Source organism: Hymenobacter sp. APR13 (assembly GCF_000737515.1).
GTDB lineage: Bacteria > Bacteroidota > Bacteroidia > Cytophagales > Hymenobacteraceae > Hymenobacter.
In genome coordinates, this window is record NZ_CP006587.1 from 1 (window position 1) to 57,671 (window position 57,671).

The following is a 57,671-nucleotide window of genomic DNA, read 5'->3' on the forward strand; positions in this document are numbered from 1 at the left end:
CGCTTTCTGTTATGCGTTACCGCTACTTTTTACTGCCGGCGTTGCTGGTGCAGCTTGCCTGCACGGCCCAGGCCCAGCGCGCCAATGAAGGCGGCAAGCTCAACAACTACGATTATGTCAACCGGGAGCTGGGCCGCAAGCGCGACGGCCAGGCCACTACTGGCAGCCCCTACCTGCTGCCGGACTGGGCGCTGGGCACGGTAGCCATGCGCACCGGCAACGTGCAGCGCCAGCAGTGGCTGAAGTACGATCTGTCGGCAGCGCGCCTGCTGTGGCGCCGGCCCCAGGGCGACTCGGTGGAGCTGTTCACGACGATGGTGCGCGAGTTTACGCTCCGCGACTCTGCCACCCACCAGACGCACGTGTTCCGGCTCTACCCCGAGGCCCGCACCGAGCTGCCGGTGCTGCGCGCCACCTTTCTCGACGTGCGCTACGATGCGGGCCGCACGGCGCTGCTGCGCCACCTCACGCGGCAAAGCCAGACCCAGACCTCCAGCGGCGCCCTGACGACCATCAAGAAGTCGGCGTGGAGCAACAAAACCGCTTACTACCTGAAGCTGCCCGACCAAACGCTGTTGCCCGTGCGCCTGAGCACCCGGAGCGTACTGGATGCTCTGGCGCCACAATACCGGGAGCAGGCCGGCGCTTACGTTTCGCAGCAGCAGCTCAATCTGAGCAAGGAGGCCGATGTGGTGCGGCTGCTGACTTACTACGACAGCCTGCAGCCTTAGCCGGCGGGCCCTGTATCTTTCCCGGGCGGGCTACGTTTGCAAAAACTCAACCCTGATCCTCTCCTCCATGTCCACCAACCTCGACTACCTCGACCCCAACCTGCTGCCGCTGGAAGACAAGCTGAACGCTTACCTGGCGGCTGAAAAGGCCCTGCGGGCGGCCAACACCGACAGCGCCAGCCTGCCGCAGCAGCAACAGCAGCAGGCCCTAGCGGCCGACGAATTTGAGCAGCGCTCCGTTGCCGGCAGCTTTCCGCAGCACGCCGAAGAAGTACGCGACCAACTCCAGAATCTGCAGCAAGACCTAGAGCGACTGCGCCACGAAATCCTGGCGCTGCTTCCCGTGCGCAACGAATGGGTGAAGGTCAACCTGGGCTATGGCCCCAGCCGCGTTGGCGCTTTCGACCTTCCCGGCCAGCCGGCAGGCACTTATGAGCTGCGGGTAGTGCATTAGGCCGATTGCCTTCTTTGCCTGGGCAGCGCCCGGTAGCCACATGGGCTGCCGGGCGCTTTTGCTTTATAAACACTTCATCATGTGGTCATTGGACAACAAAAAAAGGACGACTAATAGTCGTCCTCTTTCCCACAACCAAAAAGGGTAAAACTTTAAAAACCCCTCTAAATACACTTTAGAGGCACTTATTATTTTTAGTTTTGAGTTATATGGAACACAAATTTGGGTTTTATGGAACACGCGGTTACCTTTAAAGTAGAATAGTAATCTTCTCACTTCATCCGGCTTATCCGATATGGCACGTCCTAAAGCAGAGTTTCCAACCATCACCACCATTCTTCGCGCTGATGGTAAGTATGCCACCCTGAAAAACAAGCCTATCCAGATTCGTTGGAGCTTTGGTACGGCGGGTAGCTTTAAGATTCCGACGCTGCATGATGCACATGATAAAGAGCTAGACAAATCCGGCTACCTGAAGCCTTCCAATCGTGTGGATAGGGAAACCATCAACCGCTATCTTCAGGATATCAGAGACAGGCTAACAACCGCTTATAACCTGGTTGTAGCCGATGGTGTAATGGTTACTGATAAGCTGGTGAAAGAACGGTTTGAACAGCTCACCACCCTTGCGCAACAGCAGCAGGAAGAAGCAACCCGACTAGCTATCAAACGGGAGAAGTTTGAGCAGAAGCTAGCCGGTATGATAACCACGTTGCATGAAGAAGGCGCGGTTGAAGCGGTTGATGTGGTGATTCCCCGGCATGAATCCGCTATTGAGAAGTTGAAAGCGCAGATAGCTCACCATGAAGCAGAGCTATACAAAACCAAGCGCGAATACGACCTACTACCAGAGCCTGTAGAAGCTGAGGATGCGAAGCTTACCACATGGTTGATGAACTATGCACAACGGCAAGGGAAGAATACGCTAGCAGCCACTACCCTACGCACCTACACCAGCTTTGTAAGCACAGTTGCTAGGTTCCGACCTAACGTGTTGATCAATGAGGTTGATGATAGCTACCTGATTGCGTTTCAGGACTGGTTAACGGATACACCTTCTATGATCCCCAAGTACTCTTATGTAAAAAAGCAGAAGGTAGAACAAGTTGGTTGGACAGAAGGCAAAACCCGAACCAACGAAACAGTAGAGAATTATATCACTAAGATCAAATCCTGTTTAAAGTATTATCTAATACATGATGATAAGTTACCGGCTGGCATTAAAGTAAACACCAAATACCAGCGCTATGAATTTCTATTAGCAAAGAACAATGATGAAGTTATCACATTAGAAGAGGAAGAAATCTTAGCGCTGAAAGATCTACAGGTAACAAAGAATGACAGAAAGGCTCAGTTGCTACTACTGTTTCTGTGTGCTACTGGTTTACGTTGGTCTGATGCTATTACCATCACATCAGCTAACATTAGCAACGGCTACATCAGAAAGAGTGTTAAAAAGACTGAGAAGAAAAGCACCGTAGTTCACATCAAACTGAATCCGATATCAGAATACGTTCTAGAACAATGTGAGTACGATATCAGCAAGATTGCAATGGAAGATTATTATGCAGTAGAACTAATGCGCGAACTGTGTAAACTAATTCCTAGTATGCATGATAAGATAGAGTTGAAACGGATATCAGGAAGGAAAACAGACATAGTACAGGTTCCCCGTTGGTTTCGGGTAGGCACTCACACAGGCAGAAGAACACATTTGAACATACTGTTAGATTACAACGTCCCTGTTCACGCGGTAATGAGTATAGCTGGACACACCAACTTGGCTACGTTGGAAGGATACTTACAGGAACGTAGGACACTGAAAGAACACACGTTGAACATCTTCAACATCCCTAAGCAGAACTAAGCTACTACAGCCTTTCCAGATATAGAAAGAACCTCGCAGAACTATTCTGCGAGGTTCTTTCTTTTACTTAGCAGGACATAGAGCCTTGAAAATCCAGATTATCATCAAATCAAACAATAAACTTGAAATACATTCTTGTTAATTTATCAATATTTTTCTTTTTTTCTTTTTCATCAATGTATGTTTTAATGTATTTCATTATGTACTCACCAAGATTATGAGCTTCATTAATTTTCTTTATTATGCCTTCATCATATATCACCAGCAGCCACTCAGGATCAAATTTATTATAATCAAAAGACTCAGGATCTATCAACATTAGTTGAAAATCAGAATATTCAACAGGCTCATTTAGCAACCTTTTTACATCTGCATTTACCCCATCCATAAAATTGATAATATTTGGGAAAAACACCGCTCTACCACGATCTATAAGCCCATTCTTAACAATATTCTGAGGACTGCCTTTTACAGAATTTTTAATTGCTATATCTAAGAAATCTTGATAATCAATTATCTTATATCCACTTGCGTTGTAATAGAGAAATTCATCAAAATTTTCCTTCAAGCTCTCAATAATTTTATTTTTTTAAACTTACCTTGATAGAATCACCACCCATATTCCATAAATACACTAAATACATTTTATCAGAACGATTTACCTTCTGATGATTCATTATATTTAAAACAACAACTTCATCAGTAATTTTCTCAGGCATGTTGTTCTTAACATATACCCTATGTATAGATCTAAAAAAATTTTCACTTCTCATTTCACTCATTTCTGAACCAACCCTCAATAAATTATACAAAATCTCCCAATTCAAGTGCTCCCCTTGTTTATCAACAAATCCAGCTAACCCTGTAGTGAGCCTAAGCCTTTTGTTAGCACTGATATTTTCCAGAAATGTTATAATATTATTTGCAATATCAATTGCATCATCCTTCTCAATATCTATATAAGACAGTACAAATAAGCAATTATTAAAAACCGAACTATAAATACTTGTAAAATACAGATTATTTAGCTGCGAGTCTGTTACCCGATTTGCAAATACATAACTAAATGTTTTTGAAACAGTATGATTAGAAAGCAAGAAATTTTTTACAGTAGCTACTGTCCACTTAGCTGTTTTATTATTAACAGGCAATGAATTAATATTAAGCTGATTCATCTTTTTCACTAAATTATCACTATTACAATAATGAATTATGGTTAGAATTATAAACGATGAAAACTCATTCATCTTCTGAACATATGATGTAGTCATTGACAAACTGAGCAACAAGGCTTCTACTGACCTCTGGCTTAATCTCTTATATTCATTATATGCATCATATATGATACAGTTAGTATTCAGATAGACAAAGTACTTCATCATACGGGCTTCTAGTTCTACATGATGGAGTGCTCCACTAACTACGCCACCCCCCCCATGATATAACCAAAAAACATTATTTATTTGCTCAATTATCTCATCAATGTTATTTTCAAATATTCTGTTAAAATATTTATCCCGAATTTTTATAATAAAATCTCTTTGTTCATCATCAATCTTAGTCAGCTTATTAACAAGATCATCAAGTTGGAATGATTTGATTTTGTTAATCAACTCGTATTTGTGTTTATAGTCCTCATCAATATTATATTTTACCAAATTACGCATAGTTTTAATATTACTCTTTGCCAAAAAGTAAGAAATATACTTCTCAGATTGCCAAGCTTTATTAGCTACTTCATCTAACATTAATATACATTGGTGAAAATTACCCAACTTATAATGCATGTAACATAGCTCCATATCGTCATCAATTTTAGAAGCTGGCGAAACAGACATTAGAGATATGGAAGCAATACATTTGTCAAACTTAAGTGCAACGTAATCCGAAAGAGGATTTTCTATAGCTTCTTCTTTCTTCAACTCAATAGACAACTTCGGATATCCGTTAGGATATTGCAAATTGTGTCCATCACCTATCACACTTGTAATCATACTTGCATTAAGCTTTTTAATAATCCATTTTATCTTATACAACATATCAGCCTGCTTCTTTTTCGCAATAGTTGTCTCAGCCTTAAACTCAATAACCCCATCCCTAATATCTATCTCATCATAGAACAATCTGCTAATTGCTGGGTTTTTTATACTATAAGTATAATCCAATACATAACCGTGTACATTTTCTTCATCTTTAACCCTGAATGGATAAAGTGAAATTAATTCTTTATAAGGCACACATGTAATATCAGCAAATCTGTTCAGCGAGATAAACATTTGATCAACAATTGACTCTTTATGCAATCTTTCTTTAAAGAAATTATATTTATACAAAAATATTAAAAAGTCATACAACGCTTTGCCTCTTTCAGAAAGCCTAGCAACTTCATCATCATATGAAATTAGATCAGATTTAATACTTGATACATATTCAGAAAAATAATTTACTGACTTATCATTAACATCTTTTTCATTTACTTCAAATCCGTCACTGTAAGATATAACATTTATACCTTTCCTCTTAAGATATTCCCTTTCCGATTCGTGCATACTATCAGAAGCAGAAAATAGGTAAGCCATTTGAAAATTCTTGCCTAATATATTTCTTACGGTTTGAACAATAGCCTTAAGATTAGGATCAAGAAGAAGCTGTACCCTATAAACAAAACAACCTTTGATGCGAATACTGATTTGATGAAGCTTTCCATAAGCGGATGACTAATACTATATTCCAAATAATCATCTTCTTTAAGAACCATATTTACATTGTCAATATCTCCATGCATCTTAATAAGCAAATTAGTGCCTGATGAATATGGAAAGTCTTTATCCTCTTTAATGATAGAGTATGGTAGTGCCTCTGCACTTACAACTTGTTCTAGCAAATTGTCATAGTTGGTAGTAATTACATGCTCTGGCTTTAAGTCAAATATCCCTTTATGTATTCCATTAGCAACAGAATTGTTAACACCTAGCACACTCCTTATTTTATCAATATATTCCTTTTCTTGTCTCTCATTGTAATACATCTGAGCAACTTTCAGATAGTCACCTTCACTATCTGGAACAGATATATCTTTTTTGAACTCATCAATCAACTTACCCCAAGCTGGTATGCCAGCATCTACAGAAATTCCAGCACCAGCGAAGACAACTAACTTTCTATTACTGATTGCATCCTTAAGCACTTTAATGTCAGCTAAAACACGGTTTTGCATTTGTATGAATCTAGTAGTGAATGATACGGTCCGAAGATACCTACTCCTACTCTACTACCCTACTAAAAGTCTAGCACACCCTGTGTAAACGTTGGTTTAGGTCGGTAGATCTGAGTGCATCTACAGTTGCACCTTTCCGCACCAGACAAATCAGGATCACCGGGGAACTGGCATGTTTCACCACCGACAATGAAGGGTGCATTGATATCAACCCGTTGCCCACCGGCTTGTATATGGCTGAATCTGGTACGCTTGTCAGTAGTAGTTAACCAGACCTTATCCAGCTTCAACCCACTGGTAGCAGCTCCACAGTAGCTACCGTAGTTCTGTGCGCCTATCAGCTCAGTACGGCTGATCACCTTCGCTCTACTCCTACTGAAGCTGGTAACCCTGTTGCGCAAGTTCTTAGCTGTTTCAGCAATACCAGCACCTGTATCCAGTGAAGTGGATAACACTTGCCTTACCTGCTTCCTGGTAGTGTTGGTGATAGCTACGATAGCCTTACTAGACTTAACCGCTATGAAGTTCTTAGCCAACCGCAACCACTCGTTTACTGGTAGAATCGGAAACGCTTTCTGAGTGCTGAGCTGATACAGATATTCAATCTTCGCTTCCTGTTGGATAACGGTTAGATATAGACTCTCCAAAGCTATTTTAAGGCTATTGGTTGATAGCACAGCAGCAGATAGAGTAACGCTACCAGTTAGTTCAAAGGATTCAATACACGGCTGCAAATCACGCAATAAAGCCTTCACTAGTTTCTTCTCATAACCAGCGGTTAATCTATCCAGTCGGGCTAATCGTTCGGCTATGTGTTGCTGTTCATTATTCACTACTGCTTATATAATTTGATTACTGGACATCAACTTTGACTACTTTTATTAGAAAAACTATGCAAAGTTGATGTCCAAGCCTACTTAATCGGCTACTTCAGCATCACCAGCATCATAGGTATCTACTGGTTCAACCGGATTATCATCAATGGTTGCTGAGTAGGATAAACCAGCCGATCTAACGAAACCATCACCACCGGCAACCGCACTCAATCCAACCATCTTACGCTTTTCATTTTCCGTCATGAAAGTAGCGCTGTTAGCCGACGTGATAAGTTCTGATAGATTAGGTTTCAATACTTCAATACCACTGGTATCCAAATCAATGTATACTTCATCTTTGAAGAAGGGACCAACCAGATAATTCAACCCATCACGCAGTTCATGTAAGGTGCTGATAACCGATTTGTATAACGCTTTGTGCGCTTCCGTAACGTTGTTGTAGGTGTTCTGCTTCGTGCCACTCAGCAGAATAGATGGGTAGCCCAACAGATCCGCAATCCTACCAGCATCGGCATTGATGCTATCCAGTAGCTGTAGCTCTACAGATGATAGCCCTAGCTGTACCTTACCTAGCTTCGTGTTAACGAAGGTGAAATCCTTGTTGCGGGTAAATTCCTGCTTCAGATTTTCCTTCTGATCACTGGTGTAGCCTTCTGTGTCTGGTTCATCCTTGTATACAGCCGTTTTGGGACCACCCTGCGCCAACTGTTCAATCTGTTGACGTAACGCGTAGTTATGACTTGTTAGAGGCAGTGTAGCGGCTACCAGGGGCGACAACCCATAGGTGCTATCATTCAGGTTGAATTTCTTCAGGTGCAGTACATCTGATGGCGCAAAAGATTCCCGGCTACCAGTGGCACTGATGAAACTGTAGCCTTCTACCCTACCCATCCAGCCAGACGCAACAGATACGCTGGTTGATTGCGGCATTACATGGAACTCCATAGGCTTGCCGGTATTCAACCCTTGCTGCACACGCAACACATACACAAACAGGTTACCTGTATGCAGATACGTTCCTAGCGCTTGCGTTACAAACTCACTCCAACTTTGGCGCGGGTTAGGTCGGTAAAGGATTTTAGACAACGGATGGTTAACTGCTTTCTTCGCGTTCTCATCTTTGGCATCCAAGTAGTAAACGTTCCAAGGAATAGATTTAGCCGTTTGCTGAATACTATTAACAATGGTGTAGAATACGCTATTGTATTCATCATTCTTAACTGAGTTATAATAACGAATCGGAACATTGTTGCTTACCTGATAAAGCGGTGCGGCTGGTTGTGGATACGATACAACCGCTTTAGTTTCAGGTTCACCAGTTGCTTTTGATTCACCAGCAAAGACGCTTAATAGTTTGTCATAAAAATTCATTAATATATTATTGGTTTTTTCTTCGCTGGCACTGTTAATCTAGCTAAACACTGTGTTAGCGTATCTACTCTATCATCATGTTTACCATTTGGAAACGCTGTTAATTCCTGAAGAAAGGCTACAATCCAGTGTCCATCAATTAACTTGACATTGTATTTATTAATTTCCGGCAACACATTATGTAAACGTTGTACTTTATCCGATGTAGGATTGGGAGCCTCTTCAACTAATATATTTCCACTTCTACTAAGCGTATTAACTATTGGCTTACCATTCGCTTTCGGTTCTACATATAATGTTGAAGTAGTGGTAGCCCCGTTACGCTTCAGGAACTCAGGTAGGAACGCTACTAAATCATCTTGTTCCATCCAACACGAATACGACTCTCTGATATAGGTGGTACCCTTCACCACACAGCTAGCCAGTAGCGCGGTTGGGTCGTTGGCTCTGTTGGCGGTTAGCGCGGTATCAGCATCAAAATTCCACACCACATTACTACCTGCGGTAACTGCCAGGAATTGTTGCCAGTTGATGATTTCAAAATCATCCTTCTTTATCAATCCGGTACTATCATCCGCCGGATTCTGCATCACCTGAGCAGCATAGGCGAAGTGTGATAACTCCCCTTTGTATTCCGCAATCTTGGCTTCCCCGAATCGTACTGGATTCAAGTACCCATCATGGGCATCATAGTAGCTCAGAGCCACTACCGGCTTCACTAAGCTTCGGTTGTGGGCATCAACCCGCGCTGGTAGGTTGATGTGATTAAGCTGCTTCTTTGCTAGCAGCATACCAGCCGGGTCTTCTAGGTGAAGACGCTGCATTACCGTAACGGTAACGGTGTATTCCTCTGTTTTGCGGCTGCTGAGCGTGTTACTGATGAAATCATTCACCGTATCACGTTTCTTCTCACTGTTGGCTTGTTTGGCGCTTAGTGGATCATCATTGAAGATGAAATCACTATGCATACCAGTAGCCGCCGAATCAGTGGAGCTGGTGTAGTAGATACCCTTTGCTTCAGTACCAAACTGTGTTTTACCGTCTATCTCTTTGTTGAAAATGACAACGCCTGGATACCAGCTTTGAAACTTAGGCGACTTCAGACATTCGCGAACCTTACCACTGTTCTTCGCACTGATCCTACCAGCGTAGCTGGTACCTAGAATCTTCACCGATGGGTTACGTAGGGTAATCCATGCCTGTAGTAGCTGTAGTACTGTGGATTTAGACAGACCGAACGGGAGATTGATCAGTACATCTAACTGCTTTTCTTTCCGCTCCCAACACAACACCACTTTCTGTAGCTCAGCACACAGAAATTCTATGTGCCAACTCATCACCAGTTGACCGGCTTCAATAGTCTCCCAAAAGTGAATAAAGAAGCTGGTGAAGTTGCGTTTACATTTAATAGCTATAGCTGCATCTAATTCAGTAACGGGTATTATTCTAATCACTATCCTTTTTCATTTTCTTCAATAGCATAATGTATTGATCTAACTCTTCATCACTCAGCTTATTCTTATCTAAAGCTGTATCAGTAATAACTTCAACTTCTGGTTTATCACCATACTTGCTGGGGATCAACTTAGATAGCAACCACTTTCGGTTATCAGCTTTCAGCCTATCTCTATTAATAGCAACCATTGTATCAGCAGAAGCAGCACCATCAGATATACTAATGATCTGATCTGCCCATCCATACGCTTGCATCTTTCGTGCTTGTGTGTACCTGTTAAGAAATTCCTTTTTAGAATCATCAAATAACCATGCATAAACGGTAACTGTAGAAGGCATGTGTTTATCATTACATATCTTGTGTAGAGCATCACCAGCCGCTAAACGCCAACATATTTCAGATGCTAATTGATCATTGTATTTACAAGGTCTACCAATCATTAACTCATTATTGTTTTCATACCTCTATATATTCGTTTTAAGGTACTAAAAAGGCTACACATACACAGTGCAGCCTTTTCTCTTTATGTAGCGCTATGCCACCTCAGAATCACTAGAATCATCTGCTGTAAGCTTATCAACCTTACCAATCCGCTCTATTGATCTTAGTTCGGTTAACAGGTCTGCTTCAGACAGCTTACCTGCTACAGCATTCTTCAATAGGTGCTGTACTGCTTCATCAAAGTAGTTTACCTGAATACCAGCATCGTTAATTGTCTCGTATAAATCACTCATTAACTACATTGTCATTTTATTTTCAATAAGCAAGCCTCATTGTGATACACTGACATCAGATGTTTCAGCACGTTCACATAGTATATATCCCAAGGTGACCATATCAATAGATGCACATCGTTATATTGCACCTACTTTACTCTCACTGTATCTACACAATGTTAAAGTCAACAGCAACTTACATCACATTTCTGTTCTTCATCTCAGTCCTATACTACCTGCTTTATTGGGGAGCATTTGACATTGACATATTTCAATTTATCACAATTCAAGACATTGTGAAAGGCATAGCATTTCCACTTAGATACGCAGTATTGGCATTAATCATAAACTTTGTACTTCACCTAGTATTAGAAGCATTTGCAGAGCGACTAATTCCCGAATCTTCAAGACAAGCAGCTTCATGGAAAAGCAAAATTAAATTCATCAAAAAAACAAAGAAACCGACTTCCAGAAACTACACGCAGACCTTGAGGCTATTCAGTTGGAAGTAGATAAACTTGACTCAAAGTCAGAAGAGATTAGGAATAATTTAAAATACACAATCAAATATGTAACTATTATCTATATTGTCATTCTGTTTGCGCTTTCGTTATTCTATTATATAAATGTCACCTCACTACAAAATGCAAGTTTTTCAGCGTCTGTAGCTAGTACAATTATTGGATCATTATTGGTTTTCAATAAGTTGATACCTGACAAACTAATAACCCTTGACGATAGTAGCAGCAAGTTCGCTAGCTTCATCAACGGGATTTTTGTATTTGCTATAATATTCTTACCCATTAATGCAACACTAGCCGGCATTAGCGAGTCTCAAGCAATAAAAAGACATGTTAAATTCAACTACGTATCCAGTATTAATTATTCTGAAAATAAGTTCTTTAATACCAATAAGGTTCTGATATTCTTAGGCAAAGCAGGCAGTAAATACATTTTCATCAACAGTCGGCATACACAACACATCATTGTTGATGAAAACCAGATCCCTACACTTAATTATGAAACATATGACATAAGTGATGCAATTTCAAAAAAAACGTTTGAAAATCACAACAAGTAAACCATCTAACTTCGGCAACCAATTCACACTCATTGCATGGAAACATCCGCGATTATAGCTTACACATCTTTACTTGTCTCCATTGTCACAGTCACAATAACGAGTTTAGTCACGATAGCGTCTAAATATATTGATTCCCAGCAAAAAATCAACGAACACAAGCTATTAATCAGAGGGACGTATATAAATAGAAAAATACAAGCAGCAGAGGATGTAATAATTGAAAACAGCATGTTTATAGAGATGTATAGCTCTACTCTTCAACTTTACGAAGACTTTAAAAACACAAAGAAAAAGAATAAATTTTTGGAAAGCAAAGCAACAAATACCAGTGATGCATTAGCAAAGCTTTTAATTGAAAAACAAAATCACAGTGTTCTTTATTTTGATTTTAAAGATGCAGTTAAAGACAACGATATAAACAACAACCTGAATAACGCCAACAGGCTCATTAACGAACTGAACATTCTCATTGCCACTTACAATACTAGCGAGGAAAAAGATTTTTCAGAAATAGACACAAAAATTACTGAGTTTAAGACTCACATCATTTCACTAATGAATTATTATCGTTCCATAAATTCATTTTTACGAACTAAATTAACAGAATACGACATATTATAGAATCATCAAAACTCTCAACTATGCCTTATTCACTGCAAACCTTCCAGTCCATCCCCTTTGAGCAGCAGGTTACCGTTGTCTGGAACGAGGGTAAATACATCGCCACCCGCTATGAGGAAGAGGACACCGTAGGACTCTATCATATGGATGGTGGGTTCTTTGTGGAGCTATACTATGACTCGTACCAGAACAAGATGGTAGAGCGAACCAACAGCTTCTCAGACCCCGAAGGATTGGAGGACTACACCCCCTATGTGAAGCTAAATGACCTTATGTAATACCTGGTACTGAAGCATTACTATATTTTCAAAATTTAACCGCACTTTAATATTGTAACTGAATCATGAACTTCTTAGGCAAGGATCTACTAGCAGATTGGAAAGAACGAGTTGGAGTAAAGAAATTTAAACTAGCAAAACCATTAGATTCACCTTACAAGCATTCTATTGATATTGAAAAAAGTCTTCGCAATTTTTTCAATATTTCTGATTACACTATAGGGACAAAGAGGTTTGATGATGAAAATTATCTCGTCTACTTGTTGTCCAGCACCGAAGATCATGACATTTATCAACTAAAAGAGTTGGCTGAATTAATTGAATATGCTAAAGTTAACGCACCTCACATACCGTTAAAATCTAAAAAGGGGCTCATATCACATGTTCGTTTAAGTCAGTTTCTATTTGAAGTGTATATGGATAAATTTTTAAAGCAAAATTCCATAGATGCAAATAATACTATGAGTTATGTTGACAGCAAAGGCAACATTAGACCGATGGATAATTATTTTGAATTTTTAGGCAGCAAATATCTTGTTGAATGCTGTAGGGTTGATGAACCAATCAATAAAAGCATTCTTCAGCTAAGCGAATACTTAGTAACTTCTCTAGCTAAAAACAAGATTCATGATTATAAAATGTATCGTGGGCACATTGGATTTAAAACCGAAAAGTCACTATCAAAGTCCATTGATAGGGCAAAGGGTGTTGTCATAGATCTGTACAAGAAATATATGCACAGTTTTAACACTAAAGGATTAACAATATTTATTCCTAAGAAATACGAATGCGATGATTTTGATATTGACATCATGCCATATTATCTCGGAACAAGTCATGAACAAGAAGTCAAAAAATCATCATATAGAACACTAATCTCATTCCACGCTGAAGCTAATTCATTTGACTTAAGCAGAGGTCAAATTATAATATCGGGAATGAAAACACAAAATGTTAGTGAGATCAATCAAAAATTATTCAACAAAGTACAAGGCAAAATCAATCAACATAGTGATGCACCCTCTGACTATAACAGAATAATATTTATTGAAATTGATATAACCAAAGGGCATAGCCCTAATACCCCCATGTTTTCTCCAATTGACAAAGAAAATATTAATTACGACTTATTTGATCCATTAATAAACAATAAAACAGGAATTATTTTTATTTTTAAAGAAGCTAATGAAACCGGCATTCACAGAGTAATGAATACAGTATGCCCGCCCAATTACAAACCACTTATAGATTATCTATCAAAACGAAATAACAAGTAGGGTAACAGTTACATTATCAACAAAATATTCTATAACAAGATGTTTCAATAAACATCCTGACACCTCATGCCTTTCCTTATTAAGAATAGAGGGACGAAGTTGGAGCGCTTAGAGATACTGGATTAGCCCACCCAACTTATATAGGAGCCTATGTATAAGCAGTATGAATCACTTCCATGCTGCTACCGACATCCTACGCGTACACCTACTCAGTCAACGCCGCACCAGTCGCACTGGTATCCGTATCTACCGTGCCTGGATAGACCGCTTCACCGCTCACTTCATCCGGTATCAATGCTGTAACTACAGTGGCGTATACAGCCTCTCTACTGGTACTACTCCCTTCTATGTAGGCAAGACAAGCCAACGGGTTAAAAGCCGCGTGAAGGGACATGTACGGCTGTTTCTGAAGAGCTTGGTTAGTTACATCAGTACCGGCATCATTTACATGAACGCGTACCATTTCGTGAAGTGGTGCAACCTGTTAGCTGACAACCGAAAAATCACAGTGCGCATCCTGAGCAATGATGTGGATGATGAAGCAGCGTGTATCAGAGCTACCAGCGTGAAGCATCGGTTAACCAACATGGAAGAGCTAAGCAGCAGCTACCACCATGATTCAGAACTAGTGTTGTCGGAACGGGTACGGGAATTGGTTACGCGTTCTCGGATAACCATGAACCTAGCCGGTTAGCGCGGTTCACTACGCGGTATATCTTGTTCACCTCTTCCATCAACTCATTATAGCTATAGTCAGCACCCTTATCTACATGCGGAACATAGGCTTCATACGCCGCCTTATCAATCTCACAGTGGAAACTATACTCATGGTGTTTAACACTAATGGCAATATTAAAATAATATTGTGTGATAACGGTTACTTGTGTTGCGGGTTGGAATATATCAGACGCATACGCATAATCTAAGGTAGCATTATTCACGACCCACCATGAATAGTTTCTTTCGTTAGTTTGAGGAATATTCTGTAACACCTCTTCTATGGTTTCATACTCATTGCTACTGTATTTGTTGTCATAGTAGTATTCAACTTCAAGTTGATTTCTAAGCTCGTTCACGGCTTCAAAGTAGTCCATATAGTACTGTTCAACTTCAAGTTCGGTTATATGGTCACATAGCGCTTCCCTGTAGCCCATGTTGAATACATCATCATCACATATAGTAGGCGCGGGTTGGTTGGGTGGTGGTTGGGTACATCATCGTAGTAGTTGTTTGTTTTTCTAGTTACTGTATACATTATATAGTAAAAGCTGGTAATGGTTTACCGTTTGGAGAAAATATTTTCAATATTTCTTCGGAGCTGCTACAGGCTTGGACATCAACTTTGCATAGTTTTCTAATAAAAGTAGTCAAAGTTGATGTCCAAGCCTCTTAGCCCACGAGGTCAGCGGGTAGCAGTCTGAAAAAAGATTGAAAATATTTTTCCCAAACGGTAAACCATTTTCAACTTTTACTATATAATATGTACAGTAAGCAGTAAAACAAAACATAACTATGAACAACATAACCTTTACGCACGATGGTATTGAGTATACCACCCGTTCCCGAATCATCAGAGAAACGAATATTTCAGCTTCAACGCTTCAATGGTTGCTAGACGCGCACCCCGATATTCCAAAGATTATTGAGGAACACAAACACTACTATCATAAGCAACAGATTAAAGCAATGGTAGAACACTTTCATCAAAATAGAAAACAAAAGAAATAAGCTATGAATATCCTACAGAGAAACAACTTAAAATCACTGAATACCTTACTGGTAACATGTGAGAATAAACAAACAACGGTTGATGCAAACTTCACCGTGTACAATGACAATACCTATTGCCTGAATGTATGGTATATGGATGGATACAGCAGCGAAGTTGAAAGCTACGAAAGCCTACCAGATAATCTGGTACTTCACATAACAGAAGCTTACAAAGCTCAGCATTGGAAGAATGATATGGAAGGCACTTCAGGTTGCTATTACGACCTTAAGCGCAATCAGATATTCATCTTAAAGGCGAAGATTGATGAACTACTGAACCACTACTATACTCAGCTAAGAGTAAAATAAAAAATAAATTACCAGCATGTACGATAAGAAGATAAGTATTTACAAAGATGAATTTTACTTTGACTATAACAGTCCCAAAGCATCTTATAAGCAATCCCATCAGCTAACCTTAGCTGAAATCGGGGGAATCATCAAAAAAGGTGGTGATGAACAACATCACATATTCACCTACAAGGACCGGATAGCCTACATCCGTAGAAAAACGAAAGCGGAAGCTGAGCGCACGAAAGGCAGCCTACCTAGCTTCACACCATCGGCGCACTTTCTAGGCGAGAAGAAAGGCATCAATGAACCCATGAAACATAGTGGTTTCATGGTAATTGATATTGACAAGCTGAATAACAATCAAATCAGAACCATACAAAACGATGTGACTGATGCCAACATTGCTACCATGATGTTTATCAGTCCTTCTGGTAATGGGTTGAAGATTATCCTGAAAGTAACCGGACTACACCAGCAGAACCACACCAGAGTATTTGAAGCCTTGCGCTACAAATTCCATACTGAGTTTAATATACCGTTAGAAAACCTGGATAAGAGTGGAAAGGACGTAAGTAGATTATGCTATTTCAGCTATGATCCACATATCTACACGAATACATCACCAGTAGAGCTACGGCAATCAGATCTACTCGTCAGCTATAAGCAGAACAAGCTAGCACAGAAAGAAGGGTTTGAGCTACAGGATATTGATGAATCACGCATTGATAACACGTCGGCTACCACCATCTTCTACAGTGTGGTTGAACAGTTGAAATCGGGTGCTGATCCACTGGATTATGTAGAGGGGCAAGCCTACAACTGGTTGGTAGCTATCACGCGACTGAAGAAGAAGCAGCTCACGTTGTCACAGGTGCTACCGCTGGTGTTGGAGTATGTTCAGACAAAGGAAAAGCCGCACACAGTAGACGATATCACACAGAAGCTAACGAAGCTCTATAAGGAACTCTATGTAGGGTATGATAGCCGCTACACAAAGCAACCCGCCGGAACCAACACCCCTACCAACATCATCAACCAGTACCTCACTGAGAAGCTGGATTACATAGAGCAGAAGCTACGGTCGGAAAAGACCCTCTATGTAAACGCACCGACGGGAGCCGGTAAAACTACCATGTGCTACGCCCTGGTAAAGCGCTTAGGGCTGCAAGCTGATTTCCTGATGCCTACCAGAGCCTTAGTACAGCAGCAGAAGGATTCAACCGCCGCTACAGCCGCTGGTGTTACCCTGGCTACCATCATCAATGATACTCCCCTATCGGATGTACACACCACCGTTGATATGCTGGTTGCCTGTTACCCTGCTATCCAAAAGTTGGAACCTAGAAAGGCGCAAATCCTGATCATTGATGAAGCGCACAGTCTGGTTAGTGACTATGGTTGGAAGTATGATGTATCCCAACTCATAGACCGTCTTAAAGCCCGCTATGAGTATGTTATCTACCTAAGTGGTAGCATGTTTCCATTGAAGGGATTGTACACCGATGCTAACTATTTAGAATTTACTATCACCAATCGTTTTCACTACCAATACGATCTAATCCAGTTGGGTGAAAGTGTGAGTGATACCGAATACTATGTTAACAACCTGAAAGATGATTGTTTGAACGTGTTCTACCTGAACAACAAACGCACACTAAAGAACATAGCTGAGTTGTTGCGTAGTTCTGGAAAGAAAGTATTCCTACTTACTAAAGATGAAGTTGATAAGAACAGTCAGAATGAGTTTACTGAAACCTACACGAAGCTGATCAATGAGTCTGAATTAGCCGATGTTGATGTATTCTTAACTACCTGTTATGTACAAGCAGGTGTGAATATCAACAATAAGAATAAGGCTATACACATCACATTTGGCAGAGGCTCCACACTGATTGACCTTATTCAGTTCACGGCAAGGTTTCGCAAAATGAAACCATCCATCAGCATCATTCATTCGTGCCAAATCGGCAACACCAGCTTTTTCAACGAATGTTTTGCAAGGGAGCGCATACAGCTACTAATTAATATCTATAAGAATATTGACAAGCAACAGATGTTTTATAATCATACCCATGACTCCGAAAATCAGGAAAGACTAAAGTTTCATATGACGGGTGTTGTCAGATCAGATAGTGGGCGTTATGCTGTTGATGAATACTACTTAGCATTTGAACATTACATCCATGCTAACAGAAGTTCCTTTCAGAATAAACCATTGCTGGAAAGGATACTAGCGCTTCACCATTTCACATTCAACCAACAGATCACCTACAACACCCGGTTTGATGAAGCTACGAATGATGAATATGTGAGTATAGCAAAACAGAATAAGCAGGAAATTGAAGAATATAAGAAACAGATAATCAGCGAAATGCTAAGTGGTGAGTATAAATACAGATGGAATCTACAGGATACCACCCGTACCACGTTGGAAAAGAAGTTTGAAGAACTTAGTGCCTATGTGAATGAGAAGGTGATTCAGGATGAGAACCTTTTCAAAACATCGGCTTTCCTGAACTTCAAAACCAGAGTAGCTTACATCATGCAGGACAAGTACACTACCAGTAAGCTAAAGATGAAGCCGGAAACAGTGACACAGTTTAATCTATTCAAACAACTCAAAGCGCATTTCACGGTTGGAACCACCTATCAGGCTAGCTACATCAATGCCCACGTTCTAAGCGCTGGGTTAGGTTATTCAAATCACAACTTCCTGAAAGCGCTGGAAGTTATGTTCCACATTAAAAAAGAACGTGAGAATATCACCACTACCACAACCGATGGTAAGGAAGTTACGAAGAAAGTAACCACCGGCTACACCATTGTAAAGGAAGTTGAGCTAACCGATTACACTAAGATTAAAGGCTTGGATTTGGTGAGCTTGCTCAACATCATACAGCTATAATGGTTGTTGGACATCAACTTTGACTACTTTTATAAGGAAAACTATGCAAAGTTGATGTCCAAGCCTGTAGCAGCCTGGAAAAAAAGATTGAAAATATTTTCTGAAATCGGTAAAACCATTTTCAACTTTTACTATATAATGTATACAGTAAACAAAAAATCACCACAATGAAAACAGAACTAGAAACACTAGATGATCTTAACTTCCTTGAAAGCAAATCAACTTATATCAAAGTACACATGAACAAGGTACATTCATTGATGTTGGAAGATGTGCGAATGATACCACACAAAATCAGTCGTGAACTTTTCAACCTATTGTGTACGATAACGGAGAGCGACAACATCTTATATCAGATTGAAACTGGTGATATCAGACCCTTGAAGATTTATCAAAACACTGGTATACCCTTGCTACATGTTTCGTATGCAGAGTTTTTATCAGCTATGCGTAAATACAAAATAGACAACCTACTACTATGAATGATTCGGTATCTCACATCAGCAGTATGGATGAAGTAATGAGCGCTATGAATGCGTTAACGTACTTCAACTTCGGGTTAGCGCAAGATTCCACCGGGCACATGCTCACTGGTTATGAAGAGCATACACATAGCGTTGATGAACTAACCTATTACCTCACTCCCGACCTACACCAGCTTATCAACCCTTTGTTCACAGAGGATGTATACGACTTTTGGGATACGGATACCCGCGCTACCCTTTACGATGCACTACAGAAGCTCCAAACCATTGAAAACCGCAAACAAAAATAAACAACCTATTAGTATGAATACAAAAGAGAAACTTCGCGAACTGAGAAAAAAGATTCAGGACAAACTAAACTTAATCCGAAAACTGGATATATAATGATGTGGTAGGCTTCGTACTCCTATCGTACATGTAGGTTATTTTTTGAAAGAGTCCAGTCAGAGTTTCGCCGCTCTCGCTGGACTTTTTTTTATTCTCACACTTTCAAAACTTATTCTCACACTTTTAAAAATCTATTCTCACACTTTTCAAATTTATTTTTAAAAGTTGATAACTTTTTATTCAGCAAGATAGTATCTTTGCACTCCAACTTACCAGAATAAACAAACTAACAACATATCAGCAGTATGAAACCGAATCACATTAAAGCCCACACCACCGCCGTACGCGCCGCTATTTTGAAGCTAATCCAAGAAAAAGGGTTTAGCCCCGATTCGTTTATGATTATGGACAATGGATACAAATCGTATGATATCATTGCTTTAAAGGGCGACCCCTTGACCGATCAAAAGCGCTTCAAAATCACCCTGCACAGCACTACCAGCCGCAAATACAAAGAAATGGTTCGTTCTAGTTGGAGAGCTAGGCAAATAGACTCCGGTGAGGTCGTTGGGTTGCCCCTAGCATTCATCAACCAGTTGCCCGCCTACTTCAATCAGTTCGGCATTATTCCCCGCGAAACGCTTAAAGAACCCTACCAAGAACCAACAGTGGCGGCTACGATGTACGATGCGTTCCCACACCCCCGCGCTAGCAAGATTGACAACTTACTAAACGAGTAGAGCAATGACAGACGAAGAATGGTTACCCGACAATGAGCGCATCAAGCGCATACTTGCCAGCTTTGATGATGATGGGGTAGTAGACTGGCTTACCCTGGTTGATTTCGGGGATGCCCGGTACTTGGTCGGTACCCGCGAAGACCGCGAAGTAAATACCCTGCAACTAACGATTCCCGCGCTAGAATTGCTTAGACCACACTTCAGCGGCGATGCCTACAGAAATGGTAGAAGCATCACCTACTTCACCAGCCTCTTCCGGCGATGGAAGATTGAGAAACTACTAGGCTAGTAGCAGCCTTGGGTTGAACGCAAAAGGATTAGTATGAACGTGAAAGAGCAACTTACCGAGCAACAGCAGCAACTAGTACACACATTGGTAAAGCGTATAGGGCTATACTCAGTACGCTATCAACTTGTATGGTTGGATGGCGTAACTGGCTGGTTAACCGGATATGAAGCAGACAGAAGCCCTGAAGCTAGCTGCATGTTAACGCGTGAAGAGTTTGAGTTACTAGCCAAAGCATTCGCCTTAGCTAATCCCATTGATCTTATTGAATACAACTTCACAGTTACACAGGTTAACAATGTGGTACGGGGCTGGAAAATAGATAAGCTCTTAGTGTAAACTTTTGCCCATTCTACGCTATAAGTAGCATGGTAAAGAAAAAGAAAGATGCGCACTACTTAAAGAATACCGATTTACTAGCTGAAATTGTAGCATGTAAGAAAACGGGTGTTTTATCTAATAAGGCTGCTAACATGTTTATACTGTTAGCCAACAAAACCATCAAAAAAATGCGTTACAGCAATCCTGATGATAGGGATGATTGCTACCAGACCGGGATAATGCAGATGCTGTTGAACTGGCATCACTTTGATGAAACCAAAAGCACCAACAGCTTCAGCTACTTCACCGAGATTTTCAAACGGGGGATTGCTAAAGGTTATGGGGAGCTATTCTACCACAAAGGGGATAAGGAACGTACCACGCGTACCATTAGCCTTAGCTCCGGTAATGACGGGGAAAGTTTATTCAACCTGTAAGCTACTTGTAAAACAAAGCGCTTTCACGTTGCCGACGCTTCAACAGAATAGGCTTACCACCGGCATTTCGCCACATACAGAAGCATTCTGTGATCCGCTCTACATCATCCTTATTCCCCGCGTTGATTTCGCGTAGCAGGCTGGATTTAGCGAACCCGTTGATCCCGATGTTGAAAGCCAACGATACTAACGCGTTGGTTTGATTCTGTGTCAGCTCTACAGTAACCAGTGTAGCAACAGCCTCTTCAAAGCGCTTCAGGTCGTGTGTTAGTAGCGCTTCAGCCTGTTGCATGGTAATCTTCACTCCTGGCTTCACATGCCTACCTGTGCTGCCGGCTCCTATAGTCCACACACCAGCCGCACACTTGTACGCTTTCAGTACTACGCCTTCCTCACGTATCAGGAAGTCCCTACCAACCTTATCTACTTTCATATCCCTATATATTTTGTTATCACAACGTAACCAGCGGCTAGGAACGCTACTACACCTAGCAGGATGAACCACCAATTACCAGCCGTTTTCTTACTGGTAGTTATCGTGTCACTTGCTGCATTCCCGGTACCTTGCTGTTGGCGGTTTTCCTTGCCTTTATAAGCACTTTGGTTACCCTCCCCTACGCTACCCTGGTTTCTCTCTACAGTCGCCGTAACGGCGCTATTCATGCTTCCTGTAGCAGCACCAGGTACACCAGTTCTACTGGTAGCGGATTGGTTGGTAATCGTGATCGGGCTGTTCTTCAGCTTCACCTTCTTGCCACTCAGCAACCGCTTCACCACTGCCTGTGATACACCCTGAATTTGGCTTGTATCCGCCCCTGTAGCACCCGCAACAGCCGTTGTAGTGTCTAGTGTTGCCGTTGGCGCTATTGTTCCTTGTGGAGCCTCTGGAGCCTTTCTATTGATAGTACAGTTGCTGAGTAGTAGTAGCAGGATGATAATGAAACTAGTTCGGATCTGATTCATTAATTGGTTCTATAATTTCTTCGGCTGCTGCTTCCGTATTCATGTTAACTGTAGCTTCATCAACATTAACGGTTGAAGGCATTTTATTTAAGTAGATAGCTAACATATAATCTGACAAGGCACTGATGCAGTAGATAAGTGTTAACGTGGTTAATTCTTCCTTACTGAGTGGTTGCCAACTAGCTAACCTACATACAAGTGGTGATGTAACCAGCGTAATACCGCTTAGCAATGCAATACAGGTAAAGATGTTGAAGGTGCCTTTTGCGTCCTGTAGAAACTCTCTTAATCTACTCCTACCCTGTTTCATTATTTAGCTTGCATTTTCATTAATATATCAAATATCTTATCAACCTTAGCACTCATTACTTCGGCATTCTTATCTATTTTAGTTTCCAGATCATCTAGCTTACAAGATATATTATCCATTGTCTTTTCATTAACGCTGAAACGTAAATCATAATTATCTCTAAGCCTCTCAATATCCGACACAATACCCCTAAACCTAAGTTCATGTGCATTATTTACGGTATCGTTTATATGCTTAACATCAGATATCAGGTCAAAAAATTTGGGAATGTTCTTATCCTGGCTTTTTTCTATTTCCAAAAGCCTAGCCTCAGTACGCTTCTTTTCATCATCTAACTTACTTTCCAACTCCTTACTATTACTTTTCTTCATCGTGTATAAGAACACACCAGCAGAAATAAAGATAGGAAGCCACATTCTTGCAGCTTCTATCATTTCAATATGCGTAAATAATAAGATGGTTAAGGTTAGCATGATGGAAATGTAAATGATTTATAAATTAATTGGGTATGATTTGAATCCAGTCTACAGTACCGACAAATCCACCTTGACCACCTATATGTATCGTATCATTCCCACCACCAAATGTGATAGAGAATGTATGAAGTCCAGCGGTGTTCGGATATACATCAAAACCCGTATTAGTTACTAATCGCAATGGTGCGGTACCAGTAATTTCCCCTATCATAACTTTCACTACACCTGTACCGGAAGCAGTGAAATTACGTAGGTAATAGCCCATCCCACCGTTCGCACGAATTTGATTAGGCTCTATTATCCAACCACCAATGTTACCCCACCCCCCTTGTATATTGAAGTTTGCTTCATCAGATGGGATCAGTCCATCAGGTGCGCCAGCAGCTTTTGTATAGACTGCTGTATTCCATAACACGCTACTAGCGGGATTTGCCCCTATTGACCTAGTTCTTACCCCTACACCATTTACAGGCACATCTATATTACCTACTTGTATAGGCTTCGCTGCCTGTATCCATGTAGCGCCACCATCCAATGTCTGTTGAATATCACTAAGTATATACCCACTCGGTAGTGTATAATCAAATGTATCTAGAACATCATTTTGTATTGGATTTGTAGGAGCTGGTGTTACTGCCGGACCAGATGGGGTTGTACTACCAGATTCAATTGTTACCGTAGTTCCCGCTTCAATAGTTGCTCCGGTTGGTATAGAGCTACTCCCCTTTAGATAAACAGTACCACCACCTTTGAACAGTACGAAACCACTATTGCAGTTAAAATCACAGTCTACAAAAGTAACAACTTTACCTACTGGAATTTCAATATACACATTAGACAAGAAGCAGTTATTGTAATAAGTGCCACCTAGACCATTCACACTCAAACCACCACTTTGTACAATTAGATTTGACACTCTACTATATTCCCTAGTGAACATCTTATAATCATTCAAACTTGTAATGAAGTTATTTCCCACTACGTGCGTACCTGCTGCGAGAACGGCGTTCTGAGTCAAAGAAAATGGATAAAATAATAATATGTTTCCAAATATGCCTGTAAACTGAAATGCATTAGCCAAGTCACTACCTTGATACACGCTTCCACTTAATGATGTAGCATACACCTTGGGCAAAGGATTATTTCTAATATTTGTTATTTGATTCTGCAAATTTATATCAACCGCATTAACCTCAGATATTTTATCATCAACATATGATTGTGTTACATCACCTGCTGAATTGACCTTTGCAGTTAGCTCAGCATCCAACATTACTTCTGTAATACTACCGTTGTCAATAGCTGCTGATCCATTGATCTGCAACCAGCTCACGTTAGTTGACGTGGGCGCTACAGTACTATTCTGAATATTGTTCTTCGCAATGAATACCCCTACACCGTTGCGCACGAATTGACCTTTGGTGTAGCTACCGGCTACCCAATCATTCGCAGTGCTAACAATGGCATTGATACGACTGGTGAGGCTTAGATTGGTACTGTTAAGATCACTCTCCAACCCTTCTACTGTGGTTTCTACCGCACTGATACGAGCTTTGATTACGGTATCATCATACACGTAGTAATCACCACCACCGGAACCACCACCACCGATAAACTCCCAATCCAGGTCGGCTGGTGCATCATCAGCAGCCTGATCACCAGTGGATATCAGAGAGCCGGACAGATCCCGTTTCGCTCTGATGAATTGGTTGTTATAGATTACAATGGTGTTTTTCTTATAGTCTCCCGGCAACCAGTTTTCAATTTTGGTTAGTCCGGCTGGATTCAGTTCTCTCCAATAGGGATCATTGCTGTTCCCCGATGGTGTAGGCATGAAGTAGTTCGGCAGTTGCCCACGATCCATAGCCACTTTTGCAGAGAATAAGCGGTATTCCCCGTTGATCAGGAACTTCACCGTTTGCCCCTCAGCATAGGTATCTTCAAACGGGTTGAAATCGGCAATGCTGTTTACCTTCTCTTCAATAGAATCACGCTCTACCCATTTCGCCGGTACTTTTGGCTCTGTGAAATCACCGTCTACATATACCTGTAGCGTACTACCAGCATCATATACTAGAATATATTCCTCATTGGGAAATTCACATTTACAGGTAGTGCCTAAGCAAAGAAAATCAGGATTCAACTCAGTAAGGGTTGATGATCCTTCATACCATTGTGGTGATGCATTGGAATAACAACGCACCATCTTATAACCGGACTTCGTGTTATTTGCGCCGGGAAGGTTATTCGCTACGGTCTGAATAATGGTAGGAATAGAAACCTTAAAGTTCTGATCAGTACCAGCACTTGTTTCAACTTCAATAACCTTATCCAGCAATTGATTCTGCTGTGTGATACTATTTAAATCTTTGATCCTTGTTTTCTCTACTCCGATTGGCATATAGTGTTATGATATTATAACCTATATATCCTTAATGCGAAATAGAAACATCACTGATTATACACGCCTAAAAAAATTAACATATAATGAATTAACAATCAATGACATACTTGTTTTAACCTATCACAGAATCGGTAAGCATGACGGTATAACAAGAAAAAACCTCATCTTAAACTTTACATTGACACTGGACTCACACCCCCATTCAATTCCCCTTCACATGTCTGAAATCATTTTTTACGCATTAAATAAGGATATAGAGGTTAGCAAGTATACTTCGCTGGATTTTGCCAAAAAGACTAAACCTGAGTGGATTATTCAAGAAAGCACTTCTGTTGAGATCAATGGCAATTACAAGAACATCATGCTTGACTATATTTTTTACAATGCAAATGGCGTAGTCGTAAATGAAATAACAGATGGAAGATGGAAGTTGATTAAACTCATATGCTATAGAAATGAGTTTTTTCAAAAAGTTGTGATAAGCTGCAAGGCGGTTGACCCTAATGGCAGAATTTGCGGAGTAGAATTGAATAACACAGGTATAGAAGGTGTAATTCAAGCTTTCAAAAAACTGAGAAAGTTCTCCAAGTTTGAAAACCTAGAGAACCTACTACTTTCAAATGAAAACGAGAAGCTTAAGAAAGAAATAGAAAAGCTTAAGATTAAATTAGGAATCAAATAACTTCAACTATTACACTTCCCCTCTCTCGGATATTCTAAATAATTCATCACCATTACTCTTCACTATACGATAAGTAACCCGACCGTTTTTAGTAGCTATTCTTACTTTGTTGGGTAGATCAGGTTCCACACCACCGAAACTACCATCCGCTAAACGCTGGCAGCTAATTTTAGCTATTCCTTTCCGTTCGTTTTTAAAGCAGGAAACGATCAGGAATCTACCATCGGTATCCTGTGGCATATCCAACATCATCCCTACTCGCAGTGCTGAGAAGCCCGGTCCGGCAACTTCACCTGATACTACAGCTACTGGTGAAGCTCTGAGTGATAATCTATCCTGCGCTGCATTATCCAACAACGCGGTATAGGAAGGGTAGCTAGGACGTTTCCACCCTGTAGTAGCCGTGAAGTCAGCTAGGCTGATAGCGTGTCTCCATGCGTACACATCCATCTTCACAGGTGGTAACGGATTGCCCGTTGCTGATGGTAGCAAGGGTAGATCAGCATGTACCAGTTCCACCGGCTTTAGCTCAAGATTGGTGGTTACCGGATTGGTAGCATAGAAGTAATCAGTTGTTTGCTCACTCCAATCAACCGCCCCTGGTTGAATGCTTAGCGCTACATGGTTGAAACGCACTTGAGCCGGACTACTGCCCACTATAACCGGCTCCAACAGCTTCACCCGCACCTTTGCCCCTGGCATACCCAATGATAGGTTAACCGTGTAGGTTTTCCACTTGTCTTTGCTGTTCATTTCAACGGCTAGGTTCTGTCCGAACGGAACACCATCACAGAGAATCTGGAAATACTGTGTTACTAGGATATCGGCTGGATTCGCTGTTAGAGGGTCTACAATGGCTCTAAACTCTAATTGCATTGCATCTTCATCCTGTCCGGTTAAGTGCGGTACAGGTGGTGATAAGAGGAAATTAGCGGTGCTGGTAGCCGTTACGGGTACTACTCTAACTGCAAACTCTTTTGCCTTCTCCCCCTTTGCGCGGCTGCTGACAATACTTCCTTCCTTGCTCCAATACAACGGGCGCGAGTTATCAGAACTCCATTCCACAAAGTCACCATTGCGGAATAGGTTGCTTTCTAGCTGTAGCTCAACTACTGCCTTCACACTGTCGGCGGCGGCTACAGTGGTTCTATTCTGTACAGCGTTAATCCAGAACACTTCATTGCTAGCTGTTGCAAAGCGGCTTTCCAGTACGCGTAAGGTCGGCGCGGTTGAATCTTCACTTACCAGCAACGTACCGGCTGGTGAGAAGGTACGCGTAGCAAAGCTGGTGTAGACTTCATTCAAGCTGATGATTCTCCAATACCCATCTGATTGAAATAAGAAGGCATTGAAACAGCGTAGGATGTTATCTAATACAGTGCGGGCATCAACAATATCTTCATCCGTTATAACCTTACCATCTTTCTTATTGGAAGCGTTACGGTGTACATAGGCTTCTGCTAGTGGATCACCTGTAGCACTCATCAACCGATCACGTAGGTTGATCCCTACCATAAGCGGTAAGTTCACGTCACAATAGCTCAGACACTTCAGAATGATGGATAACATGGAAGTTCTGCCTTCCTGACGTTCGCGTAAGTGATTGATGAATTTGGTACTCTTCAGTTTGCCTAATCCATCCGTTGCCAGTATCGTTACCTTCTGTCCAGCTCCTAGCATTCGCTCAGAGTAGGTAGTAGCATCAATGTAGCCGCGAAACTGTAGCACACCCGCTCTGTAGTAATCAACCCGATGGTTACGATCATCCGCTAGCACCGTATCTACAAACTGTTGGGCAACGCTGGTGTACACGTTAAATTCAAGGTTGGCACCGACGGATTCCGGCAAGTATCCAGCCGGATCACCACCCGTATCCCAACTCAGGATAACGGGTTCATCCGTACCACACACATTGGTAACCGGACCGTTCCAATCACGCTGGTAAATGCGTAGTTCGGTAGCTACACTACTACGATCATCAAAGCTGAGTTTCCAGCGTTCTCTATAGCGGTTTTCAATTCTAAATTCAGCCGTTACATACCGATCATTCGCGTCATAAATATCAACGATATAATCACCAGCATATAGATTTTCAAAAATACCCGTTTCATTATCTTGAATATAACCGGCTCTAACACCGGCTCTCATATGATAACGGATAGGCATAGAGGGACTAATAGCATTAATCCACACGCTACCGTTTTCAGATGATTGATCATCAACATCTGTTTTAATAATATCTACTACTCTCAAATCACCTAATGCAGCTTCAATAACAGGTGTGGTATCATCAAAGATGATCCGATCACTATCATTCGGAATGGTAGGATTCGCTATATGGAAGCGTACACGTCGGTTGATGGTACCAATCTGATACTGATCAATTACTTCTGCTTCAGGAATAGCATAATAGAAATACCCGTAACCAGCTACCTTTTCCCAATACTGGTTATCAGCACCGATGGTAGGCGCTGGAATCAACCCGTTCGGGAAGTTATTGGACTGAAGTTTCATCTTAGCCTTATAGAATCCATTCCAATCATAGCGCATTACATCCCCGGCATTATAGTACCAGTAGCCGCCGGAAATCGGGGCTGGTGAGCTATAGAAGGGAGAAAAGTTCTGTGGTGGATTTGGGTAAGGTTCTCTACTTGCCGTTACAAAAAACTTCACATAGCCTACTTGATCCTGTGGACCATGCGTTAGCTGCTCCCAAAAGCCCTGGGCTACCCCGTTTGCGTCGGGATAGGGTCTTTTGGTGTCACTGGTACCGATCATATCCACTTTAGCGCGGTAATACTGTCTAGCGCTATCCCCGTTGCGGATGTAGCTCACAATACTTCCTGTCAAGTACTGTGGTGTGTACTGGTAGAAGTCAGCATAGGTGAGGTTGATCGGATTCACCGTAATCACCTGCTTCGTTGTCTTATCCCATGCTAAGCCTTGAATCTGTCCGATGTTGCGCCCGTTGTAGATGTATTCATACTTCAACCAATCATAAACCGGCACACCAGTACCACCGGCACCAGGAGCCGCCCCCCTACCTACTACTAGGGTTGGGGTATTGAGTCTACAGTTACCAAAATCAATTAGCTGAGCTACGTAGCTACCGGCTGGCACATTCTCGTAGCGAAACTGTGTGATACCGGATGCAGCTTGTGTAGTGCTGGTAGGGATACCTAGATTGGTGATGTAGCAGCTAATAGGGGTTTTAGAGCTATCCGCTTCAATGAAGATCATCCCATCCGTACTGGTGTTGGTGGTGGTGTTAGCAGTACCCGTATAATTCAAGTACAGATCACATTGTCCAGCACAGGTGATATCCGCTAGATCATCCCAACGATACGTTCCAGGTATACTATCCGCTTTCACTACGCGCATGTTACCAAAGGCACAATAGCGTTCTAATTCGGTATTGTTGGCTATCTGATAAGGTGAGCATGTAAAGGTTGTAGCGGTAACTGAAATAGTAGCCGGATACGTACCTGCTTCACGTGAAGCAGTATCATAAAACACTTCGGTTTGTTGTGAGCTGTTATCAGGGTTTAATACACAGTATCTTTGTAGTAATATTCTAGGCATAAATACATTCGTTTATAGCCTATATATCTGATATTAGACTATAAAGAAAAAGGCTCCGTACTTAATACAGAGCCTTTCACCGTTTATCGTTTTGTTCCTAATCGGTACTCATCTACACTCATTGATGAACGCAACGTGGGACCATCTGCACGTAGCTCTACTGGTTGGAACTTCACTTCTAGTGTCAGGTTCTGCTTCTGCTGAGCTGATACATTACCAGCTCCACTACCGACACTGCTACCAACGTTGGCTACAGCACCCGTACCAGAGCTACCACCACCACTGAGAATACTGGTAGCCGCACCTTTCACTAAGGTACCCAACGCAATAGCCGCCACACCAGCCGCTACAGCCGTGAATGGGTTGGTAAAGGCAGATTTGATAGCCTTCACCGTAACACCAGTGGTAATGGCTAGCTTCCCTAGCTGAATCAGGATATCCCCAACAGCACCTAGTAGAATGCCACCCAATGAACTGATTGGTGCGGCACCTGAAATCACGTTTGCAATACCAGCCGACATATTACCAGCCGCCGTAGCTAAACCGGATTCAATAGCGCTGTTCATGTCGGCTAACCCTTGCTGAGCTTTCACCCCGAACTGAGCATTATCAAAATCCGCTTGTGCCTGGATAAAGGCTTCAGACAACGGACTTACCCCTTCCGCTTTCAGGATAGAAAGGCGCTGGTAGGCATTTTCCGCTTGTCTGCTGACAGTATCCAGACTCACACCATATGCTTCCCCTTCAACCTTTGCTTCAGCGTAGGCGGTTGCTGCTTCGCGTAGGGCTTTGGCTTGCTCTCTGGTACCGGCTGAAAGATCTTCACCAGTGGCGCTGGTTGTTTTGATCACAGGATCAGGAACACCAACCGGACCGGATAGCTTCACATCATAGCGTACCTCTACATCCTTGCGTCTATCAACTTCTGCATTATTCGCTTTTAATTGATTCGTTAGGTTGGTTACTTCATCGGATTGTAACCCAAACAACTCAGTAGCTTTCTTAATACCAGACTCCAACAAGGAACCACGTTCACGTAGAATATCATAACGTGATCCTAATACAGCATATTCCTGATTAGTGCGTTCTAAGTTATCGGCTATATCCTTTAAGAAATCCGCTTGTTTGGTTTTCAGATTCTCAGCATCCTTCTGCTTCTTTAGTTCTTCCTGATATTGCTTACTTAATTCAATATTGGTTTTATAGCTAACACCAGCCGCAATGAATGATTTGTTATTCTGATTACCACCGGCATCAATAAAACTATCACGAAATGCCTCAAACGCTTTAGCACGTTCACCGGCTGCATCATATTCAAACTTTGGTTTAATCTTTACATCAGCATTAATTTTGCTGAGTGATTTAGCTAATGTGTCGTAGGCTTGCTTTATATCATCAGCAGCCTTAGAACCAGCCGAACCAACCTGTTTGAATTGCTTTATCTGTTCTCTCAGTGATTCAATAACAGCATCTTCAGCCGCAAACTTGGAAGCATCCTTTTCATTAAAACGAACTTCCAACGCTTTCTTCAATGCGTCCTGTAGCTGCTTTAACGTGGTAATCTTCGCTTTCTTCTTAGATGTATCAGCATCATCAGCAGCACCAGCCGCTTTAGTAGCTCCCGTATTTGCGTTCTGAACACCAGTTAAGTTATTCAACTGCAAAGTCAGACCTCTAACGGCTTCATGTGCAGCACCAGCACGTTTAATAAAGTCAGAATATTCTTTCGTGTTCTTCCCGTATTTAATCAGCTCACCACCTTGCCCACTAGCATCACCCAATGTTGCTACAGCTACAAACCCTTGCTTTTCAATCTGCTTACGTTGGTCATAAAAGTTACGGTACACTTCAGCAGCTTCCGAAAGCTTCTTACGCGTTTCAGCAATTTCAGCAGCATTCACCGTTTTCAGCAGTGCTTTATTATCTTCTGTAAAGGCTCTAACCCTTGCGCTATTAATCGTTAATATGTTACCGTAGCTATCCCATGAATCAGCAGCGCCAGGAACGGTTTCATTTAACCGCTCCATCACCTTGTTCAATTCAGCTTGCTCTTCTTTCGTCTTATTGGTTTTGCTCTTCAGCGCTTCATACTGCTTCAACAGGGACTCAGCAGCAGCATTCACCCCGTTTAGCTGTTCACGCTGTAGTTTAAACTCGTTCGCACTGTCACCACTGGTAGCCGCCAAATACGCAATACCAGCCGCTAAGGCAGCAACACCAGCAATAGCTAAAGTGATTGGACCACCCAACACAGCGAGTCCCGTAGACACCACCGAAACAGCCGAACCAACCGCACCCAATGCTAGCAGCAAGGGACCGGCAGCGGCAGCCAAACCAGCTACTACAAAGATTGCCTTTTGGGTAACCGGATCTAAGTTCTCAAATGCCGTTGCCAGCTCTTCTAATTTAGCGCCTAAACGACCCGCTACAGCCTCCAAATCCAATACCTTGTTCGCGGTGTTGCCTAGCTTAGAAAGTGCCAACACGCCCGTATCAGACAGGTTTTCAAGGGTGTTCTTCAACCCGCTGGTTACCTGTGGCAACTTGCCAAACTCACTGGTGAGCGTGGCAATAAATTCTTTGCTGGTAATACCTAGTTGGCGCAACCCCTCCGCACTGGTAGTACCAAATGCTTTCTGTAGCACCTCTCCCACCTGTGGCAAGGCTTGCTTGAGCTGGTTCAAATCTTGACCCATCACATTGGATGTGTTGTTGATTTGAGTGAGTGCTAGCGTTACCCGGTCTAATTCGGCTTTGCCTTTACCAACGGTAGCCAGGGCATTACCAAAGCTGAGTAGAATCTTCCTAGACTCTTCAGCCGCAAATCCAGCCGCTTGTAAAGCAGTGGCACCCTGAAGCGCTTCCTTTAAGCCTAAACCAGGGAGCTTGGCTATTTCCAGCGTTTTCTTTAGCTCTTCCCCTACATCCTTGGAGCCTTTGTATACGGCGCGGAAACCCATTTCCAACGCTTGCATATCAGCGCCCGTTTTAATAGCCGCACCACCTAACAGCAGTAAGGGAGCTGTTATGAAAGTGGATAGCGCGGTACCGGATTGCTTCGCGTAATCAGTTAATCTACCTAAGCCTTTTTCCGCTTGTTTTATTCCATATTCAAATTCATCAATCTTACAATCAATGACTACCCGTAAATTTTCTAATTCCACTATTCATAACTTATTTTTATAACAACCCGCGTTCCTTCATACTATTCCAATAGGCAGTATCCGCTTCATAAGAAGATGCTGTATCATTAGCTAGATCATCTAACAATTGAAAAATCTTTGATTCCGGTATAAACTTATCGGCTACTAGATTTACCATTTGCCAGCAGATACGACGGGTACGCTTCCATTCGTTTAATTCACGTACTCTATGCCCATACCTAGCGTATTCGTATTCTTGCCATGTTAAATTCCAGAAATCTTCGGGTAACATTCCTAACTCACCTAATGCAAAACATTCTATATCACTAAACACTGTTACATCTTCTATTTCAACATGTTCTGACACATCCTGTATTGCTTCAGCGGGGAATGTTACCCTACGGCGTTTCCCATTCGTTTCTGCATACAGTCTAGCAATACCGTTAGCGGTTGAATCAAATCCTGTTTCATTTCATCCGTACCAGATTCATTTACATATTCCACCCAATCAATCACATCATCCATCGTTAATTGCACCTCCATTCGCTTCAACTTCGTACCAGCGTAGATACCACTGTAAATAAGCGCTACCAATGTGCGCAAATATGTTAGTTCATCGGGCTGCTGAAGTTTCGCTAGTTCGTGCATCAACTTGTTATACTCAATACCTAGAATATCACAGAACGCGTTGGTTTGGCGTGTACCATCCATGTGAAATGGTAGCTTCTGCACCGTTAGCTTACCGTTGGCATCCCATGTACCAATATCCATAGTACCGAATCCTTTTCTTTCGTTGATCATTTAATAGGGGTTTGTTTTTGTTATCGTTACCGTATATATCAAAAAAAGAGGGAATGAAATGAATCATCCCCTCTCCTACTCTGTGTAATCCGTTAATTAAGCTGTGATTTTAACAAATTCACCGTTACCAGTAAAGTTTGCATTCCACGTTACATTACCCTTATCAGGTTGCGAATACTTAATTTCAGAAACATAGGCTTCACCCGAATAACGAGTACCACCAGTTACCACCTTACCAAATTCCAGGGTTACTGCTACACCATCATCCAACTTATCAAATAGTTCATCAAAGCTTACCTGAGTTGCATCTTCAGCAACGGTGAAAGAACGGTACAAGGCAGCGAAGCTAGCACTCCATGATTTTTGACCGGGGCTTACCTGTTTCCAACCACCTGAAGCAGCACAAGATGCTTCATCCATTTCACGCGACATAGTAAATTCTGCTGACTGTGCGCAACCTACTACTACATCATCAACTTTGATTACAACATCAACTGCATTTATAATTGTTGCCATTAATTCATATAATTATTTTTATTCTATAGCCTATATATCTTCGTTAATAAACTGAAAACTTCAACCGGATATAACGCAATACATCAACCGTAGTATCATTATGTTCCTGAAGCGTACTGGTTAACCCAATTTCAATAGGAGACATTTGCAAGCCATTTTCCAACACTAATCGTTTACCGGCTACACGCTGAAATATTTGATCTGATATAACATAAGCTGGTACTTCAGACACTCTGTTTACTTCATTCTCCATTGCAACCGTAACCAGTAGCGTACAATCGTATTGTTTACAGCTACCAGTACCGGTTTCAGCCTGTGTCAACTGAGAAAGCAATACGTAGTGTTTTTCTGCCTTTGGTACGCTTGTAAACACTTTCACAATAGAACTATCCACTTGTAATACAGGTGTGCTTAGAGCCGCCAGGAATGCCTTTAAAATGGATAGTTGTGGATCATGTTGCATACCTTATATCTTGAATTTTACTGCTTGCTTCAGATTCGCTAAGAATGCGGCTCTATGCTGTTGCACGGCTGGATTCAGAAACGGATAAGCGGGCATTTTACGGGTACCAAATTCTATGTACTTCGCATAAGCAGCATTCACCGTTACTTCACCTTTAAATGACCCGTCACGCTGGTAACTAATAGAGGAACGTAGTAAACCTGTATCCACTCGCACTAATTGCTTAGCGGTTGATTCTACTTCGTAACCGTAGGTATCTACTGCTATTTGCACTCGTTTAGGTGTGGAAATCAAATACGCTTGTAACTTCGTTTTTAGATTATCAGCACCTTGTAATTTTACACTTATACCCATCCGAAAATAACTAATTCTGTTTTTCGCTCAGAGGGTACCACTGATACCACCGTAACACGTTTACCTTGCCATTCTAGTGGCGTATCACTCGTGATAGCTTCCATGTAGCGAATCGTGATACGGATAGGCTGCTTATCATTCAGTTGATTATTTAGAAACTGCTCCACCGCTTTCAATACCGTAACCTGTGCGGGTAAGGTGTAGAGAGCAATTGTATCAGTAGCCAACACCCCGCCTATACCATCATCAACAAAGGATGCTTCCTTTACTACTATCATATCCCTGAACTTACCGGCTATACTCACTTTAGTTATTTAATTTATACGGGGCTAAAAGTGCCTTATATTTAATAGCTACATCATGTTGCTTAATTACCGTACTAGCACCTCTGTTATCATAGAAATCACTACCCAGCATCATAATAACTGTTTTAATAGTAGCTGGTACATCCGTTGGTTCAACCGTAACACTATACGTTATGGTGTAGGTCGGCAACATGTTGTAATCAATCGGATAATCACGATTGTTATTAATGGTGACACCCTTTGCATACTCCACAAAATACGTATAGGCGTTGTACACGTCATCCAAATCCGTATAGTATCCAGTTACACCAGTAACTAACGAACGTTCAACAGTGGGCACCGTATTAGCCTTAAACGTAGCTTGCTTAACCTTACTGATATAATCACGTTCGGTTTCCGCTTCTACTTTCTCTCGTGCTGTTTGCAGAAACAAACCAATCAACGTATCATCAGCATTCGTGGTAATACGTGTGTACTCTTTAAATTCTATGATACTTACTGGTTCATTATCTGAATACATCGGGTTACTTCACTTCTTTTTTCTTCTTGCTGATAGCTGGTTTGGTTTCGCGTTTAGCAGGATCATTAGGCAAGGTTGGGGAAACCTCCACCGCCGTAGCAGATTCAGTTTCCCCTTTCTTACTTACCAATCCAGCAGCTACTAACTGTTCCAAGTAGATTTCATCTACTGCAATTTCATCCCCTTCTTTATACCGTTGTGAACGGAATGAGAAGGTTTGTTTCGCTGTATGTTTCATGGTATCTGATTAATTTAAATTAAGCAGCCATCAAAGCAGCAGTAGCCGTAGCAAACGAACCTTTCACCAAAGCAGCAGGACGAGTAATAGCCTGAAGCAAACGCTCTTCAATCAGCACGGTAACTTTGTTGGTGATGAAGTCGTCTTCGTTAGAACCCGACACTTCAACATGCAAATCTTCTACAGAGAAGGTTTCAACAGCCAAATCCAACGCACCTACCAGGAACTCACCTTCGTTTACTGCATCAATACCAGCGATGGTAACACCAGCAATGGTTGAAGCAGAGTTAGACAAGATGTTGGGTAGCAAGTAGCGACCATCAGCATCTTTGGTTAGGTTCATCTTCGCGATATCCGTAGGATTCATGAAGATTGCGTTAGCGCGGAACATGCTCTTACGAACCTGGGTAATAGCGGCATACAAGACATCAATTACTTGCGCATTCTCTACACGTAGGCTACCAGCGTTGAAAGCAGTAGCCGCCGTGAACAAGCCTAGAGCCTCTTCACCAACACCAGTACCGTAAAGCAACTGATCATCCTCTTCCTGAAGAACCAGCTCAATACCGCGACCCTGTAGGCTGTAGGTAAAAGCAGGTGCATCCTGTACGGTTTCAGTAGACAGCTTGTAGTACAAGGCAATCTTAGCAGCGTTAGCTACTACGGGAGTCATTTTGAAGCTCACTTTAGGCTTCTTAGCACCCTCGGCAACTACAGCAGCCGAACCTTCAACAGCCGTTTCACGGTCATACTTATAGGTAGGCTTGCTTAGCTTACCAATGCGCATAAAGTCGCGAACGTGGGTAAGCTGGTTGGGAGTGTTGATAGGTGAACCAGCCGCAATAAGGGATTGTGAATCACCTACTGAGTTAGCGCGAAGCATATCAATAGGAGCTTTCACTTCTACTTTAGCATCACCCTTACGGAAGGTCTTTAGCTCACTCTTCGCTTCTAGTACATCTACTAGATTCTTCTTAGCTTCTACAGTTGAACCAGAAGCAATACGCTGCATTTCAACCGAAAGCTGATCTACGGCATCTTGTACCGGCTTAATTTGGTTTGCTACATCATTCTTTAGTTCAATAGCAATATCTTTTGGAGACTTAACTTCATTTTCCAATTTGTTAATAATTATTTTTATTATAACCTATATATGCCGAATAGAAATCAGCAATTTCATCCCTATCTGATTTGACTTCAACCGGCTGTTCGCTTTGCAAAGTGGATACTTCCGGCTCTGTAATTACGGTTAGTGATTGTTCCAGCATTTCAGCAATGGATGATTTAATCTGAGCAACCTGAATTACTAGCAACTCACACATTTCATCGGATAGATTACCCTGTCGTAGATGCTTTTCCAGTAGACTCATTTTCTTTTCCAACTCATTGCTTTGTTCAGCAACGGTTAGTGATTTCAACCCTATGTTCTGTGCCTGATCATTTGATCCCCATGTCACAGAAGAATATTCAAATAGCTGTACTTCGTGGATATTACGGATACCTTTGGCTTCGTCCTTACTAGCTTTAATGGTATAGAATCCAATACTGTTCTCATTCATTACACCATCTTCTACCAGGATCATCAGGTCTTTACCTAATTGCGTTTTGCTGATCTTAGAGTTCACCAGCAATCCGTTCTGATCTTCAATAATGGATTCAGGTTTACCTACCGGCTTATTCGTATCGTGTTGCCATAGGTGTTTCAACCGGCTCTGTGATTCGGTAATAGTTTTCTTAAACGCGCCGGGATGGATGATATCACTGTGGCTATCCACATTACCGAAACGGGCTGCATAGAGAATGATACGGTTACCAGTAGTATCAACATCTTCTACCTGATTTAGACCAACGTTTTTAGTTTCATACAACTTCATTAACACTCTTAGTATTTGTTACACTATATATCTACTTCTAATGCGCAAAAAAAATAGCCTCTACTCGTTAAAGCAGAGGCTACCAAAAAAATAAGATAACTACCAGACGGACACCACCCCAACTAGTACACTATATATCCGGCTTTATTCTTACATTTTCCGAAGGCGTTGATGATGGTGGTGGTTGATGGTGATAGCGTAATTACTGCTTAACTTCTGCTTTGGACATCAACTTTGACTACTTTTATTAGGAAAACTATGCAAAGTTGATGTCCAAGCTGGTTGGAAGCTCAAACTTAACCGCTATGTTTACGTTATCATTTAATCAATTTAACTCATTAACCGATTACCAGGATGGATCAGAACCAAACCAGCGTAGGCGCTAACATTGCTCAGCTTTACGATTCAATAGCGAAACTGAAGCAGCAAAAGCTAGACATTGATACAGAGATTACATCCGCTCAGAATAAGCTAGTAGATTACCTGAAGCAGATCGGGGTATACAACATGCTTCAGCCCGACACCGACAAAGCAGAAGGTTTCCAGCTCACTTCACCAGAAGGTAAAACCAAACGCACCCGCCAAACCAAGACTGCTGATCAGAAAGCGGATGAAGCGAAGCAGGTAGAGTTGAATAAGCTGGTGTATAAAGGCAAGTATCCAAACGGGATCAACGCTACCACCGGCTTACCAGTGAAGTACAAAGGTCGGGATGCTCGCAACGAAGAGATCCTAGCTATGATGAAGGATGATGAACGTGAGTATGCATCATCCCAATCCGGCGAAGCACCAGCCGCACCAGCCGCTAAGAAATCGGCTGCTAAGAAGTAGGTCGGTGTAGGAATAGAAATCAGAAAGAGAGCTGCTGTCTAGTGGCTCTCTTTTTTTGCGCCTACCTGAAGCGGATAAAAGCGCTGTAGCAGCAGCAGTAGCGCCGGGAAGGCAATCACCAGCACCGTTCCCAATCGTGACATAGAAGGCAGCTATACAGCGTAGAGGCATAGAAACACCTAAGAGTAGGCTAGTAGGCTGTATTGTACATTCTAGTTGGGGCAATGTTCCATATAACTCCCGTTTCTGTTCCATATAACCCCTGTTTTGGCTCATTATACGGAACACAACCATAGCATAACTTCTATTCTTTAGGCATAAGTATCTGACAACCAGAAACAAAGAAGGAGCAGCTAATAGCCGCTCCCTCTCCCACAACCAAAACACCTAAATATTATTTAGATGATTGTTCCATTGTCAATTATCGGGCCAAAATTTATTTAACCCAGTCATTATTCATTGAGAGTGGCCATGCATTCCAATTATGCACTATACCTATCCCCCATCTTTGTAAACTCATCAAATAACATCGTCTACTATAGTACTTGACAATAAAATATATTTATAATTGTGCTTAAATAACACTAACAGTTTAATTATTCCAATAAATCCATATAAACAATCACCACGGTTTATAATTGAATTATAATAAGAATCGCTTCCACTTCTAACCTTTCCATAGATGAAAACACTATTTACCAAGGTACCTGGAGCAACAACCTTTAGGCGAAGTATTGGTGGTCGTCTGCTCCTAGGCTCACTACTGAGCGCCATGCTGGGCAGTGCATCGGATGTTCAGGCTCAGTTTCCGCGTGTTGAATCGTTCAAGAACAATTCGGCCACTGGATTTACGGTGGGGGGCAGCGCCACACTTACCGGTGGTGTGGGCGACCCGAATGGCCAAGGATATTTACAGCTCACTTCTATAGCGCTCAACCAGGCTGGCTTTGCAGTCGACCAGACGGCTTTTGCGGCACCGCAGGGCTTTGGCATATCGTTCGAGTTCTTTGCTTATGGCGGTACTGGCGCCGATGGTTTTTCGTGCTTTCTGTTTGATGGCAGCACAGTTACGTTTACGCCAGGCGCTTCGGGCGGCTCCTTGGGGTACGCCCAAAAAACCGCTGATCCTATCAGCAATGGCGTGCCAAATGGCTACATCGGCATTGGGATTGATGAGTTTGGCAACTATGCCAACGCTACGGAAGGACGTATAGGGGGGCCTGGCTTCACGCCAGACGCGGTATCCATCAGGGGAGCCGGCAATGGACGTAGCGCCACCGATTACCCATATCTGGATGGCAGCGGCACGTTGCCATTTAGCCTAGATGTACTCACGACAAGGGCCCAGGTTGGCAGCGCGGACTACCGCCGTGCTTATATTGACCTGGTGCCCACCAATGGCACTTATCAGGTTACGGTTCGTATTCAGCATGGCAATGAGGTAACTACGGCCATTCGCAGTGTTCCGGTCCCGACGCCACCGCCGACCCTCCGCATTGGTTTCTCCGGCTCAACCGGCGGGAGTACCAACGTGCACGAAATTCGTAACCTGGCCATCGTTCGGGCGCCGTTTGCCAACGACGATCTGGCCGGCACTTCCTTCAACCAGGCCGTTACGCTGAATATCCTGGCCAATGATGTGGCGCCGGGCAGCAATTTCGACCCGGCTACGGTGGATCTGGACATCAACGCCAGTGGCATCCAGCAAACGCTGCTGGTGCCGGGCCGGGGTACCTTCTCGGTCACGGCACAGGGGGAAGTGGTTTTCACGCCTTCGGGCACGTTTTCGGGCGTAGTCACGACTCCGTACACGGTTAGCAGTGTGCTCGGCGACCAGTCCAGCCCGGCAAATATTACCATCATTGTGCAGGGAGCCGATGTGGCCACTACTGTGAGCGGCCCGAGCACCGCCAATCCAGGGGCACGTATCACGTATACCCTCAACACCACCAACCTGGGCACCGAGCCGGCTACCAACGTAGTACCCACCATCCAACTGGCACCTGCCCTACCCGCCGGCAGCATAACGCTACCGGCCGGCGCTACCTACACAGCGGGCACGGGGGTGGTTACATTTGCGACGATTCCCAACATTGAGGCCGGTGCCAGTCCGTTCACCAACTCCGTAACCTTCACAGTGCCCACAACCGGCACGACAGTCATCACCGGTACTGGCAATGCAACGGCGGCCACACCTGACCCCGTATCTGCAAACAATACGTCGAGTATTACCACGCAGGTAACGGGTTTGGCCAATATTGATCAAGTCTGCTCCGAACCAGGCAAAGACGGACCGGGCACGCTTACCGGCTCCTCCGTGCCCAACACTTACTACCAGATTGCCAACGGAACGGTCGTTGACGCAAGCAATACCAGCATTCCACTACAGTCGGCCCCTATTGGCAGCACGCCTATCAGCGCCGGCGACATTGTGCTCATCATGCAGATGCAGGGGGCGGACATCAATACCACCAACACTATTGCTTATGGGACCAACACCGGCAACTACATCGCCGGCCAGTATGAGTATGGCATTGCGCTGAATAGCGTACCGACGACGGGTGGCACGCTCACGCTGGTGAAAGGCGTAACGAACAGCTACGTAAACCAGGACTACAACGGCACGCTTACGGGCCAGCGCCGTTTTCAGGTGATTCGGGTACCGCAGTACTCCAGCCTGAGTGTAAGCGGCACCGTAACGGGGGCGGCCTGGAATGGGCGTGTGGGCGGTGTGTTAGCTCTCGATGTAACCGGCAAAACCACTTTTGCTACCGGCGCTTCTCTGAACATGGATGCCAAAGGCTTCCGAGGCGGTGGTGGGCGTAACCTGGCTGGTAGTACAGCATACAACAGCTCTGTTTTTCTAGCACCTGCTGCTAATGCTGCTCACGCCTCCAAAGGCGAAGGATACGCTGGCACGCCGCAATACACCTACGACGGCACCGCACTGACTAACAACGCGGTAGAAGGTTACCTTGGAGGCAGCCAGGGCCAGGGAGCTCCTGGCAATGGCGGCGGCGGAGCTACCGACTTCACGCCTGGCAGCAACTCCGGCAATGCCGGCGGCGGCGGCGGCGGCAACGGCGGCAGCGGGGGTACCGGCGGGTTTGGCTTCGGCTCAGACGCTACCGGCGAAATAGCGGATGGCGGCCGGGCCTCAGCCAGCACTTCGGCCAGCCGCTTACTGCTGGGCGGTGGCGGCGGAGCCGGCTCTTCCAACGATGCTACTGCCCTGCGCGCCAGCGGCGGCACTGGCGGCGGCATCATTGTATTGCGCACAGGCGCTATTGCGGGCACCGCTACGTTGAGCGCGAATGGCGGCAACGCCCCGGCTACCCCCAGCGACGACCAGGGTGGCGGCGGCGGCGGCGCAGGGGGCTCTATCGTGGTACTTGCCATTCCGCCCAGCGGTGTGGCAGATGGCCTGAGTGGACTCACTATCAATGCTATTGGAGGCACTGGTGGCAGCGCTAATACTGACGAAAACAACAACAACCAGCGCACTGGCCCTGGCGGCGGCGGCGGCGGCGGGCTTATCTACAGCAATGGTGCGTTTGCCAACTCCGGCGCCACCGGCAATACCTCGCCGGTCCGGTCCGGCGCAAACGGCATTACCGATGGCAACAACTCGGTTGCTTTTGGCGCTGCCGCTGGCACAGCCGGCATTATTACGCCCAATGTTGCTCCCACCACTACACCCATTGTAGCTGGGGCTGGGGCCTGTGAGCCGGTGCTGAATGCGGCCTTAAGCACAAGCACTCCTAACATCACGCGTACTGGCGGTGCGGGCAGCGCGGTGAATCCTGCTACCTACATTCTGGCCGTATCGAACACCGGCGGCGCAGTTTCCAACGTTACGGCCACAGCCTCACTAGCCGCCAACGTGGTGGGCTACGACGCCTCGTTTACGCCAATTGTGACGCTGACGCTGGCCAACGGTACTACCTCCGTCCTCGGCAGTGGCAGTTATACCCTCCCTACAGCCGATGGCACCAGCACGCCGGCTTTCGGCGGCCTCAGAATTCCGGCTGGCGCCACCATTACCGTCACTTTCCGCGCTAAGTTGGTGGCCACAGCCCAGGACAATTTTGCGTACCAGGCCAGCGTGCTGCTACAGTACCTCGACCCAACGCGCCTGACTACCACCAAAACCGTGCAGCCTGGCCTGACCTACGACAGCTACACCGGGGCCGGGGCTGGCGTAGCTGCCGCGCCAGGCAGTGGCTACTCTGGCGGCTCCAGCACAGCCGAGGATGTAACCATCGCGCGGCCGCTGCCAGTAGAGTTGAAAGCTTTTGAAGCCAACGCCGTGCAGCTGGATGCTGTGCTGACTTGGACTACAGCCAGTGAAGTGAACAACGACCGGTTTGAAGTGGAGCGCTCCTTCGATGCGCGCAGCTTCGAGCGGGTGGGCACCGTACGCGGCCAGGGCACTACCAGCCGCAGCACCGACTACGATTTCACGGATGCCGGGGCCGGCCGCCGCGGCAACCAGATAGCCTACTACCGCCTGCGCCAGGTTGACGTTGACGGCAAAGAGTCTATCAGCCCGGTGCGGGTGGTGCGGTTCTCCGGTCCTGGCAAAGCCGCCATCAGCCTCTACCCCAACCCGGCCCCAGGCCGCACAACACTCGACCTGACCGGGCTACCCGCCGGCACTTACCAGGTACAGATACTGGATCTGGCAGGCCGAGCAGTTGGGCGTTTCACGCTGGAAGGTGCCAGCAAGCATCCCCTGAATCTGCTCACCCTGCCCCAGGGTTCCTACGTGGTGCGGGTTGTAGGCCAGGGTGTGAGTGTGGCATTGCCGCTGACTCGCCACGACTAATATTTTCCTGATCTATTAATAAAGAAGGGCCCGGCAGATGCATCTGCCGGGCCCTTCTTTATTGCCTGTCAGTTGATCTACTCTTTCACAAACCGGCGTACCACCCGGCTTCCCTCCGACTCCACCGTGAGCAGATACACACCGGGCGCTACCCCGGGAAGTAGCAGCGTCTGGCGGTTGGCGCCTGCCCGCACGGCTATGGCCTGCGTGGCCACGGTGCGGCCCAGCAAATCCTGCACCTGCAGGGTACCAGCATTGGCCCGGCGCGCCTCGAAAGCTACCGTCAGGGCGTCGCGGACGGGGTTAGGGTAGGCGGCGAAGCTCTCGGCTACCAGCGCGGCGGGCTGCGTAGCCAGCACAATGGCCAGATCTTTGGCGCCACGGAACACCTGGCCGCGGATTTCGCCGCCGGGGTTGGCCGCCGTGTGGATGTTTACATAGATACTGTCGCGGCGGAACTGCAGGGCGCGACGCGCCGTGAAGGGCCGGGTGGCGTTGGGGCCGGCATTGCCAGTGGGCTGCCAGAAACCCTCAGCCGAAATGGCGGCTCCGCCGCTGGGCCCGAAGAATGGCGCCAGATCAAATACCACCGGGCCCGCCTGCGTGCGCAGCGCCGAATGGAAGTGCCCTACCGTGACGGGGCCGCTCAGGCTGCCCCAGGCCATGCTGAAGTGCACGTTGCTCTGGTCGCGGTCCATGCTCACGAAGCCCGAGCCGTAGCCGCCGGTGGCCACCGGGTTAGGCCGCTCCTGCGCCCCGTTGAGCGAGAATGTGTAGCCCTCCCGCGCCAGCCGGAATACCTGCCCCCGGATTTCGCCGCTCGGATTGGCAGCCGTGTTGAATACCAGGTTAGCGCCTCCCGTCAGAAACAGGTTGACCGCCGCCGTATTCAGGCCGGTCAGCGTTACCGCAAAGGCATTGGGCGTACCAGCCGGAATCGTTACGGTAGTCAGCGGAGCAGCCGGGTTGGCCTGGTCGGCATCGGCCTGAAACACCGCCAGGCTGGTGGGCGCCCCACTCAGGCCGGTATGAGCCACAAAGATGCGCAGGGTATCAAACGTGGAGTTGAGGCGCAGAAACGATACGGCCCGGGCCGTGGTAGTCACGGCAGGCACCATCTGGGCGCCGTCGAAGCGGGCATCGTGGCTGAGGTAGCGCGCCTCCCGGATCAGCTGGCCCCGGATTTCGCCGCCGGGATTGGCCGCCGTGTGTACGTTGATGTAGATCTGCCCGGCCAGCATGGCCGTCACGATGGCCGCAGTGGGCGCCACTTCCCCTTCGATTACGTTGCCGTTCACAAATGACTGCAGGTCCAGCACCACCGGCCCGGCCACGCCCGTGGCACCCTGGTGGAAGTGGCAGGCGGTAATCGGGCCACTCAACCCGCCTACCACCACCCGAAACTTCAGCTTGTCCTGGCTCTGCGCCAGATTGAACGTGCCGATACCTACGCCATTGGTCGTGACGGGCGGTACTTCCTGCGCCCCCGACAGCGACGCCACAAACTCTTCGTCTTTCTCAATTTCAACCTGCCCACGGATTTCGCCGCCGGGGTTGGCTGCAGTATGCACATTGAGGTAGTAGCCGCCCCGCAGGTAGCGGTCCAGCTTACCCCGGTCGATGTCGGCCCCCGTCAGGAAGCCCTGGATGCGGTTGCCGCGGATGAACCGGAACAGGTCGGTGACTACTGGCCCGGATACACCGCGGAAACCGTTGTGGGTATGGGCGGCCGTGATGGGGCCGCTCAGCCCACTAAAGGAGCCGGAAATAAACAGCGTGTCGCGGGTAGGATTGAGCGTGAAGCTAACGGCCCCGCGGGCGTTGGTAGTCACGGCGGGCACTTCCTGCGCCCCGGTCAACGAAGCGCCCAGCAGCAGATGGGCCCGCAGGTGGTCGGCAAAGGCAGAGCTGCTGCCGAGCAAGGCACATAGCAGCAACAAACGCGTAAGAAGTTGTTTCATGGGAACAGGGAGTAAAAATGAACAGAATGCCAGATGGTTAACCTACCAACTCGTAACTAACTACCGTTTCGTTGCCTGCAGGTTATGTATAAAATTGCGTCCTTGCGGGCTTGCCCGCCGCTGGCCCGGCCAGCGGCGACAGCCAACAGCTTTTTTGTTCTCTACTCTACATTTTTATGGAAGCTCCCAACTCCGAATTCATGCGCGAAGCCATTCGCCTGTCCGTTGAAAAGATGCAGGCCGGCCACGGCGGGCCGTTTGGCTGCGTCATCGTGAAAGACGGCCAGATCATTGCCCGCGGCTTCAACCAGGTCACCAGCACCCACGACCCCACCTGCCACGCCGAGGTGGATGCCATCCGCAAGGCCTGCGCTACGCTGGGCACCTTCCAGCTCGACGGCTGCGACCTGTACACCAGCTGTGAGCCCTGCCCCATGTGCCTGGGCGCCATCTATTGGGCCCGTCCGCGCCGGGTGTTCTACGGCAACACCAAGGCCGATGCCGCCGCCATCGGCTTCGACGACCAGTTCATCTACGACGAAATCGAGAAGCCCCTCTCCGACCGGCAGATTCCGATGACCGAGCTGCTCCGCGACGAGGCCGCCGCCGGCTTCCGGGCCTGGGAGCAACACGAAAGCCGCACCGACTACTAGGCGCTGTTATTATACATTTCCGCCAACGCATATCACCCGGCCTGCTGAACATTCGCAGGCCGGATATTTTTTTTCATATTCCACCAGCTATGAAACCCATTTCACAGTCTAGAAATGACACACCTTATCCAGAAAATATAAAACACGCTTTACTCCCGTCCGGCATTTTTGGCCTTTAACTTTGCACTTTAAATATAATTAAACCCATATAAGCATTTGAAACAATTAGTTTTTCTGCTCGCGGCTGTATGTTGGTCTTTGGGCCTGACCTGCCACGCGCAAACCGGGGCCTGGCTGCCGGCAGGCGCCAACACCTCGTATCCGCGCACCCTGCTACAGGCCGCTGATATTCCGGCCGTACAGGCCACCTTAGCTGGCAGCTCCAGCGCCCGCACGCTCTACGCCGGCCTATATGCGGGCACCGGCACCACCCCACCCACCGACAACGCCTCGTCCGGCGGCCGCCGGGCACGGGCCACGTTCGCCAAAAACACCGCCTTCGTGCTGTTGCTGAACCGCCGGCCTGACGGCGCGGCGCTGGCGCCCCTCACCGAAGCCGAGCAAACGGCGCTGCTGAGTGGGGCGCAGTCGGCCCTGGAAACGCTGAACCCGGCGGTGGAGGGGGTTATAAACTACACGGAGTGGCAGTGGCGCTCCAAGGAGCTGATTGACTACCTGGTTGCCTACGACCTGCTGCGGGGCGCGGGCGTACCGGAAGCCTCGCTGGCCCCGGCCAAAGCCCGCCTGCAGACGTTTGCCGGCAACCTGTACCAGCAAAGCAACCAGCCGTTTTTCGGGGTGAGCTTCTACGCCTTCGTCAAAAACAACCATACCCTAATGACGGCCGCCGCGCTGGGCATGGCGGCCGTGGTGCTCAACGATGCCACCAGCCTCAGCCCCCAGCAGCAGCCCCAGAACTGGATCAACGCGGGCATGTACCACCTCGACAACGTGCTGTGGCAGGACGCGCAGCGGCAGTCGGACCCGGCGGCGGTGGCGGGCTACGCCGAGGGGCCGTATTATTTTAAGTACGCTTTCCTCAACTGCCTGCCTTTCTTCCGGGCCATGGGCCACTTTCTGCCGGCCGGCCCGCTGCCCTACACCGTGGGCACCCGCACCCGCGACATCCCCAACCCCTACTACGACCCGCGCTACGCCCGCCTCTACGACTGGATTACGGCCATTCTGCTGCCCGACGGCCGGCTGCCGGCTCTGGAAGACTCCTACGTGGACATGGGCATGCCCGAGCTGGCCCTCACCGGCCAGCGCCGCTACGTGCGCCCCCTGGCGCTTGGCAACCTGGCGCCCCAGCAGCTCAACACCCTCAGCAGTCAGCTGCGCGACATCACCGTGGACATGCGCGCCGCCTACCTGGCCGCCAACCTCCAGCCGCTGGCTGCCCCCGCCGATTCGGGCCTGACGGTGCTGCCCGCCAGCGGCAACCTGGTGTTCCGGAGCGGCCCCGATACGCTGGCTACCTACCTGCACCTGTACGGCAAAAACGGCGCGGCCCAGACCAACTCCGGCGGCCACAGCCAGGCCGATGCCGGAAGCTTCCTGCTGCACGCCTACGGCCAGCTGCTGGCCCTCGATGCCGGCTACCTCAGCTACGGCCGCCGCGCCGAAGTCGGCAACGCCACCAACCACAACATGGTACTGGTGGACGGGGCCGGGCCGGCCATCGGCACCACGGGCGCCGCCAACGATGCCGCAGCTTTCATTCAGAACACCTTCCAGACCAGCGGGCTGCGCTACGGCGAGGTGCAGACCAGCTACCAGCAGGCAGGCATCACGCGGAAGGCGCTGTTTGTGCGCGGCACCTACTTTATTCTGGCTGATGCATTGGCCGCGCCCGTAGCGCACACCTACACCTGGCAGCTGCACGGCTACGGCCTAGCCGGTGGCACGCCCGCCACCGGCACCTTCACCGACAGCCTGACGGTGGGCGCCGGCATCTGGCACAAAAACGGCGCGCAGCTCCGGACCCAGGTGGTAGCTACGGGCGGCGCCACCTACACGGCCGCCACCGGCAGCCATGAGCTCACCTACAACACCCCGGAGCAGCATACTACGCTGCTGGCGCACGCCACCGGCACCAGCCCCCAGTTTCTGGCGGCTCTGTATCCGTACACGTCGGCCGCGCCGCGCCTGCTGGCCGCCAGTACCGCCGGAACCGCCACGCTCAGCAGCCGCGGCGCCTTCCTCGATGCTGCCTTCGCCCAAGCCGACACGGTGCTGAGCATGGTGGCCTCGGCGCTGCCCAAGCCGCTGGCCGCCGACGGCCGCCTGAACTTCTATTCCACCGATTCGCTGGGCAACTTCGCCCAGCTGTTTGTGCAGGACGGGCGGGTGCTGCAGTATGGCACCCAGCCCATGCTGCAGGCCAGCCGCCGCGCTACCCTGAGCTGGCAGCAGCTCAGCGGCACCCAGTTTGAAGGCTACGCCAGCCGCGCCACCGAGCTGGTGCTGGCGCTGGACTTCGTACCCGGCACCGTCACGGGGGTTGGGGTGCAGCGCTATTCCTACAATGCCGCGGCCCGGCAGCTGACGGTTATGCTCACGCAGGCGGGCCGCTTCTTCGTATCGTCGGTGGCGCGGCCGCTGCCGGTGGAGCTGGTGCGCTTCGGGGCCCGCCGCCAGCCCGATGGCACCGTGCACCTCAGCTGGCAGACAGCCTCCGAGCTGCGCAATGCCGGCTTCACGGTGGAGCGCCGCACCGACGCCGGCGCCTTCCGGGCAGTGGGCAGCCGGCCCGGCCGCGGCACCAGCGTCACCCCCACCAGCTACACCCTCGACGACCTCACGCCCCCCGCCGAGCAGACCTACTACCGCCTGGTGCAAACCGACCACGACAACACCACCACGTACTCAATGGTGGCAACGGTGCCCGCCCTGGCCCGGCAGCCCCGCGTGCTGGTGCAGCCCGTGCCGGCCAGCCAGGAGCTTACCGTCAAGTTTGCGGGCACGGTAGCCGGCCAGCAGGTGCAGATTTTCAACCAGCTGGGGCAACTGGTAGTACGCGTGCCCTACCAGCCGCAAGCCCGCCTGGGCATCAGCCACCTGCCGCCCGGCCTGTACCAGCTGCGGCTGGTTGATGCCCACGGCCAGCCATTGGCCCCCACCGAGAAAGTGCTGATTGCCCGGTAAGCTCCCCAGTGGCGCTTACCAACACAAAGCCCCTGCTGCAGCTGCAACAGGGGCTTTGTGTTGAGGCTAATGCTGCCGAAGCAGCCGAGAAGCCGGTTTAGCGGAGCGGGCCTTTCATGCCCATCATGCGGGCCATCTGCTGCATGCCGCCTTTGGTCTGGCTCATCTTGTTCATGGTGCGCATCATTTTGCGCATGTCCTCGAACTGCTTCATCAGGTTATTTACCTGCTGGATGTCGGTGCCGGAGCCTTTGGCGAGGCGGCGGCGGCGCGAGCCGTTCAGCAGCTCGGGCTGGGCGCGCTCCATCGGCGTCATGCTCTGGATGATGGCCTCAATCGGCTTGAAGGCATCGTCGTCGATGTCCACGTCCTTGATGGCCTTGCTCATGCCGGGAATCATGCCCACCAGATCCTTCAGGTTGCCCATCTTCTTGATCTGCTCCAGCTGGGAGAGGAAGTCGTCGAAGTTGAATTGGTTTTTGCGGATCTTCTGGTTGATGCGCTTGGCCTCGTCCTCGTCGAACTGCTGCTGGGCACGCTCTACCAGGCTGATAACGTCGCCCATGCCCAGGATCCGCTGCGCCATCCGGTCGGGATAGAACATGTCCAGGGCCTCCATCTTCTCACCCGTCGAGATGAACTTGATGGGCTTTTCTACTACAGCACGGATGCTCAGGGCCGCGCCACCGCGCGAGTCGCCGTCGAGCTTGGTGAGCACCACGCCGTCGAAATTCAGCCGGTCGTTGAAGGTTTTGGCGGTGTTCACGGCGTCCTGGCCGGTCATGGAGTCCACCACGAACAGCGTTTCCGACGGATTGATGGCGCGCTTCACGGCCTCAATCTCGCTCATCATCTGCTCGTCCACGGCCAGGCGGCCGGCGGTGTCGATGATGACGACCTTTTTGTTGTTTTTGCGAGCGTACTCAATGGCGTTGCGCGAAATCTCCACCGGGTTCTTGTTCTCGGGCTCCGAGTACACCTCCACATCCACCTGCGTGCCCAGCACTTTCAGCTGATCGATGGCGGCGGGACGGTACACGTCGCAGGCCACGAGCAGCACCGTGCGGTTCTGCTTCTTGAGGTAAGCGGCCAGCTTACCGGCAAACGTGGTTTTGCCCGAGCCCTGCAGACCCGACAGCAACACCACAGCCGGCTCGCCTTTGATGACGATATCCTGCTTTTCGCCGCCCATGAGCTGGGTGAGCTCATCGTAGACGATCTTGGTCATGAGCTGGCCTGGCGACACGCTGATGAGCACGTCGCGGCCCATGGCCTCGTCCTTGATCTTGTCGGTTACTTCCTTGGCTACCTTGTAGTTGACGTCGGCATCGACGAGGGCGCGGCGGATTTCCTTAACGGTCGCGGCGACGTTAATTTCGGTGATGCTGCCCTGGCCCTTGAGGGTTTTAAAGGCTTTATCGAGCTTGGTACTGAGGTTATCGAACATTTAATCGCAGATTTTGCGCTGATTTACTTGATTTCGCTACTGCTGAACGGCTTCCACTGCCTCAGGGAACATGATGCCATTCAACATTTCCAACCGGGGAGCCTAGCGCCCTGCGCGTTCCATCCTGGAGGTGCAGGCCGGCGTAATCGGCAGCCGTAGAGAAGTGTGCGAAGCCGATACAGGCTTCAGCCTTCAAAAGTAACCAGAAAACCCCGAAAGGCCGCATCTGTGTACCTTCGCGCTTTGCTTAGCCTTTTGCCTGTGTCTGCTGCCCGCCCGCTTCGTTTGCTTGTCATCACCTACTACTGGCCGCCGTCGGGCGGGGCGGGCGTGCAGCGCAGCCTCAAGTTCGTTAAGCACCTGCCGGCGCTGGGCGTCGAGCCCACGGTCATCACCGTCGACCCCGAAAAAGGAGCTTATCCGGTGCTGGACCACTCGCTGGCGGCTGAGGTGCCGGCAGGCGTGCGCGTGATTCGTACGGGCACTTCCGAGCCTTTTGGCTCCTACAAGAAGCTCACCGGGCGTCAGCAGATTCCGTACGGCGGCTTCGTGGGCGAAAGCAAAACCAGTGTGGCACAGCGCTTTTTCAAGTTCGTGCGCGGCAACCTGTTTATTCCGGACGCCCGCCGCGGCTGGAACCGCCACGCCCTGCGGGCCGTGGCCGAGCTGATAGCGCAGGGCGAGCAGTTCGACGCCGTGCTCACCAGCTCGCCCCCGCACTCCACCCAGCTTATCGGGCTGGCCCTGAAGCAGCGCTACGGTTTGCGCTGGCTGGCCGACCTGCGCGACCCCTGGACCGACATCTACTACCACCAGGAGCTCAACCAGACACCCCTGGCCCGCTGGCTGGATGCGCGCTACGAGCGCCAAGTGCTAGAGCAGGCCGATATCGTGCTGACCACCAGCGCCGACACGCGCCGGCTGTTTCTGGGCAAGGCGGCGGGCCTGGCGCCCGGCAAGTTCCACGTGCTGCCCAACGGCTACGACGAAAGCGACTTTCAGCTCCCGTCGGAGCCGCCGACCAACCAGTTGCTTATCACCCACACCGGTACCATCTCCGAAACCTACCACATCGAGCTGTGGCTGAGTGCCGTGGCCGAGTGCGTGCGCCGCCACCCGGCGGTGCCGTTGCGGCTGCGCTTCGTGGGCAAGGTGTCGGACGGCGTGCAGCGCCAGCTGGCCGACAACGGGCTGCTGCCTGTCACGGAGCTGGTGCCGTTTGTGCCGCACGACGAGTCGGTGGGCTACCTGCGCCGGGCCACAGTGCTGCTGATGGCCATTCCGGACGTGCCGCACAACCTGGGCATTCTGCCGGGCAAGGTGTTCGAGTACCTGGCGGCCAACAAGCCCGTCATCTGCATCGGCCCGGCCAGCTCCGACGCCGACCTGCTGCTGCGGGAATGCGGCGCGGGCCAGGCGTTTGCGTACGGCGCCTACGAGGCTATGCTGGCGCACCTGGAAGAGCTGGTGGCGCAGTGGCAGATCAACCCCAACCTGGATTTGCCCTCGCTCGGCCACGCCCGCTACTCGCGCCGCGCCCTCACGGAGCAGCTAGTGGCGCTGGTGCGGGGTGGTGATGAGGTGGCCCGTAACAGGTGACAGGCAACAAGTACGTTCTACCGGAATACCTGAACAAGCTGGCTGTAGTTGGTCAGAGCCTTTCCGGGCTGCGCGCAGACCCCTACCTTTGCCCTTCTCCCCACCGCTTGGTAACCTGTCACGTGTGACGTGTCACCACTTACCTCTTCCCCCAATCACCTGAATGGCCCTCGACCTCAACCATAAATCCATCCTAGTAACCGGCGGCACTGGCTCCTTCGGCAAGCAGTTTGTGCAGACTGTATTCGAGCAGTTTCCGCAGGTGAAACGCCTGGTGGTGTACTCGCGCGACGAGCTGAAGCAGTTTGAGATGTCGCAGACGTTTCCGCAGGCCAAGTACCCCGCCATCCGCTACTTTATTGGGGATGTGCGCGACGGCGAACGGCTGAAACGAGCCTGCGAGGGCATCGACATCATTGTGCACGCCGCCGCCCTTAAGCAGGTGCCCGCCGCCGAGTACAACCCGATGGAATGCATCAAAACCAACATCTTCGGGGCCGAAAACGTGATTAACGCCGCCCTCGACTGCGGCGTGAAGGAAGTAGTGGCCCTGAGCACCGACAAGGCCGCCGCCCCCATCAACCTCTACGGCGCCACCAAGCTCTGCTCCGACAAGCTGTTTGTGGCCGCCAACAACATGAAAGGTGCCCGCGACCTGCGCTTCTCGGTGGTGCGCTACGGCAACGTCATCGGCTCGCGCGGCTCAGTGGTGCCGTTCTTCATGCAGCGCCGCGAAACCGGCGTGCTGCCTATCACCCACCCCGACATGACGCGCTTCCACATCTCGCTGGAGCAGGGCGTGGACTTAGTGCTGTACGCGCTGGAAAACAGCTGGGGCGGCGAAATCTTCGTGCCCAAGATTCCGAGCTACGTCATCACGGAAGTGGCTAAGGCCATCGGCCCCGACTGCCGGCAGGAAATCGTGGGCATCCGGCCCGGCGAAAAGCTGCACGAGGAAATGATTACCGCAACTGACGCCCTGAGCACGGTAGAGCTGCCAAAGTACTACGTCATCCTGCCCTTCACGCCGCAGTGGGACGTGGAGCAGTTCATCCAGCACTTCAACGGCAAGCGCGTGCCCGAAGGTTTCCACTACGACTCGGCCAACAACGACGAGTGGCTGGACGCCGAGCAGATCAGGGAGGAAATCCGCCTGCACGTGGACGCGGATTTTGCGGTGTAGCTGGCGCGTCTATCTCAGCGCATAACCTCCACAGTTCCCTTTACTACCTGGCCGGTGCGTGTGCTGGTCAGATAGTAATAGTAGATGCCGTCTGCCTGCCCGGCTGCACTCCAATCGTCCTGGTAGGCTTCTGACTTATAGATAAGCCGTCCCCAGCGGTTGAAGATGCAGCAGCGCCATTCCGACGCCACTAAGCCCTTGAGCACGAAGGTTTCGTTCCGCCCATCCTGGTTGGGAGTAATAATATTAGGAATCGTTACCTGGCAGGCCCGTTCCTGCACCAGTGTCGAGTCCTGACTTATACACCCCCCCGAAGTTGTTACCTGTACGCGGTAGCGTCCGGCGGCATTGACGGTTATTGAAGAGGCCGTAGAGCCGTTTTGCCACCGGTAGGTAGCCCCCGGCACTTCCGGCACCGATAGTACCAACGGGCGCGCACTGAGTGGGTCGGTGCAGAGAATGGGGTCGGGCGGGGAGATACGCACGGACGGAGGCACCTGCACCTCAATGGTTTCCGTGGCCATGTACTCGATGCCTGCTGCGTTGCGGGCTGACAGCACCACCTGGTAGGTGCCGGGCTGCTGGTAGGTGTGCTGCACCTCAAGACCGACAGCACTGTTGGCAGGCCCAGCAGCCGGGTTTCCGAAAGTCCAGATGGCAGACGCCACCGCCTCGCCTGAACTCAGCCGCGCCTGGAACTCAACCCGCGCACCGACACAAACCTGCCGACGCGCCACAATACGCAATGATGCCGCGAAGGCGTTCGGGAAATTTGGCAGGCCAAGGCGCGTAAAGCCCGGTGCCACGTCCAAGCCTTGCTTTTGAAACCGACAGGCCAGCCCGGGCAGGTTGGGTTCGTGAATAATGCCCAAGGCATCACGTGGAACGCCCAGATATATTTTCTGGTCAGGGCCTAGCGCCAGCGCTTTAGGATTGGTAGAAGCAAACTCCGTAACTATTTGCGTGGCCAAATCTATCTGGCGAAGACTACCAAATTCGTCCGTAACGTAAAGCTTGGAATTATCCGGAGAGAACTCCAGACCGGAATATCCTAAAAAGGGAATCACGGGTAGAGCGGCCACATTGCTGACGCGGCCGGTGGCCGGGTTGAAAGTACCACAGTCGACTCCCAGGCCACTGATTGCGGCCGCAATGCGAAGCCCGTTGGGGGAGACCCGCAGATAGCCAAGGGCTGATTGGAAATTGGTAGCACCATTCGGGTCTATATGTGGCCGGCCGGCACGGCTCATCACTGGGGCACTGGCCAGGCCCGCCGGGCTTAGCAAATACGCATAGAATGCATCATCGTTCCAGCCGTGTACCAGCACCCAGTAATCACGCCCGTTGGCATGGCGCACGGCTGTCAGCTTTTCAGCAAGCAGCTGTGTGGTGGCCGGAGTCGGTACCGCCTGATCTAACGTGGAGGTTAGCCCCCCCAGCCCATTATTTAGCCGCAGATCAATAATAGAGTAGTGCAGTCCACCCTGCAAGCTGTTTTCAGCCTGATCTACGGTAAACAGGTAGCAGCGGTTGGCATCACCAGGTGCCCGCAGGAGCAGTGCCCCCTGTGTGCTTGAGGCCCGACTTCCGCGTGGCAGTACAACCCCCATCAATTGCTCCTGCCGGTTGTATACCCGCTCCCCATCGGAGTAACATTGCAGATTACCTTCTTCGTCGGAAAGCACAGCACAGCCTTCGTTGGCATAAAAAACGGATGCGGGAGTAAGGGTTGGTAAGGTAACGGGGCGAGGACTACCAACCGGGCCAAAGCGCAGCCCGGCTCCGCTCCCAAACCGCCAGTTGTAGGCCTCGCGCTGCGCCCATGCTCTTGGGTGGGCCAATAGAAGCATTAATAAGATGAATACACTATTACGACGTAGCAAGCACATAATCAACATATAGCGGACTCTACTAAAGTGTGTTGCTAAACTAGTGAATCACACTATGCAAAGCACCACGCACAGTACGTACTTTTGCCTTTATGCCCGATGTTCCCCCAATGCCTACCCGCCCTATCGCCTACGGCCGCCAGCACATCACCGACGAGGACGTGCGGGCCGTGGTGGAAACCCTGCACTCCGACTACCTGACGCAGGGCCCGAAAGTGGCGGAGTTCGAGGAGAAGTTTGCCGCCTACGTGGGGGCCCGGTACGCGGTGGCCGTGAGCAACGGCACGGCGGCGCTGCACCTGTGCGCGCTGGCGCTGGGCGTGCAGCCCGGCCAGCGGGTCATTACCACGCCCATTACCTTCGCGGCGTCGGCCAACTGCGTGCGCTACTGCGGCGGCGAGGTGCACTTCGCCGACATTGACCCAGCCACGGCCCTGATAGATCTGCAGCAGGTGCGCCAACTGCTGGAAAGCCACCCCCGGGGCCACTTCCACGGCCTGATTCCGGTGGACTTCGCCGGCCTGCCCGTGAACCTGGAAGCTGCCCGCCAACTCTGTGACGAGTTCGGTTTGTGGCTGATTGAGGACTCCTGCCACGCGCCGGGCGGCTTTTTCCTGGACTCGCAGGGCCGGGAGCAGCGTTGCGGCAACGGGCAGTTTGCCGATCTGGCCATCTTCAGCTTCCACCCCGTCAAGCACATTGCTACCGGCGAGGGCGGCATGATTACCACCAACCGCGAAGACCTGTACCGGGAGTTGCTGAAGCTGCGCACCCACGGCATCACCAAAGACCCCGCCCAGATGCAGCGCAACGACGGCGGCTGGTACATGGAAATGCAGGAGCTGGGCTACAACTACCGCATGCCCGACATGCTCTGCGCGCTGGGCATAAGCCAGCTGACCCGTGCCGACGAGGGCCTGGCCCGCCGCCGCCAGCTGGCCGCCCGCTACGATGCCGCTTTTGCGGAAATGCCCGCCGTGCGGCCGCTGGCCGGCGCGCCCGGCCACGCCTACCACCTCTACGTGATTCAGGTGCCCGACCGCAAAGGGCTTTACGACGCGTTGCGGACCCGGGAAATCTTTGCGCAGGTGCACTACATTCCGGTGCACACCATGCCGTACTACCAGGGCCTGGGCTGGCAGCCTGGCGACTTCCCGCTGGCCGAAGCCTACTATGCCCACTGCCTCAGCATCCCGCTGTTCCCGAGCCTCACCGACGACGAGCAGCAGTACGTCATCGACTGCATCCGGGAATTTGTGGCGGGGTAACTCTTTGTCATCCTGAGCAGATCGAAGGACATTACCACCTTGAGCGTTTCAATGAACGGCTCATTGTCAATGGATTCAGCCTGACAAAGTCCTTTGCAAGCTCACGATGACAGACAAGCCTCGTTACCTGATTACCTCATCACTTCCTCACCGCTTTTGAAAAACGTCGGCATTATCTCGCAGGCCCGCATGACCAGCACCCGGCTGCCGGGCAAGGTGCTACGGCCCGTGGCTGGCCAACCGCTGTTGCTGCACCACGTGCAGCGCCTGCAAGCCAGCAGCCTGCCGCTGTACCTGGCCACTACCACCAACGCAACCGACGACGTGCTGGCCGAATTCGGGGCCGCACACCAGCTGCCCTGCACCCGCGGCCCCGAGGACGACGTGCTGGCCCGCTACCAGCAGTGCGCCACCGCCCATAACCTGGATGTAATAGTGCGCGTGACGTCTGACTGCCCGCTGCTGGACGGGGCGCTGGTAGCCGACGCCGTGCGGGCGTACCTGGCCGCCGACAACCCGCGCCTGTACCTGTCGAATGTGCTGGAACGCACGTTTCCGCGCGGTTTCGACTTCGAGGTGTTTTCGCGGGAACTGTTGGAAGAGGCCGCCGCGCAGGCCACGCTGCCCTCCGACCGCGAGCATGTGACGCCCTACATCCACCAGAACCGCTCGGGACGGGTGCAGTTCCAACACGTGCGACGCGCCGAAGACCGTAGCGCCTACCGCCTGACCGTGGATACGGCCGATGACTTCGAGCTGAT

At 48.2% G+C, this 57,671-nt stretch carries 50 protein-coding genes (1 of these 50 running past the window's edge); 22 read left to right on the forward strand and 28 right to left on the reverse strand.

The genetic code is table 11. The features are described 5' to 3' along the window. The first annotated feature begins 11 nt into the window (after positions 1–11). The 3 genes from N008_RS00005 (at position 12) to N008_RS00015 (ending at position 3,052) form a co-directional block, all read left to right on the forward strand. Positions 12–731 (forward strand): hypothetical protein, encoded by a 720-nt coding sequence (locus tag N008_RS00005; protein WP_044012708.1) that lies wholly within the window; start codon positions 12–14, stop codon positions 729–731. A gap of 67 nt (positions 732–798) precedes the next feature. Continuing rightward, positions 799–1,185, forward strand: a complete 387-nt coding sequence (locus N008_RS00010; protein WP_044012711.1) for a hypothetical protein — start codon at positions 799–801, stop codon at positions 1,183–1,185. Positions 1,186–1,480: 295 nt separating this feature from the next. Then, on the forward strand, positions 1,481–3,052 hold the full coding sequence (locus tag N008_RS00015; RefSeq protein ID WP_044012713.1) for a tyrosine-type recombinase/integrase: 1,572 nt from the start codon (positions 1,481–1,483) through the stop codon (positions 3,050–3,052). A 109-nt stretch (positions 3,053–3,161) separates the two neighbouring features. Here N008_RS00015 and N008_RS22800 read toward each other — a convergent pair whose 3' ends face one another. The 8 genes from N008_RS22800 to N008_RS22815 form a co-directional block, all read right to left on the reverse strand. Further along, positions 3,162–3,620 carry a hypothetical protein gene (locus tag N008_RS22800; protein WP_156108922.1) on the reverse strand — a complete coding sequence of 153 codons (459 nt, stop codon included), beginning with the start codon at positions 3,618–3,620 and terminating at the stop codon, positions 3,162–3,164. Positions 3,621–3,633: 13 nt separating this feature from the next. Next, complete coding sequence (locus N008_RS22805; protein ID WP_156108923.1) at positions 3,634–5,631, reverse strand: hypothetical protein; 1,998 nt, start codon at positions 5,629–5,631, stop codon at positions 3,634–3,636. A gap of 26 nt (positions 5,632–5,657) precedes the next feature. Beyond that, on the reverse strand, positions 5,658–6,269 hold the full coding sequence (locus tag N008_RS00025; protein WP_081910511.1) for an SIR2 family protein: 612 nt from the start codon (positions 6,267–6,269) through the stop codon (positions 5,658–5,660). A gap of 62 nt (positions 6,270–6,331) precedes the next feature. Beyond that, positions 6,332–7,102 (reverse strand): phage minor head protein, encoded by a 771-nt coding sequence (locus tag N008_RS21085; RefSeq protein WP_081910512.1) that lies wholly within the window; start codon positions 7,100–7,102, stop codon positions 6,332–6,334. A gap of 84 nt (positions 7,103–7,186) precedes the next feature. After that, positions 7,187–8,476: a phage portal protein gene (locus N008_RS00035; protein WP_071884447.1), complete on the reverse strand. Its 1,290-nt coding sequence runs from the start codon at positions 8,474–8,476 to the stop codon at positions 7,187–7,189. Further along, positions 8,476–9,930 carry a phage terminase large subunit gene (gene terL, locus N008_RS00040; protein WP_044012723.1) on the reverse strand — a complete coding sequence of 485 codons (1,455 nt, stop codon included), beginning with the start codon at positions 9,928–9,930 and terminating at the stop codon, positions 8,476–8,478. Before terL ends, N008_RS00035 begins: the two co-directional genes overlap by 1 nt. Further along, positions 9,923–10,372 (reverse strand): hypothetical protein, encoded by a 450-nt coding sequence (locus N008_RS22810; RefSeq protein ID WP_156108924.1) that lies wholly within the window; start codon positions 10,370–10,372, stop codon positions 9,923–9,925. The genes terL and N008_RS22810 overlap by 8 nt, the downstream gene beginning before the upstream one ends. A 93-nt stretch (positions 10,373–10,465) precedes the next feature. After that, on the reverse strand, positions 10,466–10,666 hold the full coding sequence (locus N008_RS22815; protein WP_156108925.1) for a hypothetical protein: 201 nt from the start codon (positions 10,664–10,666) through the stop codon (positions 10,466–10,468). A 1,099-nt stretch (positions 10,667–11,765) separates the two neighbouring features. On the opposite strand from N008_RS22815, the gene N008_RS00055 reads away from it, so the two are divergent. The 3 genes from N008_RS00055 to N008_RS22820 all read left to right on the forward strand — a co-directional run bounded on the left by N008_RS00055 (position 11,766) and on the right by N008_RS22820 (position 13,908). After that, positions 11,766–12,353 (forward strand): hypothetical protein, encoded by a 588-nt coding sequence (locus tag N008_RS00055; RefSeq protein WP_044012728.1) that lies wholly within the window; start codon positions 11,766–11,768, stop codon positions 12,351–12,353. A gap of 20 nt (positions 12,354–12,373) precedes the next feature. Continuing rightward, complete coding sequence (locus tag N008_RS00060; RefSeq protein ID WP_052381011.1) at positions 12,374–12,631, forward strand: hypothetical protein; 258 nt, start codon at positions 12,374–12,376, stop codon at positions 12,629–12,631. Between the two features lie 65 nt (positions 12,632–12,696). Beyond that, positions 12,697–13,908 carry a hypothetical protein gene (locus tag N008_RS22820; protein ID WP_156108926.1) on the forward strand — a complete coding sequence of 404 codons (1,212 nt, stop codon included), beginning with the start codon at positions 12,697–12,699 and terminating at the stop codon, positions 13,906–13,908. Positions 13,909–14,564: 656 nt separating this feature from the next. Here N008_RS22820 and N008_RS00065 read toward each other — a convergent pair. Then, entirely contained in the window at positions 14,565–15,002 is a 438-nt protein-coding gene (locus tag N008_RS00065) for a hypothetical protein (RefSeq protein WP_156108927.1), read from the reverse strand. Positions 15,003–15,420: 418 nt separating this feature from the next. Here N008_RS00065 and N008_RS22825 point away from each other — a divergent pair, with 418 nt between their 5' ends. From N008_RS22825 to N008_RS00100, 7 genes are all read left to right on the forward strand, one after another. Next, positions 15,421–15,636, forward strand: a complete 216-nt coding sequence (locus tag N008_RS22825; RefSeq protein WP_156108928.1) for a hypothetical protein — start codon at positions 15,421–15,423, stop codon at positions 15,634–15,636. Between the two features lie 367 nt (positions 15,637–16,003). Then, on the forward strand, positions 16,004–18,877 hold the full coding sequence (locus N008_RS00075; protein ID WP_044012735.1) for a BT4734/BF3469 family protein: 2,874 nt from the start codon (positions 16,004–16,006) through the stop codon (positions 18,875–18,877). Positions 18,878–19,355: 478 nt separating this feature from the next. Continuing rightward, positions 19,356–19,652, forward strand: a complete 297-nt coding sequence (locus N008_RS00085; RefSeq protein WP_044012740.1) for a hypothetical protein — start codon at positions 19,356–19,358, stop codon at positions 19,650–19,652. A gap of 342 nt (positions 19,653–19,994) precedes the next feature. Continuing rightward, complete coding sequence (locus tag N008_RS00090) at positions 19,995–20,429, forward strand: hypothetical protein (RefSeq protein ID WP_044012742.1); 435 nt, start codon at positions 19,995–19,997, stop codon at positions 20,427–20,429. Between the two features lie 4 nt (positions 20,430–20,433). After that, entirely contained in the window at positions 20,434–20,718 is a 285-nt protein-coding gene (locus N008_RS00095; RefSeq protein WP_044012744.1) for a hypothetical protein, read from the forward strand. Between the two features lie 33 nt (positions 20,719–20,751). Continuing rightward, entirely contained in the window at positions 20,752–21,054 is a 303-nt protein-coding gene (locus tag N008_RS22830) for a hypothetical protein (protein ID WP_156108929.1), read from the forward strand. A gap of 29 nt (positions 21,055–21,083) precedes the next feature. Beyond that, a complete protein-coding gene (locus N008_RS00100; protein ID WP_052381012.1) occupies positions 21,084–21,473 on the forward strand; it encodes a hypothetical protein in 390 nt (129 codons plus the stop codon). A gap of 1 nt (position 21,474) precedes the next feature. On the opposite strand, the gene N008_RS00105 is transcribed toward N008_RS00100, so the two are convergent. The 4 genes from N008_RS00105 to N008_RS22835 form a co-directional block, all read right to left on the reverse strand. Continuing rightward, positions 21,475–21,906, reverse strand: coding sequence for a lysozyme (locus N008_RS00105; RefSeq protein WP_044012747.1), 432 nt, complete (start codon positions 21,904–21,906; stop codon positions 21,475–21,477). 510 nt (positions 21,907–22,416) lie between these two features. Next, on the reverse strand, positions 22,417–22,542 hold the full coding sequence (locus N008_RS23970; protein ID WP_262489701.1) for a hypothetical protein: 126 nt from the start codon (positions 22,540–22,542) through the stop codon (positions 22,417–22,419). 203 nt (positions 22,543–22,745) lie between these two features. Next, positions 22,746–23,219 (reverse strand): hypothetical protein, encoded by a 474-nt coding sequence (locus N008_RS00110; protein ID WP_044012749.1) that lies wholly within the window; start codon positions 23,217–23,219, stop codon positions 22,746–22,748. Between the two features lie 25 nt (positions 23,220–23,244). Further along, positions 23,245–25,623: a hypothetical protein gene (locus N008_RS22835; protein ID WP_156108930.1), complete on the reverse strand. Its 2,379-nt coding sequence runs from the start codon at positions 25,621–25,623 to the stop codon at positions 23,245–23,247. Between the two features lie 220 nt (positions 25,624–25,843). Here N008_RS22835 and N008_RS00115 point away from each other — a divergent pair, with 220 nt between their 5' ends. Continuing rightward, positions 25,844–26,308, forward strand: coding sequence for a hypothetical protein (locus tag N008_RS00115; protein ID WP_044012750.1), 465 nt, complete (start codon positions 25,844–25,846; stop codon positions 26,306–26,308). A 9-nt stretch (positions 26,309–26,317) separates the two neighbouring features. Here N008_RS00115 and N008_RS22840 read toward each other — a convergent pair whose 3' ends face one another. The 12 genes from N008_RS22840 to N008_RS00140 form a co-directional block, all read right to left on the reverse strand. Continuing rightward, positions 26,318–29,890, reverse strand: coding sequence for a hypothetical protein (locus N008_RS22840; protein ID WP_156108931.1), 3,573 nt, complete (start codon positions 29,888–29,890; stop codon positions 26,318–26,320). Between the two features lie 83 nt (positions 29,891–29,973). Next, positions 29,974–33,054: a tape measure protein gene (locus tag N008_RS00120; RefSeq protein ID WP_156108932.1), complete on the reverse strand. Its 3,081-nt coding sequence runs from the start codon at positions 33,052–33,054 to the stop codon at positions 29,974–29,976. Between the two features lie 16 nt (positions 33,055–33,070). Then, the gene (locus N008_RS22845) at positions 33,071–33,400 is read right to left on the reverse strand and encodes a hypothetical protein (RefSeq protein WP_156108933.1); all 330 of its coding nucleotides are present in this window, start codon (positions 33,398–33,400) and stop codon (positions 33,071–33,073) included. Positions 33,401–33,426: 26 nt separating this feature from the next. Beyond that, positions 33,427–33,834, reverse strand: a complete 408-nt coding sequence (locus tag N008_RS00125; protein ID WP_044012755.1) for a hypothetical protein — start codon at positions 33,832–33,834, stop codon at positions 33,427–33,429. A gap of 96 nt (positions 33,835–33,930) precedes the next feature. Further along, a complete protein-coding gene (locus tag N008_RS22115) occupies positions 33,931–34,350 on the reverse strand; it encodes a phage tail tube protein (RefSeq protein WP_071884448.1) in 420 nt (139 codons plus the stop codon). A gap of 43 nt (positions 34,351–34,393) precedes the next feature. Continuing rightward, a complete protein-coding gene (locus N008_RS22850; protein WP_156108934.1) occupies positions 34,394–34,813 on the reverse strand; it encodes a hypothetical protein in 420 nt (139 codons plus the stop codon). A 3-nt stretch (positions 34,814–34,816) separates the two neighbouring features. Then, positions 34,817–35,167, reverse strand: coding sequence for an HK97-gp10 family putative phage morphogenesis protein (locus N008_RS22120; protein ID WP_071884449.1), 351 nt, complete (start codon positions 35,165–35,167; stop codon positions 34,817–34,819). After that, the gene (locus N008_RS22125) at positions 35,158–35,445 is read right to left on the reverse strand and encodes a head-tail adaptor protein (protein ID WP_156108935.1); all 288 of its coding nucleotides are present in this window, start codon (positions 35,443–35,445) and stop codon (positions 35,158–35,160) included. The genes N008_RS22120 and N008_RS22125 overlap by 10 nt, the downstream gene beginning before the upstream one ends. A 28-nt stretch (positions 35,446–35,473) precedes the next feature. Continuing rightward, positions 35,474–35,992, reverse strand: coding sequence for a hypothetical protein (locus tag N008_RS22855; protein ID WP_156108936.1), 519 nt, complete (start codon positions 35,990–35,992; stop codon positions 35,474–35,476). A gap of 4 nt (positions 35,993–35,996) precedes the next feature. Further along, the gene (locus tag N008_RS22860) at positions 35,997–36,230 is read right to left on the reverse strand and encodes a hypothetical protein (protein ID WP_156108937.1); all 234 of its coding nucleotides are present in this window, start codon (positions 36,228–36,230) and stop codon (positions 35,997–35,999) included. A 19-nt stretch (positions 36,231–36,249) separates the two neighbouring features. Beyond that, positions 36,250–37,350 carry a phage major capsid protein gene (locus tag N008_RS00135; RefSeq protein WP_071884452.1) on the reverse strand — a complete coding sequence of 367 codons (1,101 nt, stop codon included), beginning with the start codon at positions 37,348–37,350 and terminating at the stop codon, positions 36,250–36,252. Positions 37,351–37,354: 4 nt separating this feature from the next. Next, the gene (locus N008_RS00140) at positions 37,355–38,104 is read right to left on the reverse strand and encodes an HK97 family phage prohead protease (RefSeq protein WP_071884453.1); all 750 of its coding nucleotides are present in this window, start codon (positions 38,102–38,104) and stop codon (positions 37,355–37,357) included. A gap of 354 nt (positions 38,105–38,458) precedes the next feature. Here N008_RS00140 and N008_RS00145 point away from each other — a divergent pair, with 354 nt between their 5' ends. Both N008_RS00145 and N008_RS21095 read left to right on the forward strand, forming a co-directional pair. Then, the gene (locus N008_RS00145) at positions 38,459–38,935 is read left to right on the forward strand and encodes a hypothetical protein (RefSeq protein ID WP_044012757.1); all 477 of its coding nucleotides are present in this window, start codon (positions 38,459–38,461) and stop codon (positions 38,933–38,935) included. 1,531 nt (positions 38,936–40,466) lie between these two features. Further along, on the forward strand, positions 40,467–43,763 hold the full coding sequence (locus tag N008_RS21095; RefSeq protein WP_052381015.1) for a T9SS type A sorting domain-containing protein: 3,297 nt from the start codon (positions 40,467–40,469) through the stop codon (positions 43,761–43,763). A 77-nt stretch (positions 43,764–43,840) separates the two neighbouring features. Here N008_RS21095 and N008_RS21100 read toward each other — a convergent pair whose 3' ends face one another. Then, positions 43,841–45,724 (reverse strand): CHRD domain-containing protein, encoded by a 1,884-nt coding sequence (locus tag N008_RS21100; RefSeq protein WP_081910515.1) that lies wholly within the window; start codon positions 45,722–45,724, stop codon positions 43,841–43,843. 176 nt (positions 45,725–45,900) lie between these two features. On the opposite strand from N008_RS21100, the gene N008_RS00160 reads away from it, so the two are divergent. Continuing rightward, positions 45,901–46,377 (forward strand): nucleoside deaminase, encoded by a 477-nt coding sequence (locus N008_RS00160; protein WP_044012759.1) that lies wholly within the window; start codon positions 45,901–45,903, stop codon positions 46,375–46,377. A 216-nt stretch (positions 46,378–46,593) separates the two neighbouring features. Beyond that, entirely contained in the window at positions 46,594–49,524 is a 2,931-nt protein-coding gene (locus N008_RS21105; RefSeq protein WP_156108938.1) for a heparinase II/III family protein, read from the forward strand. Positions 49,525–49,621: 97 nt separating this feature from the next. On the opposite strand, the gene ffh is transcribed toward N008_RS21105, so the two are convergent. After that, positions 49,622–50,971 carry a signal recognition particle protein gene (gene ffh / locus N008_RS00170; protein ID WP_044012762.1) on the reverse strand — a complete coding sequence of 450 codons (1,350 nt, stop codon included), beginning with the start codon at positions 50,969–50,971 and terminating at the stop codon, positions 49,622–49,624. 261 nt (positions 50,972–51,232) lie between these two features. Here ffh and N008_RS00175 point away from each other — a divergent pair, with 261 nt between their 5' ends. Continuing rightward, positions 51,233–52,570, forward strand: a complete 1,338-nt coding sequence (locus N008_RS00175) for a glycosyltransferase family 4 protein (RefSeq protein ID WP_231569757.1) — start codon at positions 51,233–51,235, stop codon at positions 52,568–52,570. A 163-nt stretch (positions 52,571–52,733) separates the two neighbouring features. After that, complete coding sequence (gene pseB, locus N008_RS00180) at positions 52,734–53,753, forward strand: UDP-N-acetylglucosamine 4,6-dehydratase (inverting) (protein WP_044012765.1); 1,020 nt, start codon at positions 52,734–52,736, stop codon at positions 53,751–53,753. Positions 53,754–53,767: 14 nt separating this feature from the next. Here pseB and N008_RS21110 read toward each other — a convergent pair whose 3' ends face one another. Beyond that, positions 53,768–55,438: a gliding motility-associated C-terminal domain-containing protein gene (locus N008_RS21110; RefSeq protein ID WP_052381018.1), complete on the reverse strand. Its 1,671-nt coding sequence runs from the start codon at positions 55,436–55,438 to the stop codon at positions 53,768–53,770. A gap of 314 nt (positions 55,439–55,752) precedes the next feature. Here N008_RS21110 and pseC point away from each other — a divergent pair, with 314 nt between their 5' ends. Together pseC and N008_RS00195 are read left to right on the forward strand one after the other, a co-directional pair. Beyond that, a complete protein-coding gene (pseC, locus tag N008_RS00190) occupies positions 55,753–56,910 on the forward strand; it encodes a UDP-4-amino-4,6-dideoxy-N-acetyl-beta-L-altrosamine transaminase (protein ID WP_044012767.1) in 1,158 nt (385 codons plus the stop codon). Between the two features lie 156 nt (positions 56,911–57,066). Then, on the forward strand, positions 57,067–57,671 hold the 5' portion of the coding sequence (locus tag N008_RS00195; protein WP_044012770.1) for a cytidylyltransferase domain-containing protein. Its footprint extends 121 nt past the window's final position; the window shows 605 of its 726 coding nt (coding positions 1–605); it begins with the start codon at positions 57,067–57,069; the stop codon falls past the right edge of the window.

Excerpts from the sequence above, each read along its gene's own strand:
- N008_RS00005 (WP_044012708.1), top strand. The coding sequence starts at position 12 with ATGCGTTACCGCTACTTTTTACTGCCGGCGTTGCTGGTGCAGCTTGCC.
- N008_RS00010 (WP_044012711.1), top strand. The coding sequence starts at position 799 with ATGTCCACCAACCTCGACTACCTCGACCCCAACCTGCTGCCGCTGGAA.
- N008_RS00015 (WP_044012713.1), top strand. The coding sequence starts at position 1,481 with ATGGCACGTCCTAAAGCAGAGTTTCCAACCATCACCACCATTCTTCGC.
- N008_RS22805 (WP_156108923.1), bottom strand. The coding sequence starts at position 5,631 with ATGGCTTACCTATTTTCTGCTTCTGATAGTATGCACGAATCGGAAAGG.
- N008_RS00025 (WP_081910511.1), bottom strand. The coding sequence starts at position 6,269 with ATGCAAAACCGTGTTTTAGCTGACATTAAAGTGCTTAAGGATGCAATC.
- N008_RS00035 (WP_071884447.1), bottom strand. The coding sequence starts at position 8,476 with ATGAATTTTTATGACAAACTATTAAGCGTCTTTGCTGGTGAATCAAAA.
- N008_RS22810 (WP_156108924.1), bottom strand. The coding sequence starts at position 10,372 with ATGATTGGTAGACCTTGTAAATACAATGATCAATTAGCATCTGAAATA.
- N008_RS22815 (WP_156108925.1), bottom strand. The coding sequence starts at position 10,666 with ATGAGTGATTTATACGAGACAATTAACGATGCTGGTATTCAGGTAAAC.
- N008_RS00055 (WP_044012728.1), top strand. The coding sequence starts at position 11,766 with ATGGAAACATCCGCGATTATAGCTTACACATCTTTACTTGTCTCCATT.
- N008_RS00060 (WP_052381011.1), top strand. The coding sequence starts at position 12,374 with ATGCCTTATTCACTGCAAACCTTCCAGTCCATCCCCTTTGAGCAGCAG.
- N008_RS22820 (WP_156108926.1), top strand. The coding sequence starts at position 12,697 with ATGAACTTCTTAGGCAAGGATCTACTAGCAGATTGGAAAGAACGAGTT.
- N008_RS00065 (WP_156108927.1), bottom strand. The coding sequence starts at position 15,002 with ATGGACTACTTTGAAGCCGTGAACGAGCTTAGAAATCAACTTGAAGTT.
- N008_RS22825 (WP_156108928.1), top strand. The coding sequence starts at position 15,421 with ATGAACAACATAACCTTTACGCACGATGGTATTGAGTATACCACCCGT.
- N008_RS00075 (WP_044012735.1), top strand. The coding sequence starts at position 16,004 with ATGTACGATAAGAAGATAAGTATTTACAAAGATGAATTTTACTTTGAC.
- N008_RS00085 (WP_044012740.1), top strand. The coding sequence starts at position 19,356 with ATGAATGATTCGGTATCTCACATCAGCAGTATGGATGAAGTAATGAGC.
- N008_RS00090 (WP_044012742.1), top strand. The coding sequence starts at position 19,995 with ATGAAACCGAATCACATTAAAGCCCACACCACCGCCGTACGCGCCGCT.
- N008_RS00095 (WP_044012744.1), top strand. The coding sequence starts at position 20,434 with ATGACAGACGAAGAATGGTTACCCGACAATGAGCGCATCAAGCGCATA.
- N008_RS22830 (WP_156108929.1), top strand. The coding sequence starts at position 20,752 with ATGAACGTGAAAGAGCAACTTACCGAGCAACAGCAGCAACTAGTACAC.
- N008_RS00100 (WP_052381012.1), top strand. The coding sequence starts at position 21,084 with ATGGTAAAGAAAAAGAAAGATGCGCACTACTTAAAGAATACCGATTTA.
- N008_RS00105 (WP_044012747.1), bottom strand. The coding sequence starts at position 21,906 with ATGAAAGTAGATAAGGTTGGTAGGGACTTCCTGATACGTGAGGAAGGC.
- N008_RS23970 (WP_262489701.1), bottom strand. The coding sequence starts at position 22,542 with ATGTTAGCTATCTACTTAAATAAAATGCCTTCAACCGTTAATGTTGAT.
- N008_RS00110 (WP_044012749.1), bottom strand. The coding sequence starts at position 23,219 with ATGCTAACCTTAACCATCTTATTATTTACGCATATTGAAATGATAGAA.
- N008_RS22835 (WP_156108930.1), bottom strand. The coding sequence starts at position 25,623 with ATGCCAATCGGAGTAGAGAAAACAAGGATCAAAGATTTAAATAGTATC.
- N008_RS00115 (WP_044012750.1), top strand. The coding sequence starts at position 25,844 with ATGTCTGAAATCATTTTTTACGCATTAAATAAGGATATAGAGGTTAGC.
- N008_RS22840 (WP_156108931.1), bottom strand. The coding sequence starts at position 29,890 with ATGCCTAGAATATTACTACAAAGATACTGTGTATTAAACCCTGATAAC.
- N008_RS00125 (WP_044012755.1), bottom strand. The coding sequence starts at position 33,834 with ATGATCAACGAAAGAAAAGGATTCGGTACTATGGATATTGGTACATGG.
- N008_RS22115 (WP_071884448.1), bottom strand. The coding sequence starts at position 34,350 with ATGGCAACAATTATAAATGCAGTTGATGTTGTAATCAAAGTTGATGAT.
- N008_RS22850 (WP_156108934.1), bottom strand. The coding sequence starts at position 34,813 with ATGCAACATGATCCACAACTATCCATTTTAAAGGCATTCCTGGCGGCT.
- N008_RS22120 (WP_071884449.1), bottom strand. The coding sequence starts at position 35,167 with ATGGGTATAAGTGTAAAATTACAAGGTGCTGATAATCTAAAAACGAAG.
- N008_RS22125 (WP_156108935.1), bottom strand. The coding sequence starts at position 35,445 with ATGATAGTAGTAAAGGAAGCATCCTTTGTTGATGATGGTATAGGCGGG.
- N008_RS22855 (WP_156108936.1), bottom strand. The coding sequence starts at position 35,992 with ATGTATTCAGATAATGAACCAGTAAGTATCATAGAATTTAAAGAGTAC.
- N008_RS22860 (WP_156108937.1), bottom strand. The coding sequence starts at position 36,230 with ATGAAACATACAGCGAAACAAACCTTCTCATTCCGTTCACAACGGTAT.
- N008_RS00140 (WP_071884453.1), bottom strand. The coding sequence starts at position 38,104 with ATGAAGTTGTATGAAACTAAAAACGTTGGTCTAAATCAGGTAGAAGAT.
- N008_RS00145 (WP_044012757.1), top strand. The coding sequence starts at position 38,459 with ATGGATCAGAACCAAACCAGCGTAGGCGCTAACATTGCTCAGCTTTAC.
- N008_RS21100 (WP_081910515.1), bottom strand. The coding sequence starts at position 45,724 with ATGAAACAACTTCTTACGCGTTTGTTGCTGCTATGTGCCTTGCTCGGC.
- N008_RS00160 (WP_044012759.1), top strand. The coding sequence starts at position 45,901 with ATGGAAGCTCCCAACTCCGAATTCATGCGCGAAGCCATTCGCCTGTCC.
- ffh (WP_044012762.1), bottom strand. The coding sequence starts at position 50,971 with ATGTTCGATAACCTCAGTACCAAGCTCGATAAAGCCTTTAAAACCCTC.
- pseB (WP_044012765.1), top strand. The coding sequence starts at position 52,734 with ATGGCCCTCGACCTCAACCATAAATCCATCCTAGTAACCGGCGGCACT.
- pseC (WP_044012767.1), top strand. The coding sequence starts at position 55,753 with ATGCCTACCCGCCCTATCGCCTACGGCCGCCAGCACATCACCGACGAG.